Here is a 55,902-nt window from a genome sequence, read left to right on the forward strand (position 1 = left end):
CGGAGTCGGTGACGTACACGCAGTGGGCGCCGTAGGACTCCATCAACTTCGCCTGCTCGGCCAGCTTCTCCGGCGGGGCCATGTGGCTCATCATCAGGAAGCCCGAGACGTCCATGCCCAACTCCCGCGCGGTGGCGATGTGCTGGGCCGAGACGTCCGCCTCGGTGCAGTGCGTGGCGATCCGCACCGACCGCACCCCGAGCGCGAAGGCCCGCTTCAGCTCCGCGATGGTGCCGATGCCCGGCAGCAGCAGGGACGTCAGCACCGCCCGGTCGACGGCCTCGGCGGCCGCCTCGATCCACTCCCAGTCGGTGTTGCTGCCCGGCCCGTAGTTGAGGCTGCCGCCGGTCAGACCGTCGCCGTGGGCGACCTCGATGGCGTCCACTCCGGCCTGGTCGAGCGCCGCCGAGATCTTGGACACGAACTCCGGGGTGATCCGGTGCCGGATGGCGTGCATGCCGTCCCGCAGTGTCACGTCCTGCACATAGAGCTCGGTCATCGGGTCACCTCGGAGTGGTTCGCGACGCGCTCGGCGACCCGCAGGGCGGCCGAGGTCATGATGTCCAGGTTGCCCGCGTAGGCGGGCAGGTAGTGGGCGGCGCCCTCCACCTCCAGGAAGACGGTGACCTTGGTGGTCACCGGGGGAGCGCCCTCGGGCAGCAGGGTGTGGACCGGCTCGTCGGGAGCGATCGGCGTGAACTGCACCCGCTGCTTGAGCCGGTAGCCGGGCACGTACTCCGCCACGGCGGCGACCATGTCCTCGACGGACGCGCGCACCGCCTCCTGGTCCGCGTCACCGATCAGGCAGAACACTGTGTCCCGCATGATCAGCGGCGGCTCGGCCGGATTGAGCACGATGATCGCCTTGCCCCGCCCGGCACCGCCGACCTGCTCGATCGCGGCGGACGTGGTCTCGGTGAACTCGTCGATGTTGGCCCGGGTCCCCGGCCCGGCCGACTTCGAGGCGATGGACGCGACGATCTCGGCGTAGGGCACCTCGGTGACCCGGACGACCGCATGCACGATCGGAATCGTGGCCTGGCCACCGCAGGTGACGAGGTTGAGATTGCCGACAGCGTTGTCGCCGTTGTCCAGGTGTTCGTCCAGGTTCACCGGCGGCACGACATAAGGTCCGATCGCCGCCGGAGTCAGGTCCACCAGGCGTTTGCCGTACGGCGCCAGCCGCTTGGCGTTCTCGATGTGGGCCTTCGCCGAGGTGGCGTCGAAGACGATGTCGATGTCGTCGAAGCCCGCCATCCGGATCAGCCCGTCCACGCCTTCGTGCGTCACGGGCACCTTCAGCCGCGCGGCGCGCGCCAGTCCGTCCGAGTCCGGGTCGATGCCCACCATCGCGGCCATCTCCAGCGTGTCGGAGAGCCGCAGTATCTTGATCATCAGGTCGGTCCCGATGTTGCCGGAACCGATCACGGCCACTTTGGTCTTCGTCATCCCTGGTCCTTGGATTCCTTGGGTGAGAACGTCGCGGTGACCGAACCGAGGCCCGACATCTCCGCCCGTACGGTCACTCCGGGCGGCGTCGGGACCAGCGGCCCCAGGGCCCCGGAGAGCACCACCTGCCCGGCGCGCAGCGGAGCGCCGTACTCCACGGCGGTCCGCGCCAGCCACAGCAGTGCCAGCAGCGGGTCGCCCAGACAGGCCGAGCCGTCGCCCTCGGACGCGAGCACGCCGTCGGCGTACAGCCGCATCGTCACGTCCCGGGGCTCGAAGTCCCCCAGCGCGACCTGTTGTCGGCCGAGCACGAACATGCCGCTGGACGCGTTGTCGGCGACCGTGTCCGTGATGGCGATGTCCCAGTCGGCCACCCTGCTGTCCACGATCTCCAGCGCGGCCACCGCATGGCCGACGGCCGCCCGGACCCGCTCGACATCGAGGTCGTCGCCGTCCTCGCAGTCGAGATCCGCGGCGAGGACGAACGCGATCTCCGCCTCGGCCCGCGGCTGCAACAGCCGCTCGCTGGGTACGGCCGGCAGACCGGTGGCGTCCATGTCGTCGAGCAGCACGCCGAAGTCGGGCCGGTCGACGCCCACTTGGCGCTGCACAGACTCCGAGGTCAGACCGATCTTGCGGCCCACGACCCGTGCGCCGCGCGCGATCCGGTCGTCGACGATCCGCTGCTGGACGGCGTAGGCGAGGCCGATGTCGGTCGGGCCGAGCAGGTCCCGCACGGGTCCGCAGGGCCGCCGCTCCCGGGCGGCCCTGGCAAGTCGTCCGGCCGCTGCGGCCACGGCTGTCTCACGGTTCGCGACGGTCATCGAAGTCCCAACGTCTGTCATCCGCATCCTCAACTCGTGGTGGCCCCAGCGTGGGTGGTCGCCGCTGATCACAGCCATGCGGCGTTCCGCTCACCGGGACTCGCGGACCGATGCCCCATGACCCTGCTGGGACCGTCGGGACCACAGGAGGAGGTCAAGGATGACCAACGACACCAACAGCGACGGCAGTTACGACGTCATCGTCGTCGGATCGGGCGGCGGCCTGGTCGGGGCCTACGTGGCGGCATCGCGCGGACTGCGCACGCTCGTGATCGAGAAGACCGGCGCGGTGGGAGGCACGGTCGCCTACTCCGGAGCCGGCCTGTGGTTCCCCGGTTCCGCACCCCTGGCGAGGGCCGGCATCGAGGACGACGTCGAGGACGCACGCACCTATCTGCGCGGTGTCGTCGCCGACAGCTCACGCGAGAAGCACCAGGACGCCTACCTGGACGCCGGCCGGCGCCTGATCGACGAGCTCGAACAGAACCCCTGGTTCCAGTCGTTCATGCACGGGCCCGTCCCCGAGTACTACGCGGACAGCCCCGGCAGCACACCCGCGGGACGGACCGTCTTCCCGCCACCTCTGCCGGTCGACGAACTCGGGGAGCGCTTCGACCTCGTCCGCCGCTCCCTGCCCACCGAGCGGTGGGGCTTCGACGAGGGCCCCGTCGTCAGCGGCGGCCGCGCGCTCATCGGCCGGGCACTCGCGGCGTTCCTGGAGACCGGCAACGGCACGCTCCGCATCAACACCGCGCTGCAGGACCTCGTCGTCGAGGAGGGCCGGGTCGTCGGCGTGGACGCCGTCAGCGAGGGCGAACGCGTCCGGTTCCGCGCCGAGCGGGGCGTGCTCCTCGCGGCCGGCGGCTTCGAGCGCGACCGTGAACTGCGCGAGCGGCACCAGCGGTTGAGCGGCGAGTGGTCCAACGGCGCCCCGGCCAACACCGGTGACGCGCTGAAGGCGGGCATCGCGGTCGGCGCGGACACCGACCTGCTCGACGAGGCCTGGTTCGTCCCGGGGCTGGTCCGGCCGGACGGCCTCCCGGTCTTCCACACCGGTACGCGCGGCGGGATCTGGGTCAACGGCGCGGGCGAGCGCTTCGTCAACGAGACGCGCCCCTATGACCAGGCGGGCCACGAGATCGTCCGCCTCCACGTCGGCACCGGTGTCCGGCACATCCCCTGCCACTGGGTGTTCGACCAGCGGCAGTTCGACCGGGACGGCATCGGCTTCCCGCCCGCCGAACCGCCGCCCGCCGAGTGGCTGGAGTCCGGCGCCCTCAAGAAGGCCGACACCCTTGAGGAGTTGGCGCGCCTGATCGACGTGCCGTTCGACGCGCTGGACCGGACGGTCAAGGAGTTCAACAGCTACGCGCACACCGGCGTCGACGAGAGGTTCCATCGCGGTGAGACACCGTGGGACGAGATGTTCCAGCACATCGTCCCCTTCCCGGCCGACCCGCGGCAGAACTTCGAAGCCACGGTCGTCTCCGGCTTCCCGAACCAGCTGCTGCTGCCGATCGACACCGCGCCCTATTACGCCGCGACCATCGTCCCGTCGGACATCGGCACCAAGGGCGGCCTGAAGACCGACGAGCACGCCAGGGTGCTGCGCCCGGACGGCCGGCCGATCGCGGGGCTGTACGCGACCGGCAACACCGCGGCGGCCATGTCGGGGCGGGTGTACCCCGGCGCGGGCACGCCGATCGGCTCCAGCCTCGCCTTCGGGTATCTCGCGGTGCTCGACATCGTGGGCGGGTCGGCCTGACGTACGTGGGCGGGGCGGCCTGACGTACGGCGGAAGGCGAGGCGCGGGCCGGTGCGTCGGCCCGCGCCGACTCATGTCCGTGCGAATCCGGTCGTGCACACGTCTTGGTCCGCGAGCGGAGGGTTGGTACCTTGGCGCAGGCGCCAAACTGAAATAGATTTCAGTTTTAGCAGAGAGGCACCGACGATGACGTCTGTCCTTCGCCTTGATCCGCGAACCGAGGCCGAACGGCACGCGCTCCCGCCGTCGATGATGGAGCGCGTGACGTTGATCATGGACCTCTTCGAGCGTCCACAGACCCGCCTGACGCTTGAGACGGTCTCCCGCCGTACCGGGCTGCCCCGTTCGACGACTCATCGCATACTCGACCAACTGGTCCGGCTCGACTGGCTGCACCACACCCTGTCCGGCTATCTGCTCGGATCCCGGGCCCTGGGCCTGGGCGGACGGGAGATCGGCCACAGCACCGTGCGTGCCGCCGCCGCGCCCCAGATCCTCGAACTGGCCGTGCGCACCAAGATGGTGGTGCATCTCGCGGTGCTCGACGGCTCCGAGATCTACTACCTCGACAAGGTCGGCGGCCGGGCCGCGGTCGACATCCCGTCCCGCGTCGGCGGCCGGGAGGTCGCGCACTGCACCGGGCTCGGCAAGGCGATGCTCGCCTGGCTGAGTCCCGAGGAGATCGACGCCCGCTACGGCGAGGTGATCGAGCGTCGCACCCCGCAGAGCCTCGGCCGGCTGGACGCCCTGCACCGCGAACTGGGCGCCGTGCGCCGCCGTAACGGCCTGGCCGTCGAACGCGGCGAGTGCTTCCCGGACATCGCCTGCGTCGGCCTCGCGATCCGCGGCCCGGACGGACCGGTGGCGGCGATCTCGGCGGTGGGCGAGAGCGGCTCCGCGGTGGAACGCATCGCACCTCTGGTCGTGAACGCCGTACGGTCCATCTCCGACGAACTCTTCGGCGCGGCCCAGCCGTACCACCGGGAGCTACCGGAGTCGCTGCGGTACGTGCCGCGGCCCGGCGGAGTGCTTCCGGTGGGCGGGGCGCGGCACGGATGACGGAGGGGTGCTTCTACGACCACGGTGACCACGTCAGACCGCCGACCGCCCTGTTGTCGACCGGCAGGACGACCCCGTTGATGCGGCAGGCGTCCTCGGAGGCGAGGAAGAGCATGACGGCGGCCTGCTCGTCCGGATCCGCGGCCCTGCCGGACAGACCGAGGCAGGGCGGGAGGACGCCGGGGCCGTGGGCTCGGGGTCCGCGCCGACCGGCGGACCGGTGCCGGTGGTGACGGCGTTCGCCCGGCTCCCGTGCCCGGCGGTACATCACGGCGAGGGACTTCACCAGACCCCGGACGCCGTGCTCAGCGGTGGTCCGGGCCACGTCCGCCGCACCGCCGCGGACCCCGGCCTCGGACGCCGCGAAGAGGGTCACGCCGTGTTCCTCGGCCGGCATGTGTGGCAGGACGGCCCGGGTCGGCAGCAACGGCGCGGTGCGGTTCACCTCCAGGACGCGCCGCCACTCGGCGTCGTCGGTGTCTGCGGGCCCCGACATGAGGTCGGTGATCCCGGAGGTGTGCACCAGGACGGCCACACCTCCGAAGAAGCCGACCATCTGCCCGACGACGGCCTCCTTGTCGCGGTCGGCGAGCAGCACCTGCGCGCCTTCGCCCGCGAACTGCAGAGCGGCGGCCCGGCCCACGCCGGAACCCGAAACTCTTCTGGAACCGCTGGTTCGCGACGAGGGAGCACACACCCGGGCCCGGGGTGCAGCCTGCTGCACCCCGGGCCCGTGACCGCTCACCGGGCTGTCCAGCCCCCGTCCACCGTGAGCGTCGTCCCCGTCACGAACCGGGACGCGTCCGAGGCGAGGAACACCGCGGCCCCGCCCAGTTCGTCGGCGTCGCCCACCCGGCCCAGGGGAGTGGAGCTCACGATCCGCTCGCCCCAGCGGCTGTCCAGGAGCCCGGAGCTGAGGTCGGTGTGGAAGTAGCCGGGGGCAAGGGAGTTGACCCGCACCCCGCGATCGGCCCACTCCACCGCGAGGGCCCGGGTGAGCGCCTCGACCCCGCCCTTGCTGGCGGCGTAGGCGGCGATCCGCTCGAAGCCGGTACTGGCGTGCACGGACGAGACGTTGACGATCGAGCCCGAGCGCTGCTCCAGCATCACCTTGCCGGCCTCGCGGCAGCAGTAGAACGTGCCTTGCAGGTTGACGTCCATGACCTGCCGCCAGTCCCGGTCGGTGACCTTCTCGCTGCGGGTGAAGTGCGGGCTGATCCCGGCGCAGTTGACGACCGCGTCCAGTCGGCCGGTCCACTGGGTGATCCGATCGACCATGTCCCGCACCGCGTCGGAGTCGGCGATCGAACCGGGCACGACCAGCACCTTGCCGCCGTCCCCGGCGAGTTCGGACTCCAGCCGCTCCAGGTCCGGCGCGGTGCGCGCGGTCACCGCGACGGTCGCGCCCGCCTGGGCCAGGGCGACGGCCATCGCACGGCCGAGCCCCTTACCGGCTCCCGTCACCCACACGGTCTTCCGGTCCAGCCGCAGGTCACTCATGAACCCTCCTCGACGGGAAGGTCGCGCAGGGTCCGTTTGAGGACCTTGCCCGACGGCGTACGGGGCAGTTCGTCGACGAAGTCGAAGCGGGCTGGCACCTTGAACTTGGCCAGGCGAGCGCGGCAGAACTCCCGCAGCTCCTCCGGCCCGGCGTCCGTCCCGGACCGCAACACGACGAACGCGCGCGGCACTTCGCCCCACCGGGGATGCGTCAGACCCACCACCGCGGCCTCCAGCACCGCGGGATGTTCGTACAGGACGCGCTCGACCTCGGGGGTGGCGATGTTCTCGCCGCCCGAGACGATCATGTCCTTCTTGCGGTCGTCGATGTAGAGGAAGCCCTCCTCGTCGACATGGCCGATGTCCCCGGTGTGGAACCAGCCGTCCCTGAGGGCGGCGGCGGTGGCCTTCTCGTCCCGCCAGTAGCCCGCGAAGACCTTCGGACCGTGCAGGGTGATCTCACCCAGTTCCCCCGCCGGGACCTCCGCGCCGGTGTCGTCGACGATCCGCACGCGCGTGTGCGGCACGGGACGCCCGACCGAGCCCAGCTTGGACAGCGCGTGCTCACGGTCGAGGAAGGTGTCGCCGGAGACCGTCTCGGTGAGGCCGTAGGCGTCGGCGAACCAGGCGTTGGGGAACGCCGTCATGATCCGCCGCAGGACCGGCTCGGGCGTCTTCTCGCCGCCGCCCAGGACGAACCGCACGGAGGTGGTGTCGTAGGAGTCGCGGTCCGGTACCTCCAGCACGGCGTTGACCATCGCGGGCGCCAGCCACACATTGGTGACCCGGTGTTCCTCGATGGCGCGCAGGGCGCCCACCGGATCGAACTTCCGCTGCAGGACCACCCGTCCGCCCGCGTACAGCACGCCCAGGGCCGGCATGTCGAGGCCGCCCACGTGGTACAGCGGCCCGCAGACCAGCGTGGTGTCCGCCGCGGTCAGCCCGAAGTGGACGATGTGGGCCAGGTTCTTCGCCTGCACATTGCCGTACGTGATGCACACGCCCTTGGGACGGGCCGTCGTGCCGGACGTGTACATCAGGCGCTGTAGGTCCTCCGGCCCGACCTCGACGGGCTCCACCCGTGCGCCCGGGTGCCGGGCGAGCAGTTCCTCGTAACCGGTCCACGGCTCGCTCACGGCCTCCCCTCCGACCTGGACGCGGTGCTCCAGGTCCGGCAGGTGCGCGGCCATCCGGTCCGCCGCGGGCCCGAACTCCGGTTCCGTCACCAGGACCTTCGCCTGCGCGTGCCCCAGGATGTACTGCCATTCGTCCTCGGACAGCCGGTAGTTCAGCGGCAGGAATACCGCTCCGAGCCGGCCCGCCGCGTACACCAGTTCCAGAAATTCCGGCTGGTTGTAGAGCAGCAGGCCGACGACGTCACCGCGCCGGACCCCGAGACCGGCCAGTCCCGCGGCCAGCCGGTTCACCCGTTCATGCAGCTCACGCACGGTCACGTGGTGTTTCTCCGGTACCACGACCACGGCCTCGGGTCGCTGGGACAGGTGGTAATCGAGGATGCTCGCGAAATTGTGCACGGCAACTCTCTCGGCTCGGCGGCCAGGAATGTCCCGACCGGTCGGTTGCTCGCTCCCAAGATTTAGTGTACCTCTTGGTCTATAAAACCTGTCCGCACTCTACGACGACGCGAGTCGAGCGACAACCCGTCCGGCCATCGGCGATGCCGCTCCCGCAGACGAGGAGGGCCTCGTGCCACGTATCCGCCTCGACACCGACGGACCCGTCGTCACGGTCCGCCTGGACAACCCGCCGATGAACGCGTTCGACGACCACCAGCGCGAGGAGCTGGCCGCCCGCGCGCGCGAGCTGGCGGACGCCCGGGGCGTACGGGCTGTGGTGCTCTACGGCGGGGAGCGGCTCTTCGCGGCCGGCGCGGACATCAAGGCGCTGTCCGCGATGGGGCCCGAGGAGGTCCGGGGCTGGAACCGCGCGTTGCAGCGGACCTTCGACGAGATCGCCCGGCTGCCCATGCCGGTCGTAGCGGCCGTCACCGGGTACGCGCTCGGCGGAGGCATGGAGCTGGCCCTCGCCGCCGACTACCGGGTGGCCGCCGCCGACGCGGTCCTCGCCCAGCCCGAGGTACAGCTCGGCATCATGCCGGGCTCGGGCGGCACCCAGCGCCTGGTCCGCCTGATCGGCCCGTCCCGGGCGAAGAACCTGCTGATGACGGGCCGCCGGGTGAGCGCGGAGGAGGCGCTGCGACTGGGTCTGGTCGACGAGGTCGTCCCCGCGGACGCGGTCCTCGACACCGCGCTCGGCTATGCCCGACAGCTCGCCGAAGGCCCACCGGCCGCACTGGAGGCCATCAAGGAGGCAGTCGACCACGGCGCCGACGCAAGCCTGTCCGCCGGCCTGGCCCTCGAACGCTCCCTGTTCACAGCGGTGTTCGGCACAGAGGACGCAACCCACGGCATCCGCTCCTTCTTGGAGCACGGCCCGGGCAAGGCCCACTTCAAGAGCCCCTAAGGGGCGCGGGGCTGTTTCGATTTGCGGCTCCGCCGCGTGGGCGCGACCAGCCACAACGACGCCGCAGCCGACCGACGACACATGGCGGCAACCACAGATGTCGCATGACACGCAAGGGGTGGAGAAGTGAAGGCACTGCGCTGGCACGGAGCCCGGGACCTACGCCTGGAAGAACTCCCCGACCCGCCCGAGCCGCAGCCGCACGAGGCAGTCGTGGAAGTCTCCTGGTGCGGAGTCTGCGGCACAGACCTCCATGAATACCTCGAAGGCCCCCACATGATCCGCGAGGGCCCGCACCCCCTCACCGGCGCCGCCCCACCCCTCGCCCTGGGCCACGAACTCAGCGGCACAGTCCTCGCGTTGGGCGCCGAAGTACCCGGCATCGAGATCGGCGACCGCGTCACCGCCGACCCTGTATGGCGCTGCGGTGTCTGCTACTGGTGCGTCCGCGGCGAGTACCACATCTGCCCGAGGAGCGGCTCGGTCGGACTCGCCTCCGCCGGCGCCTTCGCCGACCGTGTCACCGTCCCGATCGCCGGCCTGGCCCGCCTGCCCGACAACGTTTCCGACGAGATGGCGGCCGTCGCCGAACCCCTCGCCGTCGGCCTGCACGCCGTCACGCGTGGGGGAGTGCGGCCGGGCGACAACGTCCTGGTCGTCGGCGGCGGCCCCATCGGCTTCGCCGTGGTCCTCGCGGCGAAACTTGCGGGCGCCGCCGGGCTCTACGTCAGCGAACCGCTCAAAGAACGACGGGAACGGCTCCTCGAACTCGGCGTCACCGACGCCTACGACCCGCGCGAGACCGACGTACGCCGTGAGCTGTTCCTGAAGACCGGCCGCATCGGACCCGACGTCGTCGTCGACGCGACCGGTGTGCCCGCGCTCGCCGCCCAGGCCGTCGCCACCGTCCGCCGCGGCGGACGGGTCGTCCTCGCCGGCGTGGGCCACGGAAACGTCGAGTTCGACATGGGTCAGCTCGTCTTCTACGAGCGTGCCGTGCTCGGCACGCTCGGCTACCACCACGACATCCCCCGCGTGATCGACCTCATGAGCACCGGACGCCTGGACGCCGCACCTCTGATCACCGGACGTTTCGCGCTCGCGGAGGGAGCCGGGGTCTTCGCGGACCTGGCCGCCGACCGGGCCCGCCACCTCAAGGTTCTGCTGACTCCGAAGGGACTGTGACATGGATTTCGACCTGCCGGAGGAGACCCGGGACCTCCAGGACATGGTCCGCGAGTTCGCGGCCAAGGAGATCTCCCCGCACGCGGCCGAGTGGTCCGAGAACGAGCACTTCCCGACGCACGTCTTCACCAAGCTCGGCGAGCTCGGCCTGATGGGCATGCTCGTGCCCGAGGAGTACGGCGGCGCGGGCTCCGACACGGTCTCCTATGTCGCGGTGATGGAGGAACTCGGCGCCGCCGACCAGTCGGTCGCCTCCTCCTGGAACGCCCACTCCACCATCGCCACCCTCCCGCTCCTCGCCTACGGCACCGAGGCGCAGAAGCAGCGCTGGCTGGCCCCGCTGGCCCGCGGCGAGGCCATAGGCGCCTTCGGCCTGACCGAACCGGACGCGGGCTCCGACGCCGCCGGCATCGCCACCACCGCCCGCCGCGCGGACGGCGGCTGGGTGCTCAACGGCACCAAGATGTTCATCACCAATGCCGGCACCGACATCAGCCAGGGCGTCACCCTGCTCGCCACCACCGGCAAGGGGACGGACGGACGCAAGGAGTACGCGACCTTCTACGTCCCCACCGGCACCCCCGGCTACAGCTGCGGCCCCAAGCTGAAGAAGCTCGGCTGGCACGCCATGGACACCCGGGAACTGGTCTTCGCCGACTGCTGGGTCCCCGAGGAGCATCTGATCGGCGAGGAGGGCGGTGGGCTGCGCCAGTTCCTGGCGGTGCTGGACAAGGGCCGGATCAGCGTGGCCGCGCTGGGCCTGTCGCTGGCCAAGGCGGCTCTCGCGCTGGCCCTCAAGCACGCCACCGAACGCCATCAGTTCGGGCGCCCGCTCTCGGACTTCCAGGCCGTCGCCCACAAACTCGCCGACATCGGTACCCAGGTCGAGGCCGCCCGCTGGATGGTCTACCGCGCGGCCTGGCTCGCCGACCAGGGACGGCCGCACAGCACCGAGGCCGCGATGGCCAAGCTGTACGCCTCCGAGGTCGCCAACCGTGTCGCCTCCGAGGCGGTGCAGATCCACGGCGGCTACGGCTATGTGCGCGAGTCGGAGATCTCCCGGTTCTACGCCGACGCCAAGATCCTGGAGATCGGCGAGGGCACCAACGAGATCCAGCGCAACGTCATCGCGCGGGCGCTGGTGAAGGGCGTATGACGAGCGTCCCGCGGTGCGCCGTAGCGCACCGCGGGTCCGGATCAGCTTCCGACCTCAGCCGGCTCCCAGGCCGCCTCGGGGTCGAGCGGCAGTTCCGGCCGGTCCCGCTTGAACTCCGCCGCCCGTTCCTCGGTGTGCTTGAGGTCGTCCTCGGTGGCGCCGAAACCGCGGAACAGGGTCGCGCAGTACTCCCCGGACAGATATGCCGGGTCCCAGCGGCCGCCCGGCTTCACCCACTGGTAGGTGTGGTTGTGCAGGTTGAGGAACTGGAGCGTGGCCAGGCGCGGTTCGACCATGCGGAAGCTGCCCTGCTCGGCGGCGTCCGTCAGCAGCCCGGTGATCAGATGCTCGAAGTCGGAGCGCTGGCCCAGCAGGGTCTGCAGCTCCGGTCCGGTCAGACTGCGGTAGTCGTGCTCGTACACCCAGATGTGGTCGAGCCGGTGGAAGATGATCGTCAGCAGCGACTCGGACAGCAGCCGCAGCCGGACCAGCGGATCCACGTCGAGCTCGGCGATCTGGCGCGCGCGGGACAGCAGTGGGCTCATCACCCGCCCCTGGATCTCGATCAGCAGGTTCTCCTTGGAGCCGATGTAGTAGTACAGCGCTCCCTTGGCGAGCCCCACCGCACGCCCCAAGTCGTTGACGGACGTCGCCGCGTAGCCCTGGCGGGCGAACAGCTCGGCGGCCGTGTCGATGATCTTCTGACGGCGGACCTCGAAGTCCGGCCCATGACCAGGCGGTCGTGGCATCGCATCTCTCCCCTTACAGGACGACGGGTCGAACCGACCCCGTCCCGGGCCCGCACCGGGCGCCGTGAGAGCGCTTCGGGGGGACAGCGGGTCCCGGGACATCGTCACTTTTGTTTGCTAGACCAGACGGTACATTAAAAGACGGACTCAGACGGCGCGGGGCGCGCCATCTGCGCGAGCATTGCGAGGACGCGCATGACCCAGGCACCGCAGTTCCCCGGCGCGAGCGTCGGAACACGGTCCGCGCACGCGGAGCAACTCCTGGAAATGTACCGGCGGATGAGGCGAATCCGGCGGTTCGAGGAGCGGGCCTCCGAGCTGTACAAGGCGACGGAGATCCCCGGCTTCCTGCATCTGTCGATCGGCCAGGAGGCCACCGCGGTCGGCGCCTGCTGGCCCCTCGGCGAACGCGACGGCATCACCTCCACCCACCGCGGTCACGGCCATGTCCTCGCCAAGGGTCTGGACTCCGCGTCGATGATGGCCGAGCTGATGGGCAGGGAGGCGGGCACCAACCACGGCCGCGGCGGCTCCATGCACATCGCCGACCCGCGCCTCGGCATCTACGGCGCCAACGGCATCGTCGGCGCGGGCCTGCCCATCGCCGCCGGAGTCGCCACCGCCGCCAAGCTGCGCGCGGCGGGAGACGTCGTCGTGGCCTTCTTCGGCGACGGCGCGGTCGCCCAGGGCATGTTCCACGAGGCCGTCAACCTCGCGGCCGTATGGGACCTGCCCGTCGTCTTCCTCTGCGAGAACAACCACTACTCCGAGTTCTCGCCCGCCTCCGAGCAGCACCGCGCCCCGCTCTCCGCCCGCGCCGCCGGATACGGCATCGGCTACGCCCACGTCGACGGCAATGACGTCCTGGCCGTCGCCGGGATGCTGACCGACGTGGTGGAACGGCTGCGCGAGGGCGGCGGCCCGGTCCTGGTCGAGGCCGAGACCTACCGCTGGCACGGCCACTACGAGGGCGACCCCGAGCGCTACCGCAGCGCCGAGGAGGTGTCCGCCGCCAAGGAACGCGACCCTCTGATCATCGCCCGCCGCCACCTGGACGTGGCCGGCGTCGACACGGCTCTCGTGGCCGCAGTCGACGAGGAGATCGACAAGGAGATCGCGGCGGCCGTGCAGTGGGCGCGCGCCCAGCCCGAGCCCGCCCCGGAGACCCTGCACGACTTCGTCGCGGCCCCGCGCACCGCCGTACCGGAACCCGCCCCGGCCCCCGCCTCCGGTGAGATCTTCCGCTCGATGGACGCCGTCCGCCTCGCCCTGGAACACGAGTTGAAGGCGGACCCGTCCGTCTTCGTCGCCGGCATCGACGTCGGCGCCGGCGGCAACGTCTTCGGCCTGACCCGAGGCCTCGCCGAGGCCTTCCCCGGCCGGGTCCGCGACACCCCCATCAGTGAGAGCGCCGTCATCGGTACGGCGGTGGGGGCGGCCATGGCCGGGATGAGGCCGGTCGTCGAGGTCATGTACATGGACTTCATCGGCGTCTGCTTCGACATGCTGCTCAACCAGGCCGCCAAGCTCCGCTTCATGACCGGTGGCCGGGCCTCGCTGCCCCTGGTCGTGCGCACCCAGTTCGGCGCAGGCCGCTCCTCGGGCAGCCAGCACTCCCAGAGCCTGGAGGCACTGCTCGCCCACATCCCCGGCCTGACCGTGGTGATGCCCTCCGACCCGGCCGACACCTACGGTCTGCTGCGCGCCGCCATCCAGGACCCGAACCCGGTGATCTTCGTCGAGAACCGGCTCCAGTACGGCCTCAAGGGCCCCCGCCCCGCCGAGGACCACCTGGTCCCGCTGGGCAGGGCACGCGTGGTCCGCGAGGGCACGGACGTCACCCTCGTCTCCTGGTCCCGGATGGTCCAGGACTGCCTCGCCGCCGCCGAGACGCTCGCCGCCGAGGGCGTGAGCGTCGAGGTGATCGACCTGCGCACGATCGCTCCGCTGGACCGCGAGACCGTCCTGAACTCCCTTGCCAGGACGAACCGGTTGGTCATCGCGCACGAGGCGGTGAAGGACTTCGGTGTCGGCGCCGAACTGGCCGCCCTCGCCGTCGACGAGGGGTTCTGGCATCTCGACGCACCGGTCACCCGGGTCGCGCCGCCGCCGGTCCCGGCGCCCTACGCGCCCTCGCTGGAGCGGCTGTGGCTGCCCTCGCCGGACACCATCGCCGAGACGGTACGGCGGATCGCGGCCGTGTGAGCGGACGTACGACGACGAAGGGCCCCCGGGACGGATCCCGGGGGCCCTCGACACAGCGGTCGAAGTGGGCTGTCAGACGGTCGCGACCGGTGTCAGCGGGCTGCCCTGGGTGCCGGGCAGGTTCAGCGGGGGAGCCGTCAGCAGGAAGCGACTGCGGTTGTGCTCGCGCAGCCAGGCCGCGAGGTCGTGCAGGTACCACAGCTCACCGAGCGGGACACCCAGCTTGAAGAGGCACAGATGGTGGATCGGGAGCAGGGTGTGGCGGCCCTGGGCCTGGGTGGTGGCGACGCCCTCGACCGCGTAGTTGTCGGCGATCAGCGCCGAGATCTGCGAGTCGGCGATCCACTGGAGCAGGTCGGGGTCGTCCGCGTCGAGATAGGCCGCGGTCTGGTGGATGGCGACCGGGTCGGGGTTCTTGTTCCAGGCGAGGACCTGGGTGGCGAAGCCGGTGTGCAGCAGGAGCATGTCCCCGGGCTCCACGCTCACGTGGTCCGCGGCCATGATGTCCTGGAGCTGCTTGAAGCTGACCGGCTGGTAGTCGGTGCCCAGGTGGTGGGCGATGTCGATCAGCACGCCCCGGCCCTGCACGCCGTGCTCGGCCATGTGCTCAAGGCCGAGGTGACGGGCGAAGCTCACACTGCCGCTGCCGTCGCCCTTGGCGTCGTCCCGCGGTCCGACGATGTCGGTGTCGGGCCGGTAGCCGTTGTAGTAGACCGGCTCGGCCTCGCCGTCGCCGTCGGCGTCGAACTCGGCGCCCTGGTGGGCCAGGGAGTCCCACTGGGTCGAGTACTGGAGCCACAGCGTGACCACGTCGTCGGACCACACGTCGATCAGCGAGGGGTCGATCTGCTCGCGGGCCACCACGTTGTAGAAGACGTCCTGCTTGTGCTGGAGGTCCTCGGTGGGCCGGAGGATCGGCGGGTAGCGGCGCTGGTTCAGGGCCGAGCCGCCCGGATAGTCGAGCGGCAGGCTCAGACTGAAGGTGACGCCGTGCTCGACCTCGCGCACCCCCTGGAGCACCTTCTCGGGGGTCAGCAGGTTGACGCGCCCCAACTCGTCGTTCTCGCCGAAGTCGCCCCAGGTGGAGCCGGGCGGACGCTGCGTCCAACGCTTGGTCACGATGTTGCCTCCTCGTGCGACGGTCCCCGTTGACAGCCGTCAGCATGCTATTGAGATTGGACCGAACGGTCAACAAATCTGTTGTTTGACAATAGACTGACTGGTCGAAAGTCGCTTCGATCTTGGAGGACGAATTGAGCGAATCCACAGTGGCGTGGGTCGCGGCAGGAGTGCGTGCCGTGATCGGCGCCCACACCCAGGCCCAGGACGCCGGCCGTACCGACGACATCGTCGAGCTCTACACGCCGGACGCGGTGCTGGAACTGCCCGGCATGGACCCCATCGAGGGCCACGACGCCCTGCGCGCGGCCTTCAAGGCCTGGGAGCCGACGCGGCCGCAGCTGCACCTGGTGTCCAACACGGTCGTCACCGCGAAGGGCGACGACGAGGCGACCGCCGCCAGTGACGTGGCCTTCCTCCAGCGCGGAGACTCCGGTTGGGCGGTGCAGCTCGTCGGGCACTACGAGGACACCCTGCGCCGGCAGGACGGCGTCTGGCGCATCCACCGCCGCGGCACCACCTTCCAGTAGCCGGTCCACCGAAGTTGAGGAGCGAGATGAGCACATCGATCGAGGCGTCGGTCACCGCCGACGTACAGGCCGCCGTCGCCGCCTACGCGCAGGCGCTGGACGCCGGCGACATCGACGCTCTGGCCGGTCTGTTCTGGCCCGACGGCGTCGCCGAGATCGCCGGCATCGGCACCTTCGAGGGCCGGGAGGCCATCAAGGAGGGGTTCGCCGCCTTCGCGCCGACCCAGCCCCAACTCCACCTGACGGCCAACACGGTGGTCACCTCGGTGACCGGCGACGAGGCCGCCGCGGTGAGCAACCTGGCGTTCCTCCAGCGCGGCGAGGCCGGCTGGGCCGTCCAACTGGTCGGCCGCTACGACGACACGCTGACCCGGCGCGACGGCGTATGGCGGTTCCAGAAGAGGGTGACCACCTTCCTGCCGTAGCGGTGCCAAAACCGAGGGGCCTCGCCGGACGATCCGTCGTCCGGCGAGGCCCCTCGGTCCCGCTCAGGCGTCCTTCGCCACCGCCTTGGAGAAGGCGAAGGTGTTGTACCCGTTCTCGCCGACCTCCTTGATGAGCTCCTGGAGCTTCCACCGACCGGTCGGGTTGAGGAGCTGGCGGACCGGCTTGCCGGGGATGTTGGCACCGTAGAAGTAACTGCTCGTCAGGAACGAGGACTGGGACGCGCTGTCGTTGACCAGGTCCGTCCATTCCCGCTCGGCGTCCGCGGTCACCTCGACGATGTCGTGGCCGTGGTCACGGGCGTGGACGAGAACGTCGGTGACGAAGTCGACCTGGTCGCCCGAGTAGCGCGGGTTGTTGCCGAGCGCGCCGTGCGGACCGCCGGGGAAGAAGAAGTTCGGGAAGCCGGCGACCGCGACCCCGAGGTACGTGGACGGACCGTCCTTCCAGTACTCCTTGAGCGGCAGGCCCGAACGGCCCCGTACACCGAGGCGGTTGAGGGCGCCGGTGCCGAAGTCGTAGCCGGTCGCCCAGATGATGACGTCGAACTCCCGCTCACCGTCGCTGGTCTCGATGCCGGTCTCGGTGATGCGGTTGATCGGCGTCTCGTTGATGTCGACGAGCTCGACGTTCGGCTTGTTGAACGCCTCGAAGTACCCGGTCACGAAGGGCGGGCGGCGACCCCCGTAGCCGTGGTCCTTCGGGATCAGCTTCTCGGCGGTGTCCGGGTCCTTGACGATGTCGCGGATCTTGGCGGCGATGAACTCGCACCACTCCTTGTTCACCGTCGGGTTGGTCGTCATGTCGTAGTAGTGCTCGGACAGCTTGGTGAACCCGGGGCCGTTCCAGCGCGTCTCGTAGAACTCCTGGCGCTGCTCGGGGGTGTCGTCCAGGCCCGAGCGCATGGTGATCTGGTGCAGGAACCCACTCACCGAGGTGTTCAGCGTGTGCCGGATGGACTCGAAGTCGGCCTTGAGGGTGGCCTGTTCCTCGGGCGTGATCGGCGCGTTGTTCAGCGGCGTCGCCCAGTCGGCCACCTTCTGGAACACCGTCAGCCGGTCCACGTCGTCCGCGATGGCCGGGACGATCTGCACCCCGCTGGAGCCGGTGCCGATCTGGGCCACCCGCTTGCCGGTGAAGTCGACCGGTTCCTTCGGCCAGCGGCCGGTGTGGTGCTGGTCGCCGCGGAAGTCGGCCCGGCCGGGGATCTCCGGGATGAACGGCACGGACAGGATGCCGGTCGCCGCGATGACATGGCGCGCGCGGTGCTCGGTGCCGTCGTCCGTCGTCACGGTCCAGGTGCCGGACGTTTCGTCGAAGACGGCCGAGGTCACCTTGGCCTCGAACACCATGTGGCGGCGCAGGTCGAAGCGGTCGACGACGTGGTTGAAGTAGCGCTCGATCTCGGGCTGCCCGGCGAACCGCTCCGACCACTCCCACTCCTCCCACAGCTCCTTGGAGAACAGGTAGCCGTAGGTGTAGCTCTCGGAGTCGAAGCGGGCCTCGGGGTAGCGGTTCCAGTACCAGGTGCCGCCCACGCTGCTGCCCGCCTCGATCAGCCGCACCGAGAAACCGGCCTCGCGGGCCCGGTACAGCTGGTAGATGCCGGTGACGCCGGCTCCGACGACCAGGACGTCGACGTCCGGCACCTTCGTCGATCCGCTCATCTGCCCTCCCATGTGACAGGGGCTGTGCTGCACCGGCGGCCCAGGCTCCCGCTATGATTTGTTCGACCGGTCGGTCGAATATTCAGTGAGCGTAGATGAGGGGTAGGCATCGATCAATAGCTATTGATTGTACCGACCGGTTGAACTAACTTTCGCTAGGGGCGATGGCCGCCTTCTCACGACGCAGGAGCCGCGTATGACCGACAAGGACGTCAAGGAACCCGGGACCGGGTCCGATCTGCGGGCCGAAGGCCTCAAGGTCCTGCGCGCGATACTGCCCGGCGTGTTCCCCGAGGGCGACATCGACCTGCGCGACGGCAAGTTGGGCGAGGAGCTCGTCGAGATCGGTCTGACGACGGTCTTCGGCTCGCTGTGGGCCCGGGAGGGGCTCAGCAAACGCGACCGCAGCCTGGTCACCCTCGGAATCCTGATCGCGCTCGGTGCCGAGTCCGAGCTGACCACCCACTTCCGGATCGCCCTGACCAACGGCCTCACCGAGGACGAACTGGCCGAGGTCATCTACCACTCCGCCGGATACGCCGGCTACCCCCGCGCGACCGCGGCCCGTACGGCGGCCCGCACAGCACTGGCCGGCTAGGGCCGCAGGCACACGAGGAGCACACCATGTCACTCAAGGGAAAGGTCGCGGTCGTCACGGGTGCCGCCCGCGGCATCGGCCAGGGGATCGCGACCGTGCTGGCGGCCAAGGGCGCCGCGGTCGCCGTGTGGGACCTGAACGTCGAGGGCGCCGAGAAGACCGCCGCCACGATCAACGAGGCGGGCGGCCGGGCGATCGCCGTGGGCGGGGACGCCGCCGACGCCGCCGCGGTGGCCGCGTCCGCCGCACGGACCCGCGCCGAGCTCGGCCCGGTCACCATCCTCGTCAACAACGCGGGCACGACCGCCTACCAGCCGTTCACGGACATCGCCGAGGACGCCTGGGACCGCATGATGGCGATCAACCTCAAGGGACCGTTCCTGGTCACCAGGGAACTGGTGCCCGACATGCTCGCCGCCGGCTGGGGCCGGATCGTCAACATCTCCTCGTCGTCCGCGCAGACCGGCGCCCCCGCCATGGCGCACTACGCGGCCTCCAAGGGCGGGGTCATCGGACTGACCCGGGCGCTCGCGGTCGAGTACATCGACAAGGGGATCACCGTCAACCACGTCCCGCCCGGCTTCATCGACACCCCGCTGGTGCGCCAGGGCCCCATCGACGTCGAGGCCATCGCCGCCACCATGCCGATGAAGCGGGCCGGCACCCCCGAGGACGTCGCCCACGCCGTGGCCTACCTGGCCTCCGAGGAGGCGAGCTACGTCACCGGCCAGACCCTGAGCACGAACGGCGGGCGCTACCTCGCATGAGCACGGAGAACATCCTGGTGGTCGGCGCCTCCGCGGCCGGCCTCACCACGGTCGAGGCGCTCCGCCGCAAGGGGCACACGGGGACGGTCACGGTCCTCGGCGACGAGCCGCACGCACCCTACGACCGCCCGCCGCTGTCCAAGCAGGTCCTGTCGGGCGACTGGGAGCCGGACCGGGCCACCCTGCGCACCGGGGACGTCCTGGCGGGACTGGACGCCGAGTTCGTCCTCGGCGACCGCGCGGTCGACCTGGACACGGCGACCCGAACCGTACGCACCGAGTCCGGGCGCGAACTGCGGGCGGACACGCTCGTCATCGCCACCGGCGTGCGGGCACGGACCCTTCCCGGCCACGAGGGCCTCGCCGGCGTCCATGTGCTGCGCACCCTCGACGACTCGCTGGCCCTGCGCGAGGACCTGCTGGCCGGATCCCGGCTGGTGGTCGTCGGCGAGGGCGTCCTCGGGTCCGAGATCGCCGCCACCGCACGCAAGTTGGACCTGGACGTGACCCTCACCGGCCCGCTGGCCGCGCCGATGGCCCTCCAGGTCGGTCCGCTGGTGTCGGGCCTGCTCGCCGACCTGCACACCGAACAGGGCGTACGGCTCCGGCTGGGCACCGGCGTCACCGGCCTGACCGGCACGGACGGCCGCGTCACCGGCGTGGAACTCGGCACCGGAGAGGTGCTGCCGGCCGATGTGGTGGTCGTCGCGATCGGCGCCGTACCGGCCACGGACTGGCTCATGGACAGCGGGCTCGAACTGGACAACGGCGTGGTGTGCGACGCGTGGTGCCGGGCGGAGGAGGGGATCTACGCCGTCGGCGACGTGGCCCGCTTCCACCACGAGCAACTCGGCAGACTGGTCCGCCTGGAGAACCGTACGAACGCCACGGATCAGGCCATGGCCGTCGCCGCCAACATCCTCGGTGCCGAACAGCCCTACCTGCCGGTGCCGTACTTCTGGACCGACCAGTACGACGCCAAGCTCCAGGTCCACGGCTTCCTGCCCGCCGACGCCGAAGTGAACGTCGTCGAGGGGGACTTGGCGGCCCGGCGGTTCGTCGCGCGGTACCGCGTCGACGGCCGGGTCACCGGCGTCCTCGGCTGGAACATGCCGAAGCAGGCCCGCCTGCGCCGTCAGGAGATCGTCGACGCCCTGCGGACCGCGCCCGTCCCCACCCACTGAACCACCAGGAGAGACCCATGAAGGTTGTCGTCGACGAGGAGAAGTGCGTCGCCGCCGGACAGTGCGTGTCCGCCGCCATGGACGTGTTCGACCAGCGTGAGGACGACGGCATCGTCGTCGTCCTCGACGAGAACCCTCCAGCGGAGCTGGCCGACGACGTCCGCAACGCGGCCGCGGTGTGCCCCGCGCTGGCGATCCGCATCGAGGAATAGACGCTCCGCCCCCCACAGTTCAGCAGGAGGAAGAACCCATGGCCGAGGCAGCCATCCACCCCACCACCGACGAGCAGATCTACTACTACCAGGACGACCGGGACGCCAAGTGCCCCTTCGCCCCGGCGCCTGGACTGCGCGCCCTGAACGACGAGGCACCCGTCACCCGGGCCCGGATCTGGGACGGCAGCACTCCCTGGCTCGTCACGGGGCATGCCGCGCAGCGCGCGATCCTGTCCGACCCCCGGGTCAGCTCGGACGACAAACAGCCCGGATTCCCCTACCCGAACGCGTCCATGGCGGAGGCCGCCCCGCACTACCCGCTCACCATCTTCAACGCGGACGGCGCCGACCACACGCGGATCCGCCGCATGATGACGCGCCCCTTCACCCGCGCCCGGATGGAGGCGCTGCGTCCGGAGATCCAGAAGTTCACCGACCAGCTCATCGACGAGATGCTCGCCGGCCCGAAGCCGGTGGACCTGGCCCACGCGCTGTCGCTGCCGCTCCCCTCGCTGATGATCTGCGCGCTGCTCGGGGTGCCGTACGACGACCACGCCTTCTTCCAGAAGCACGCCTCCCTCGCCACCAGGAGCGACAAGACCCACGAGGAACAGGCGGCGGCGAACGAGGCGTTGGGCGGGTACCTGGCCGGGCTGATCCAGAAGAAGATCGAGGAGCCGGCCGAGGACGTGCTCTCGGACTTCGCCGCGCGGGTCAGGGACGGCGATCTCACCCTCCCCGAGGCCACCCTGCTGTCCATGATCCTGTTGATCGCCGGTCACGAGACCAGCGCCACCATGATCACGCTGGGCACCGGTCTGCTGCTGGACAACCCGGACGAGCTGGCACGGCTGCGTGAGATCGAGGACTCGAAGGACGCGGCCGCCGCCGTCGAGGAGCTTCTGCGGTATCTGACCGTCGCCATGTTCGGGCAGCGCCGCATCGCCCGTGAGGACTTCGAGTTCGAGGGCGTGCAGATCAAGGCCGGGGACGGCATCGTCGTTCCGCTGCCCGCGGGCAACTGGGACCCCGACGCGTTCCCCGAGCCGGAGAAGCTCGACCTCACCCGCGACGCCCGCCACCACCACGCCTTCGGCTGGGGCATCCACCAGTGCCTCGGCCAGCAGCTCGCCCGTATCGAACTCCAGGTCGTCTACAGCACCCTCTACCGGCGCATCCCCACCCTGCGCCTGGCGGTCGACCGTGACGAACTGGTGTTCCGCCCGGCCGACGCCCTCGCCTTCGGCGTCGCCGAGCTGCCGGTCACCTGGTAGGTCCCTTCAGTCCAGGGCGCCCGGAGCCGCCGGACACCGCCCGAGAACGTACGGAGTCACTCATGAGCGAGTTCACCTTCGACGGACGCGTGGCGGTCGTCACCGGCGCCGGCCGGGGCATCGGCCGGGCCCACGCCCGGCTGCTCGCGGCGCGGGGCGCCAAGGTCGTCGTCAACGACCTCGGCGGCTCGATGGAGGGCGAGGGCACCGACACCGGCCCCGCCCAGAAGGTGGTCGACGAGATCAGGGCCGCCGGTGGCGAGGCCGTCGCCGACACCCACGACGTGTCCACGGAGGCGGGCGGCAAGGCGATCGTCGACTCCGCGATCGAGAACTTCGGGCGGATCGACATCCTCGTCAACAACGCCGGGATCATCCGGTGGGCGGGGCTGCCCGACATCGACCTCGACAACCTCGAACGGCACCTCGCCGTCCACCTGATCGGCTCCTTCAACACCCTGCGGGCCGCCTGGCCGCACTTCGTGGAGCAGAGCTACGGCCGTGTCGTCCTGACCACGTCCAGCGGGGTTCTCGGGCTGCCGAACAACCTGTCGTACGCGGCGGCCAAGGGCGGCACGATCGGCCTGGCCCGCAGCGCGAAACTGGCCGGCGAGCCGCACAACATCAAGGTCAACCTGATCGCGCCGGCCGCGATGACCCGGATGGGCGGCGGCCCGGAGGAGGAGCCCGAGCAGCCCGCGGAAGGACAGCCGTACATGCCGTCCGAGGCGGTCGCGCCCATGGTCGCCTACCTCGCGCACGAGAGCTGCCCGGTCAGCGGGGAGATCTACACGGCCGGGGCGGGCCGCTTCGCGCGGCTGTTCATCGCCTCCACCGAGGGCTACACCCACGAGGGCGGACCCGCCTCCATCGAGGACATCGCCGGGAACTGGGACGCCGTGAACGACGAGAAGGGCTACTACGTCCCCGCCGACCTGATGGCGTGGTCGGGGGCCTTCCTCAAGCACCAGTTCGGAGGCTAGTGCCCGTCCGGCGGATCAGGCCGGCTGCAAGAAGCCACGCTGGTGGGCCGAGTCGAGCGGGGCCATGGCGGTCCTCCCACGCTTTTGAGGCAGTGGGGGAGTGCGTGCCAGGCCCCGCGACGCCGGCATGATCCGCGGGACAGGCCCTGGGCCGCGGCACCCGGGTTCGTGCCTGTGCCGGAACTGCTGGAACCCGTCCGCCTCCTCGTCCAGAGAGCCGTCGGTCAGCGGCGGAAGCTTGTCCATGACGCCGATGCTACGGCGACCGGACCTCGTCTCAGAGGTGCCGGGAGCGGCGGACCGTCAGGACGGCCACGTCGTCGTGCGGGCCGCCGCGGTCGGCGAACACGCGGGCGTCGTCGTGCAGGGCCTGCGGCAGCTCGGTGGGGGAGATGCCGATGTATTCCGACAGCCGCTCGTCGACCGGGTAGAACGCGCCGTCCGCGGACCGCGTCTCCGTCAGACCGTCGGTGCTCAGCAGCAGCGTCGCGCCCTCGGGGAACTCGAACCAGCCCACGGTGGTGGGCTCGTGGGCGAGCTCGGCCAGGCCCAGGGGGACGCCGGGCTCCAGGTCGGGCGTGCTGACCCTTCCGTCGTACAGCACATGTGGCAGGACGTGTCCGCAGTTGACCGCCTGCACCTCGGTCTCCACATCGACGCAGACGATCAGGGCGGTGACGAAGCGCTCGTCGTCGCCGGTGTGCGCGGCATACGAGTTGTGCCGCACGACCGCCGCGTCCAGGACGTCCACGAGCGCGGTGAGAGTGGGCTCGCGGTGGGCCGCCTCCCGGAAGGCGCCGATGACGGCGAACGCGGCGCCCACGGCCGCCAGACCCTTGCCCTGCACGTCCCCGATCAGCACCCGGGTCCCGAAGGGCGAGTCGACGACGTCGTAGATGTCGCCGCCGACGAGCCGGTCCTCCTGCAACGGCTCGTAGACGCCGTTGACCAGGACGTCGTCGGTGAGCAGGGGGAGCGGGTGCAGGATGTGCCGCTGCATGGCCGCCGCCGTGGAGCGCAGGCGCAGCATCGCGTGCTCGCGTCTGATCCGCCGGTGACATCCGTAGACGGAGGTCGAGGCCAGGGCGAGGGTGAAGAGGATCAGCAGCAGCCGGTCGAACCAGTGCCCCGAGTCGCGGTCCCGCAGCAGCACACTGGCGGTGACGACGAAGGTCGTCCACACGGCGACGAAGGTCGTCTGCCGGACCGTGCCCAGCGCGGAGGCGGCACCCGGCAGGAACACCAGGAGTCCGAGCAGCCACACCTCGGACCCGGACAGCACGCCGAGAAACTCCACCAGACCGGTCACCGTCAGCACCGCGGCGACCAGCTCGACATCGCCCGGAGGCTCGATGGTGTCGAAGCTGTCGCCGGGTCTCTTGCGGCGGCTACCGGTCATGCGTGCTCCCGGGCAGGTGGTGATCTCCCTCTACGGTATGCAGGCCCCCTTCGGCCCGGAGCAGCGCCCCGCCGATCCTGGCCCCTTCGGTTCACGGCCGTGCCCTGGGCCGCCGGCGTCTCGATGCCCTCGGCGGGTGGGCGTGACCGTGTCGCCGGTCCGCTGCGGCCGCGGTGCTGATGGCGCCGAGCACGCGATGCGGTTCGCCCTGGAGCGCCTGGAGCATCCGCCACCGGAGCCGCGGAGGGCGTCCTGAGCACTCCCCGCGACCTTCCGCCACGGGGTCCGTCCTCACCCCTCGTAGCCCCGCAGCTTGCGGTACAGCGTCGCCCGGCCGATGCCCAGTGCCGCGGCCGCGCGGGACTTGTTGCCCCCGTGGCGGTGCAGGGTGTCGAGGATCGTTGCGCGCTCGGCGTGTTCCATCGGGCTGAGCGGGCGGACGGCAGGGCCTTCCCGCACGACGTCCGGCAGTTCGGCCCGGCGGACCGGCCCTGAGGCGCGTCGGTGTTCCGCCAACGCCTGCACGACGTGGGCGAGTTCGGTGACGTTCCCGGGCCACGGATGCTGTTCGAGCGCGCGCAGGGCGTCCAGGGTCCAGGTCAGCGGGGGCCTTCCCGGCGCCGGACGCGGAGTGAGGGCCGACAGCAACTCCCGTAGGTCCTCGGTGCGTTCACGCAGTGGCGGCAGAGTGACGGTGCGCGCCGCCAGCTTGTCGAGGAGCCGTTGCAGGCATGGGCCGGGTGGTGTGCCGGGGGTGTGGGTGAGCAGCAGCGGGGTGTCCGGGTGCGCGTCGAGCAGGGAGTTGAGCGTGGCCACGGCGGGCTGTGTCAGCCGCTCGGCGTGCCGGATGAGAAGAGGGTTCTCCGCGCCCCGCTCGGCCAGGTCCGCTTCGAGTGCGCCGTCCTCGGCCGCGTCGACGACCTGGACAGGGACCGGACCCAGCAACTCGCGGGCCAGCACGGTCTTCCCCGTGCCGCGTTCACCGGTCAGGAGCAGGGGTTCGGGAGATCGGGCCAGCTCGGCGGCGCGCTCGACGGCGTACCGCCACGGAAGGGAGGAGCCGGTCAGGAAGGGGAGCGGGCGGCGCGGCCGGGGCCGGGGCGCGCTCTCGTCCTGCGGCTCCAGGACGGCCACGATCCCCAGGACCACCCCGTCCTGCCGCACCATGTCGATCCGGGCGGTGCACCCGGACCCCTCGGGCAGTTCGGCGACGGTCGGCACGTCCATGTCCGCCTGCCGTGCCGCCACCGCCGTACGTTCAAGAACCCTGAGCACCTCCGGAGTTGCCAGCCGCTCGGCCGCCGCACTGATCAGGCGGTTGCGACCGTCCAGTACGGCCGCCGCGCGGTCTTCACCGCGGGCTGCTCGCAAGTAGGCGTCCATGAGGACCTGTTCGGGCCGTCCGGCCCGGGCGAGCAGTTCGGCCTCCACCGCGGCGGCGGCTGCCTCGGCGAGCGCCGCCTGCGGGTGGGGCGGGTATCCGCCGCACAGATGCGAGGCGACGGTGAGGGTGCCGAGTGCCTGTCCGCTCTTCGGCGCGAGCACCGGGACGCTGACCGCGGACACGTCCTGCCAGACGTCGAGGAAGTGCTCGGGCCCGTGCACCTCGGCCCGGCGCCGGCTGCGCAGTGCGAGGGCCGCGCTGTTGTGGCCGACCTCCTGCTCCGAAAGCCCGGGGCACAGGACGAGCCCGGGCGGGCTCCCGGACGTCCACAGGACGCGCAGTCGCGCGTCGGTGAGGACCAGGATGGAGCTTCCGGGTCCCAGGGCGGGGGCGATCCGTTCGAGCACTGGACGGGCGGCGCCGAGCAGCGGTGACTCGATCGGCCGGGGCGGCTCCACGACCTGCTCCTTCAAGTCGTGCGGTACGCCGAAGAAGCGTGCCCGCCGCCAGGCCGCGAGCACCTCCTCCGGCACACCGTCGGGCAGCGGGCACCCGGACAGGAAGCGCTCGCGCGCCACTCTCAGCGGCGGGAGGGCGTGGACTGCGGGGGAGGGCTCTGTGGTGGTCACGACGTACCCACCGTAGCGGGTTCGGTTGAACAGGCAACGACTGCCGCAGGGGTGGAGTGCCCTGCGGAGTGCGTTTTGGGTATCGCGTGACCGACGGGACCTCTGACGGCGACACGCGACCTCCGTCACCGCCGCGGCCACGTACCCGGCGGCAGGATCACGGACCTGCTCGTCCGAGCGTGACCCCTGGCCCGGGTGTCTCGTAATGAGACACCCGGACCGCGGCACACCGCACCATGATCACTATTGTCCGGTGTCCGTGTTACCCCCGCCAGGAGCCTCCCCGTGCCAACCGCCGTCGAGACCGACGTCCTGATCGTAGGCAGCGGCCCGGCCGGAGCCTCGGCCGCGCTCGCCCTGAGCACCTACGACGTGCCCAACATCGTCGTCACCCGCTACGCGAGCCTCGCCGACACACCCCGCGCGCACATCACCAACCAGCGCACGATGGAGGTCCTGCGCGATCTCGGCGTCGAACAGGACGTCGTCGCGCAGGCGACCCCGCAGCACCTGATGGGCAACACCACCTTCTGCACCAGCCTGGCCGGCGAGGAACTGGGCCGGGTGCGCTCCTGGGGCAACGACCCGCTCGTCCAGGCCGCCCACGACCTCGCCAGCCCCACCCGTATGTGCGACATGCCGCAGCACCTCATGGAACCGGTCCTCGTCGACGCGGCCGTCGCCCGCGGTACCAGCCTGCGCTTCCAGACCGAGTACCTCTCCCACATCCAGGACGCCGACGGCGTGACGGCCACCGTCCGGGACCGGCTGCGGGGGGACACGTACCAGATCCGCGCCAAGTACCTGATCGGCGCGGACGGCGGCCGCTCCAGGGTCGCCGAGGACGCCGGGCTGCCGATGGGCGGCCAGATGGGCGTGGCCGGCAGCATCAACATCGTCTTCGAGGCGGACCTGGCGAAGTACACCGCCCATCGGCCCTCCACCCTCTACTGGGTGCTCGCCCCGGGCGCCACCGTCGGCGGCATCGGTGCCGGCCTGGTGCGCTGTGTGCGGCCGTGGAACGAGTGGCTGATCGTGTGGGGGTACGACGTCACGGCGGGCGCCCCCGACCTGACCACCGAGTACGCCGAGGCCGTCGTGCGGCAGCTGGTCGGCGACGACGAGATCCCGGTGACCGTCAAGTCGTCCGGGGCCTGGACCGTCAACGAGATGTACGCCGAGACCTACTCCAACGGCCGGGTCTTCTGCGCCGGGGACGCCACCCACCGCCACCCGCCGTCCAACGGCCTCGGCTCCAACACCTCCATCCAGGACTCCTACAACCTCGCCTGGAAGCTGAAGCTCGTCCTCGACGGCACCGCCGCCCCGAAGCTCCTCGACACCTACACCGCCGAACGCGCCCCGATCGGCAAGCAGGTCGTCACCCGCGCCAACCAGTCCATCGGCGAGACCGCGCCCATCTTCGAGGCCCTCGACGGACTCTCCCCGCAGACCCCTGAGCAGCTGTGGGCCAACATCGCCGCCCGCAAGGACGCCACCGAGGCCGCCGAGAAGCAGCGGGCGAAGCTGCGCGAGGCCATCGCCTTCAAGGTGTACGAGTTCAACGCGCACGGCGTCGACCTCAACCAGCGCTACGCCTCGGAGGCGATCGTCCCCGACGGCTCCGGCGAGGAGACCTTCGCCCGCGACCCCGAACTCCACCACCAGCCCACCTCCCGCCCCGGCGCCCGTATCCCGCACGCCTGGCTCACCTCGGGCACCCGCACCGTGTCCACCCTGGACACGGTCGGCAAGGGCCGCTTCACCCTCCTCACCGGCATCGGCGGCGAGGGCTGGATCCGGGCCGCCGAGGCGCAGGACGTCGAGATCGCCACCGTGGTCGTCGGGCCCGGACAGGAGTACGACGACCCGTACGGCGACTGGGCGCGGCTGAGCGGAATCTCCGACGCGGGCGCCCTGCTCGTACGGCCCGACGGCTTCGTCGCCTTCCGCCACGCGACCGCGGCCCCGGACGCCGAAACGCTGCTCACGGACGCGCTGCGGCGAATCCTCGGTCACGGCTGAAGACGCGCGACCATGGCAGAAGCGGAACGCCGTCGAGGACGAGGAGCCGGGATGACCACCGACGCGATCGGAGCCAGCGTCACCGAGGAGGCCGTCGCCAGCCTCCATACGACCGCCGACCCACGCCTGCGTGAGCTGCTCGCCGGTCTCATCGGCCATCTGCACGACTTCGTGCGCGAGACCCGGCTCACCCAGCAGGAGTGGGAGAAGGCGATCGCCTTCCTGACGGCGACCGGGCAGCAGTGCACCGCCACCCGGCAGGAGTTCATCCTCCTCTCGGACGTCCTCGGCGTCTCCATGCTCGTCGAGACGGTCAACGGCGACCGCGTGCAGGGCGCCACCGAGTCCACCGTGCTCGGGCCCTTCCACATGACCGAGTCGCCCGTCCGTGAACTCGGCGAGGACATCGACCTGGTGGGCGGCACCGAGCCGTGCGTGGTCAGCGGGCGGGTCCTGTCCGCCGACGGCACTGCGCTGCCCGGTGCCGTCCTCGATGTCTGGCAGGCCGACGACCAGGGCTTCTACGATGTCCAGCAGCCCGACGTACAGCCCGCGGGCAACGGGCGCGGACTGTTCACCGCCGACGCCGAGGGCCGCTTCTGGTTCCGCACCTGCGTCCCGGCGCCCTACCCGATCCCCACCGACGGACCGGTCGGCGACCTGCTCCGCGCCACCGGACGGCATCCCTACCGGCCCGCGCACATCCACTTCATCGCCGGGGCCGAAGGACACACCCCTGTCACCACGCACATCTTCGTCGCGGGCGGTGACTACCTCGACTCCGACGCCGTCTTCGCCGTGAAGAAGAGCCTGGTGCAGGACTTCGCCACGACCGACGACCCGTCCCTGGCCGCGGAGTTCGGCATGCCGAACCCCTTCCGGCACGCCCGCTTCGACCTGGTACTGGAGCCCACCGCATGACGTTCTCGGGCGACTTCACCTACGAGAGCCGACCCGGCCGGGTCGTCTTCCGGCCCGGCGCCGCTGTGACCGCGACCCCGGGCGAGGCCGAACACCTGGGCCTGTCACGGCTGTTGGTGGTGTGCGGCAGCCGGGGCGAGGAGGTCGCCCGGGCGGTGGCGGACGCGCTCGGCGACTCCTGCGCGGGGCTGCACCCCGAGGCCCGCATGCACGTACCCGTCGAGGACGCCGACCGGGCCGTCGAGGCGGCACGCGCGGCCGGGGCCGACGGGATCGTCGCGGTCGGCGGCGGTTCCTCGATCGGCCTGGGCAAGGCCATCGCCCTGCGCACCGGACTGCCGCTGATCGCTGTGCCGTCGACCTACTCGGGCTCCGAGATGACCCCCGTGTGGGGTCTGACCGAGGGTGGGGCCAAGCGCACCGGCCGTGACCCGAAGGTCCAGCCCCGCAGTGTCGTCTACGACCCCGAACTGACCCTGTCCCTGCCGGTACCCCTCACCGTGACCAGCGGCATCAACGCCCTCGCGCACGCGGTCGAGGCGCTCTACGCCCCGGACACCTCCCCGCTGATCGCGCTGATGGCGGAGGAAGGCGTCCGGGCGATGACCGAGGCGCTGCCCCGACTGGCCGCCGAACCGGCAGACCTGGAGGCGCGCGGACAGGCGCTCTACGCGGCATGGCTCTGTGGGGCCTGTCTCGGCTCCACCACCATGGGACTGCACCACAAGCTGTGCCACGCCCTCGGCGGCACCTTCGGACTCCCGCACGCCGAGACCCACACCGTCGTCCTGCCGTACGCCCTCGCCTACAACGCTCCCGAGATCCCGGGGGCGTTGACCGTGCTGAGACGGGCACTTGGCACCGACGAGCCGTTACATGCCCTGTGGGAGCTGACCGGACGCCTCGGCGCACCGCGCTCCCTTGCCGAACTCGGTCTCCAGGAGACCGACGTGGCGGAGGCGGCCGTACAGGTGGCGGAACAGCCGTACGCCAACCCGCGTTCTGTCACGGCGGACGGCGTGCAGGCTCTCCTGCAGGCCGCGTTCGAGGGACGGCAACCGTGAGTCCCTCACCAGCAATCCCCTGAAGAAAGGTGAACACCATGGCCCTCGCACTCCTCCGGCGCCGGCGGTCCAAGGCTGCCCTTGCCGAGGCGGCGGGCCTCTCCGTCCCCCTCCCGCCCGGCGCGGGCGCCGTTGCCCGTGAGATCGTCGACCCCATGGGCTCGCCGATGGCGGGCGCGGACGTCACCGTCACCGCCCTGGACACCCACCGGGTGGCGGCGCGCGGGACGACCGACCCCTACGGCTACTTCCTCGCCGTACTGCCGCCCGGCCGCTACAGCCTGATGGCCGCGGCCGAGGGTCTCCAGCCGCACCGTGAGACGGTCGACGTCGCGCCGAACGTCGTGACGCCCACCGAGCAGGTCTGGCTGCAGCCGGCCCAGGCGCTCCAACTGCCCTCGCCCGGCGTCTGGTTGTTCGACCCACCGCACACCGCGATCCGCTTCATCGCCAAGCACGTCGGCATGGCCCACGTCCACGGCCGCTTCGAGCGCTTCGAGGGCGGCGTCCAGATCGCGCAGGACATGGCGCAGTCCCGCGTCCAGGTCCGTATCGACGCCTCAAGCATCACGACCGGCAACACCACCCGCGACAACCATCTGCGCTCCGGTGACTTCCTCGACGTCAAGCGCTTTCCCCACATCGATTTCGTCAGCACCCGCTTCGCCTACCGAGGCGGCAGCAAGTGGACCCTCCAGGGCACCCTGACCATGCACGGCGTGAGCCGCTCCATGGCCCTGGACACGACATACCTGGGCACGGTGAACGGCGGCTACGGCGAGGAGCTGCGCTGCGCGGCCCTGGCCACGGCTGAGCTGCACCGCGAGGACTACACCCTCAACTGGCGCACGATGCTGGCCCGGGGCATCGCGGTCGTCGGTCCCACGGTTCAGCTGGAACTGGACGTCCAGGCGATGTACCGGACCCACGACACGCCGACCCCGCCGGAGTAGGGCAGGGCCGTCCAGGCACGCATTGTCAGACCCGGTCGCTATGGTCGGGCCCCATGAAATGGAGTCCTTCGAGGGCTCGCTGCACGGCAGGTCCGGCGCCTTCAACTTCGTCCACTCGGCGACGACTTCGGGCAGCGACCGCACCGCGGAGTTCTTCACCGTCGTCCCCTCCAGCGGCACCGGGGACCTGGCGGGCATCTCCGGCACCGGCAGCCTCGCGGTCGACGCGGACGGCACCCACCGCATCCGGTTCGACTACGAGCTCAGCTGACACCTTCGCCGTCGTGCACCGTCGGCCCGCGCCGAGCGTGCTCCGGGAACGCCTCCAGCGCGAGGCCGAAGGAGCGGTCCGCGCGTTTCTCGCCCACCCTCGCCAGGGCCGCGGCCAGGCGCGGGGTGTCGGCGACGGTCGGGGAAGGAGCCCGGGACGACGATCACCAGCATGACGCCGGGCAGCGGGAAGCCCGCGACCCGCAGCGGTGCGACCGCCGGTTCGTACTGCGCCGGCACGCGCGGTGCCCGCGCCGGATTGCTCATCAGGAGCGGGACGGCGCGCGGGTACGCGGCGCATGCGGCGCGGCAGGCGGGCCCACGCTCCACGGCCGCGCCCCAGGGACGGATGCGAGGGCGATGATGTGGATCGCCGCCGCAACCCGCGCGCGCGGCAGCTCCACGATGCCGTCGGCCACCGCACAGGCCCCGCACGGAGCGGCCGCCGGACGCGCGGGGCCGACCGGTCTCCAGGTCATGGAGGGCGGCACCTCCCACGCCGCCCTCGCCGGCGCGTCGGTCCAACTCGCGGTCACCGGAAGGGACATCACACATCGTGGTCTCTGAAAGCTTCACTAAAACCACACGAGACCCGACTGGCACTTGAGGTTTCAAGGGTTACGCTCACCGGCATCCGAGTGCACGGGGGAGCGGCTCGTCCGCCATGGCACTCCCTCCCCCCCCCGGTTTCAGGAGACTCGGCGTGAGTGACGGCGACGTAGTGGTGATCGGCGGCGGCTATGCGGGTGTGCGGCTGGCGAAACGGCTGGACGCGACCGCACGGGTCACGCTGGTGGACCGCAAGGAGGTCTTCTTCCACCGTATTGCCTCCCTGCGCGCGGGTGTGCGCAAGGAGTGGACCGTGACCCCCTTCATCCCCTACGACCGGCTGCTGCGCCACGGCCGGGTCGTCCTGGGCAAGGCGGTCACCATCGACACCGCCGAGCGCCGGGTGCTGCTGGCCGACGGGACGAGGCTGCCGTACGACGTCGTGGTGATCGCCACCGGCGCCGACTACCCGGCACCGGCCCGGTTCGCGGGGAGTACCACCGAGGAGGCGATGAAGGCCTTCAACGAGCACCAGCACAAGATCGCCTCGGCCGAGCACATCCTCGTCGTCGGTGGCGGGCCCTCCGGTGTCGAGCTCAGCGCCGAGATCCGGCTGGCCCGGCCTCAGGCCCGGGTGACGCTCGCGCACTCCGGTTCCGCGCTGCTCGGCAACACGGGCAGCGAGCGGGCCGGACGCAGGGCGCGGGCCTGGCTGGAGGCTCAAGACGTGGAGGTACGGCTCGACTCCTTCATGTCCCCGGGCAACGACTTCGGCACCTACCGCGATGCCCACGGCGGGGTTCTCGCCGCCGACCTCTCCTTCTGGGCCACCGGCACCACCCCCAACACGCTCTGGCTGCGCCTCGGCGGGCACGGTGACTGGCTGAACCCCTCCGGGCATGTGAAGGTCGACCGCGCGCTCCGGGCCGAGGGGCAGCTGGACGTCTTCGCGGTCGGCGACGTCAACGACGCCACCGAGCTCAAGATCACCCCGGCCGCACTCGCTCAGGCCGACCTCGCCGCCTGGAACATCCGCGCCCATCTGAACAGTTCGGGCCGGCACCGCAAGGAGCCGCGCTTCTACCGGCCCGTCCACCGCACCCCGCTCATCGTGCCCTTCGGCCCGGCCGACGGGATGACCATGCTGCCCGTGCCGGGCGGCGAGACCGCGGTCCTGGGCGGTCGCACCACCACCCTGGCCAAGGCGAAGACCCTCATGACGCCCTACATGCGACGCCAACTCGGCTACACGGCCGCCTGATCGACGAACGCGACCTCGGCGGTGGCGTGCTCGGACTCCCGATGGGTGGCGAGGTGAAGCCGCGCCCGCCCGTCGGTGAACGTGCCCTCGGCAAGCAGGTGTTCGCCGACGAACGCGGGTCGGTGCAGCCGGTACGCCAGCGAACTCACCCGCCGTCCCGGGAAGTTGCGGCGCACCGGCTCCAGCATCAGCAGGGCCAGCAGCGGGCCGTGCACGACGAGATCCGGGTAGCCCTCGGTGCCACGGCAGTACGGGGCGTCGTAGTGAATGCGATGGGCGTTGGCCGTCAGGGCGCTGAACCGGAAGAGCAGGGTCGGGTCCGGCCGGAGCCGCAGTCGCCACGGGCTCCGGCCGCCTTCCGGCACCCTCCGGTCGTCGACCGTGGCCGGGTGCCGCCCGGCGGCATGGCCGGACCGGTAGACGATGTCCTGCTCCTCGACCAGGCACAGGCGTCCGTGCTGACGGAACTCCTGGCGCTCGGTGACGAACAGCAGTTCGCCGGTGCGGCCCTGCTTTGCAGTCACGGCGCCGAGGCTGCTGACGCGCTCGGCGGGCTCACCGACACGCAACGGCTCGACGATCTCGCAGCGGCCGCCGGCGAACATGCGCTGCCGGTCGGGAATCGGTGGCAGGAAGCGGGCGTCACGCAGGTGCCCGTCGGGGCCGAGCGAGTGCTGGGCGGGCCAGTGCAGGAAGTGGAACCACTGCCACAGCGGGGGCAGGGGGTCTCCGGCCTGGGCGGCGGGTTCCGGCAGGTCGAGAAGGGCCGAGACGGCCGCGGCCGGGCCGGGCGGAAGGGGGTCCGTGTCCGTGACGGGGGAGGGGTGCCAGGACTCCACGTAGGAGCTGAGCGGCGGGGGAGCAGGGGGCATCGGCTCTCCTTCCTCGCGGGTCTCGGCCGATACCTATCAGAGGGCTCAGGCGTGCAGGACGTGCTGGGTCGGTCGGACCAGCCCCGACTCGTAGGCGAAGACCACAGCCTGGACCCGGCCGCGGGCGCCGATCTTGGTGAGGATGTTGCTGATGTGGGACTTCACGGTGGTCGGGGCGATGGAGAGACGGTCGGCGATCTCGGAGTTGGAGTCGCCGGAGGCCACCGCGGTGAGCACGTCGCGCTCGCGTCCGGTGAGGGTGTCCAGCCGTTCGCCCGGAGCGTGGCTCTCCAGGGCGCGTTGGGTGCGGACGGCGTCGATGAGCGCGCGGGTCAGTCCGGGGGAGACCACGACGTCACCGGCGGCCACGACCCGGACGGCGGCGACCAGTTCCTCGGCGGTGGCGTCCTCGGGAAGGTGTCCGGCGGCTCCGGCGCGCAGGGCGCCGTAGGGATAGGTGTCGGCGCCCGTGGTGAGGAGCAGGACGTGTGGGGCGGGCCCGTCCGGAGCCTGGGTGATACGGCGGACGGTCTCGACGGTGTCCGGGTCGGTGCTGCGGCCGTCCAGCAGGACGACGTCCGGTCCCAGCAGGCTGCTCAGCCGGACCGCGTCCGGCCCGTGCGTCGCCTCGCCGACGACGGTCAGGTCGGGCTGGGACTCCAGGAGCATGCGGAGGCCGACACGCTGAAGTGCCTGGCCGGTGGCGATGAGGATGCTGGTCATGGCGTGTGCTCCATCCTCGCCCAGCGGACAATCTGCTGAACGAAACGGTTTCGTTCTTGTGAGATTCAGAGTAGCTCCGGAGGTATCGAAACGTGAGCGTTTCGATTGTGGGGTGGGTCACATTCCGTTGGTGTTTCGCTTCTCAGGGAGTCGCCGTGGCCGGTGAGGAGGGTGGCCGGGAGGTGCCCGCCACCGTCGGGGGCGGGGTGGTCTCCGGCAGCCGGGTCTCGCCGCCGGGTGGGATCGCGGTCACGATCATGACGGCGGCCACCGCCGCGGCGACGATCAGTACCAGCGCGGTCAGGAGACGGGAGCGCGGGTCGCGGGCGCGTCGTCCGGTCGGGCCCGTCGGCTCGGGTGCCGAGGCCAGCGGAGCCAGATACGCCACGATCTCGTCCGCCCCGGGCCGCCGTGCCGGTTCCTTGCTCAGAAGCCTGCGCAGTAACGGTGTCAACGGGCAGTCCCCACCCGGCAGTTCGGGCTCCTCGTAGACCACGGCCAGCAGTGTCGCCGGCATCGAGGGGCGGGCGAACGGGGAGCGGCCGGTCAAGGCTGTGCAGAGGGTGGCGCCCAGGGACCACCAGTCCGAGGCCGGACCAGGGGCGGCGCCCGTGGCCCGCTCCGGGGGCATGTACTCCGGTGAGCCGATCAGCATGCCGTCCCTGGTCAGCCCCTGGGCGTCCTGGAGTGCGGCGATCCCGAAGTCGGTGAGCACGACCCGGTTTCCGGGGCCGAGCAGGACGTTGCCGGGCTTGACGTCACGGTGCAGCACCCCGGCCGCGTGCACCCGGCGCAATGCCTGGGTCAGCGCCAGTCCGACGCGGGCCGTCTCGCGCACGGCCAGCGGCCCCAGGTCGGCGACGGTCCGCTCCAGCGAGGGTGCCTCGATCAGCTCCATCACGATCCAGAGCCGGTCGTCCTCCTCGGCCACGTCGTAGACGCGGACCACGCCCGGATGATCGATGCGCGCACCGGCCCGCGCCTCACGCAACGCGCGCTCACGACGGGTCCGCTCGTCGGCGTCCGTGCCGGGCCCCTCCAGGTACAACTCCTTGACCGCGACCGGGCGTTCCAGCACCTCGTCACGCGCGCGCCACACCCGCCCCATGCCGCCCTGTCCGACACTCTCCGTCAGGCGGTAGCGGCCCCCTATCCGCATGTGTGTTCACCTCCCGACCGCTTCCATGACAACACGGCGAATGCCGTGCGCGGCAGGGGGCAACCCGCTCGCGAGCGGCGGCGACCCAACAGTGAAATCCCGGCCCCCACGAAGGGAGTTCACTCCATGCGCACCCGTATCGTGCGTCTCGTCACCGTCCTCGCCGCCCTGCTCGCGGTGTTCGCCACACCCGCCGTCACGGCGACCCCGGCGCAAGCGGCGGACAACTGGAACCCGCCGGCCAATCTCGTACAGCCCCTCAACGAGGTGTGGAACCACGTCGAGTCGACCTACCCCGACCTCTACGGCTTCCGCAACTACGGCTGGGACCAGATCGCGGCCAACAAGGGAAGCGTCAACTACTGCGTCCGCTGGGAGTCCGACGCCCCGGTCAGCGCCGCCCTCCGGGACCAGGTCCACGCGGCGCTGAAGAAGCAGTTCGGCAAGTGGATGGCGGCCATGCTCGACAACGGCGCCGGAACCAACGCCTGGCCGTACACCGCCGTGCCCGTCAACATCGTCGGCTGGGCGGTGAAGAACCGCTCGACCCTCCAGTGGACCGACAACTCGGTCGACATCTACGCCGGAAACCTCGACTCCGGCGGCGCCCCGCAGTGCGCCCCCGACTGCGGCCGCTTCTTCCATCAGGACGGCAACTACTCGAAGTGCCCCGGCGGAGTGGCCCGCCACTACGACCAGTCGCTCTGGCTGACCAAGGGCTTCCAGGGCGGCGCCGGCGGCGACTGGGGCCAGCGCGTCGGCCAGGAGTACTTCACCGGGGCCCTCGCCCAGGAGAACATCCACATCTATCTCCACGAGGTCGGCCACACCTTCGGCCTCGACGACTTCTACGACTGGACCCCGACCGGCCAGTGCTGCTTCCTGATGAACGCGGGCAGCGCGACCCAGATCACCGAGTTCGACAAGTGGATGCTGCGTGACTTCTGGCGCCACCTGAAGAGCCGGTACGGCTACTGAGCTCGCGGGCGGTCGGTGTTTCCGACCGCCCCTTCAGTGCGGCGGCATCACCGAGGTCGCGACGCCAGTACCGGACGCCAAGGTCCTCGCGGAGGAAACCGCGGGTCCGCAAAGGAGCCGTTTGAGAACATCCTCGCGCTCGACTGGTATTGGCATTCTCATTTTCTGCAAGTACCGTATCCGAACGATGAATGACTACGCCCAGACCTCGTCCGGCATCCCGCTCAAGCCGGTCTACGGACCGCAGGACCGGGCTGTCGAGCCGCCCGCGCCGGGCGTGTTCCCGTTCACACGCGGCAACTACGCCTCCGGCTACCGGGGGCGGCTGTGGACGCTGCGGCAGTACTCCGGTTTCGGCACCGCGGAGGACTCCAACCGCCGATACCGCTATCTGCTGGACCAGGGCGGAACCGGCCTCTCGGTCGCCCTCGACCTGCCCACGCAGTGCGGCTACGACTCCGACGACCCGGAGGTGAGCGAGGAGGTCGGCCGGGTGGGCGTGGCGGTCGACACCCTCGCCGACGCGGAGGTGCTGTTCGACGGCATCCCGCTGGACCGGATCAGCACCAGCTTCACCATCAACGGCACGGCGGCGATCCTGCTCGCCTTCTACGTGGCCGCCGCCGAGAAGCGCGGAGTGCCGAGGGCGAAGCTCACCGGCACCATCCAGAACGACATCCTCAAGGAGTACGCCTCCCGCGGCACCTGGATCTGGCCGCCCGAGCCGTCGCTCAGGCTGATCGCCGACACCATCGAGTTCTGCGCGGCCGAGGTGCCCCGCTTCAACGCCATCTCCGTCGCCGGCGCTCACTTCCGGGACGCGGGCGCCAACGCCGTGCAGGAGATGGCGTTCACGCTCGCCGACGGGGTCACGTACGTCGACACCGTGCTGGCACGCGGCCGTATGACGATCGATCAGTTCGCCCCGCAGGTCTCCTTCTTCTTCTACACGCACGGCGATTTCTTCGAGGAGATAGCCAAGTACCGGGCGGGGCGCAGGCGTTGGGCGACGATCGTGCGCGAGCGGTACGGGGCCGGCTCCGACAAGGCGGCGATGTTCCGCTTCGGGTGCGTGGCCGGCGGCGCCTCCTTGTACGCCCCGCAGGCCCGCAACAACACCGTCCGGATCGCCTACGAGGCCCTGGCCTCCGTACTCGGCGGAGTCCAGTCGATGTTCACGGCCGCCTGGGACGAGCCCTTCGCCCTGCCCAGCGAGGAGTCGGCGACCCTCGCCCTGCGCACCCAGCAGATCCTCGCCCACGAGACCGGCGTGGCCCGGGTCGCGGACCCGCTCGGCGGCTCGTACTTCGTCGAGGCGCTCACCGACGCCACCGAGGAACGGATCGTCGAGATCATGGCGGATCTGGAGGCGCACGGTGGCATGGTCCGGGCCATCGAGGACGGCTATCTGCAGGGGCTGATCGCCGACGAGGCCTACCGGTCGCACCAGGAGGTCGAGGCGGGCACCCGACCGGTCGTCGGCGTCAACCGCTTCGTCGACGAGGACGAGCCGCCCCCGGACATCGCCACCTACGAACTCGACGCCAAGGGCCGAGAGGTCCAGCTGAAACGGCTCGCCCGCGTCAAGGCCGAACGCGACCCGGCTGCGGTCCGGGCGCGTCTGGCGGACCTGGCCCGTGCGGCGGAGGGGGACGACAACCTCATGGGACCGCTCGTCGACTGCGCCAACGCCTACTGCACGGTGGGCGAGATGGCCAGCGCCCTGAAGGACGTCTGGGGCGAGTTCCGGCAGCCGGTGGTGTTCTGATGGGCACACGGATCCTGATCGCCAAGCCCGGTCTCGACGGCCATGACCGGGGCGCCAAGATCGTCGCGCGGGCGCTGCGCGACGCGGGCTTCGAGGTCGTCTTCACCGGCATCCGGCAGCGCGTCGAGGACATCGTGGCGACGGCCGTCCAGGAGGACGTCGCGGTCGTCGGCCTGAGCATGCTCTCCGGCGCGCACCTCGCCCTCACGGCCCGGACGGTGGAGGGCCTCAGGGCCGCCGACGCCGGCGACATCACGGTCGTCGTCGGCGGCACCATCCCCCCGGCCGACGTGCCCCGGCTGAAGGCCGCGGGCGCGGCGGCGGTGTTCCCCACCGGAACGCCGCTCGACGTCGTGGTGGCGGAGGTACGCGCCCTCACCTCACCCTTGGAGGGAATGTGCGGATCGGTGTGATGATCGGGCCCGAGCGCGGAGACTCCGCGCGCAAGGCCTCACGGATGATCGCGGACGTCGAATGGGCCGAGTCCGCGGGCATGGACACCGCCTGGATACCCCAAGTCCCCACCGACTTCGACGCGTTGACCGCCGTCGCACTGATGGGCGCCGCGACCGGCCGCATCGAACTGGGCACCGCCGTCGTACCGCTCCAGGCCCAGCACCCGATCGCCCTCGCCCGGCAGGCCCTGTCCACCCAGGCCGCCACCGGCGGACGGCTCGCGCTCGGCGTCGGCCCCTCGCACCACTGGATCGTCCAGGACATGCTCGGCCTGCCCTACGAACGCCCGGCCGGCCTCACCCGCGACTACCTCGACGTCCTGGACGCGGCCCGCAACGGCCCCGGCCCCATCGAGGTCGAGAACCGCACCTACACCGTGCACAACCCCCTAGACCTCGCCCCCGTCGCCCCGCTGCCGATCCTGCTCGCCGCCCTCGGCCCGGTCATGCTGGCCCTCGCCGGGGAGCGGGCCGACGGAACCGTGCTGTGGATGGCCGACGAGCGGGCCGTAGCCGACCACGTCGTCCCGCGCATCACCAAGGCCGCCGAGGCCGCGGGACGCCCCGCACCCCGGATCGTCGCCGGCATCCCGGTCTGCCTGTGCCGCCCGTCGGAGGTCGACGCGGCCCGCGCCCGCGCCAACCGCATCCTCGGCGAGGCGGAGATCTCGCCCAACTACCAACGCCTGCTGGACTACGGCGACGCGCGGGACGTCGGCGACCTGTGCGCGGCGGGCGACGAGAGGGCCATCGCGGCCCGCTTCCAGCGCTTCGCCGACGCCGGCGTCACCGACCTGTCCGTACGGCTGCTCCCGATCGGCGAGGGACGCGACGAACTGGTCGCCTCCAAGCGCCGTACGAGGGACATGATCGCCTCGCTCGCGGCGAGCTTCCGGTGACCCCGGGGCCGCTCACGGGCATCCGGATCCTCGAAGTCGGCCACATCCTCGCGGGCCCCTTCGCCACCATGCTCCTCGCCGACCTGGGCGCCGACGTCACCAAGGTCGAGCCACCCGGCGGCGACCTCTCCCGCCAGGTCTCCGACGCCTACTTCGCCAGCCTCAACCGCAACAAGCGCAGCGTCCGCCTCGACCTCACGACGGAGGCGGGACAGGTGCGACTCGGTGAACTCGTCGCGGGGGCTGACGCGTTGCTGGTCAACCTCAAGCCGTCGGTGATACGGCGGCTCGGGCTGACGTACGACGGTCTGCGCCGCTGGAACGAGCGGATCGTCTGCGTCGCCGTCACCGGATACGGCCTCGACGCGGGCGACGATCCCGCCTTCGACTACGTCATCCAGGCCGCGACCGGCGTGGCCGCGCTGACCGGTGACCCCGACGGGCCACCCATGCTGCCGGGCTACTCCTCGGTCGACAACTCGGCTGCCCTCACCGCCGCGTTGGGGCTGCTCGCACAGATCGTGTCCGGGCGGGGCGGCCAGGTCGAGGTGGCGCTGCGGGACGTGATGCTGGCGCAGCTCAACTACCGGGCGTCCGCCTACCTCAACGAGGGGACCGAGCCGCGCCGGCTGCCGAACGGGGCGCACTCCTACTATGTGCCTGCTCAGCTCTTCCCCACGGCCGAGGGGCACTTGGCGCTGTTCGTCACCCACGACGGATTCTGGAAGGCGTTCGCGGGCGAGGCCGGGATCGACGGCTTTCCCACCATGGCGGAGCGAGCGGCGCGGCGCGAGGAGGTGCTCGCCGTCGTCACGCGGGCGCTCGCCGTCGACACGGCCCGGGGGTGGGAGGCACGGCTACGGCCGCTCGGCGTTCCCGCGGCGGCCGTACGCACGCTGCCGGAGGCGCTGGAGGCGGCCCCGGAGATGATCGTCAGGGCCGGTGAGCACCGGCTGGTCGGCGGCCCGATCCGGGTGGCCGGGTACGAGCCGTCGTATCGTCCGGCGCCGCGGCTGGGGGAGCACGGTCACTCGTAGTGGACCGTCACCGATCCCTCGTCGGGTATTCCCTGGCAGGTGAGGACGTACCCTTCCGCCACCTCGTCGTCCGTGAGGACGTCGTTCACGCGCATGGTCGCGCTGCCCTCCGTCAGTTTCGCCATGCAGGTGGCGCAGTTGCCCGCCTCGCAGGAGAACGGCGGCGTGAGCCCGGCCCGGCGGGCGCTCTGGAGCAGGGTCTCGCCCGGGCGCTTGGGCACAGAGACGCGCCGGGTGCCGAGCAGGATCGTGACGGTGCCCTCGGCGGGGGCCGCCTCGGCAGCCGCAGTTGGGGCCACCGCGCCACCGAACCTCTCGCTGAACAGGCGCCCCGGTCCCGGCAGCGCGTTCTCCACGAGCTCCATGAAGGGCTCGGGTCCGCACACATACGCGTCGCCGCCCCCTTCGGCGAAGTCCTTCACCGCGGCGGCATCGACGAAGCCCTTCTCCACGTCGAGATGCCGTACCACCGTCAGCCGGCCCCGATAGCGCTCGGCCAGCTCCTCCAGCACTGACTCGAAGATCGCCGAGGGCCGGTCGCGGTCGGCGCACAGCAGCCGTACGCTCCGGTCGGTCGTCGCCAGAGCACTCTTGGCCAGGGAGAGGATCGGGGTGAGCCCGCTGCCGCCGCTGAAGCCGAGCAGCGGTGTCGTGGCCGGGCGCAGACAGAACCGGCCCCTGGGCAGGGTGAGTTCGAGTTCGTCGCCCTCGGACACATGGTCGTGCAGCCAGTTGGAGACCCTGCCGCCGGGCACCCGCTTGACGGTCGTCATCAGCTCCGCGTCGGTCTCCGGGGCGCTCGACATCGAGTACGACCTCAGCAGGTCCCGCCCGTCCACCCGGACCCGGAACACGCAGAACTGGCCCGCCTCGTAGACGAACGGTCCCTCATGAGGATCGAGCACGAACGTCCTGGCGTCCTCGGTCTCCTCGACGATCTTCACGACCGTCGCGCGCTGGAACAGGGCCGGGATCGCCATGGACGCCCTCCTCAGGCTCTGGTATCAAGGTTCTGTCTCTGCGAGAATACTATTCTCACCTGGAAGATGGGACCCTCTCAATGCGTGGGGTGTTGGTTTTCGAGGACCAGCAGTACACCGTGGCCGAACTGGACGCCCTCGCCGACGGGTTGGCCGGCCGGCTGGAGCGGCGAGGCGTACGGGCGGGGGAGCGGGTCGCCCTCATGTCGTCCAACCGGCCGGAGTTCGTGATCGCCGTACAGGCCCTGTGGCGGCTCGGCGCGGCGGTCGTCCTGCTCAGCCCCGCCTGGAAGCGCGGCGAGGTCGAACACGCCCTGGACATCACGAAACCGGCCCACGCCGTCGGCGATCACCCGGTGCTGGCCGGCCTGATGCCGATGCTGCACCTCGACGAGCCGATCCCGGCCGCCACCGGGGTGTCGTACGCGCCCCCCGATCCCCGGTCCGACGCCGTCCTGGTCTTCAGCTCGGGCACCACCGGCATGCCCAAGGCGGTCCGCCACACCCACGCCTCGCTCGCCGCCGCCGTGCACCACTGGCGCGACGCGCTGGAGCTGACCGCCGACGACCGGATCCAGATCACCACCCCGCCCTCGCACATCCTCGGACTGCTCAACATCGTCACGGCCCTCGAAGCGGGCGCCTGGCTGCGGCTGCACCACCGCTTCGACCTCGACCGGATGCTGCACCACATCCAACTCGACCGCGTCACCGTCGAGATGGCGGTCGCGCCGATCGCGCTCGCCCTCGCCTCCCACCCGAAGCTGGAGTCGTACGACCTGTCGTCGCTGCGCTACATCATGTGGGGCGCGACCCCGGTGACCCCGAGCGTCGCCGAGACCGTCACCCGTCGCACCGGGGTCGGCTGGGTGCCCGCGTACGGGGCCAGCGAACTCCCCGTCATCGCCTGCAACCCGCTCGCCGGAGCCCGGCTGGACACACCCGGGCGGGCCGTGCCGGGGGTGAGCCTGCGTGTGGTGTCCCTGGAGACCGGGAAGCCGGTCGGACCGGACGAGGCCGGGGAGATCGAGGTGCGTGCGGAGTCCCTGATGGCGGGCTATCTGCCGGCCGACGCGACGGCGGACGCCTTCCACGACGGCTGGTACCGCACCGGTGACGTCGGCAGCGTCGACGCCGAGGGCTGGATCCGGCTCACCGACCGCTCCAAGGACATGATCAAGGTACGGGCCTTCCAGGTCGCCCCCGCCGAGATCGAGACCGTGCTGCACGGCCATCCGGCGGTCGTGGACTGCGCCGTCTTCGGGGTTCCCGACGCGGCGGACGGGGAGGCGATCGTCGCGGCGGTGTCGACGGCGCGTCCGGTGGCGGCGGGGGAACTGATCGACCTGGTCGGCGCGCGACTCGCCTCCTACAAGCGGCCCAGCCGTGTGGAGTTCGTGACCGAGATCCCCCGTCTGCCGTCCGGCAAGGTGCTGCGCCGGGTCCTGAAGGAGCGTCATGGACGTACGACTGACAGCTGAACAACGTCAACTGCGCAGCGCCGCGGCCAAGTTGGCAGACGACCTCGGACCTGGCTCCGTCCTCGACCTGGACGACCGGGACCGGGTCACCCGCCTGGAGAAGGCGGTGGAGTCGACCGGCTGGCGCACCCTGCGCTCGGACGGCGCCTCCGGTGTCGAAGTGGCGCTGGTGGTCGAGGAGTTCGGCCGAGGTCTTGTCGACGTACCGCTCCTGGGCCCGCTGCTCGCCGACGACCTCGGGCGTCACCTCTCGTACGACACCTCGGCGACCACGGTCGCGGTCGGGACGCTGGCGCGGGACGCGCGCGGGCAGCGACGGGCAATCGCCCTCGACGGGAACCGGGTCCTGTCCGCCGCCTTCGGGCCCCCCGGACCCGGTGCCGATCCGACCCGGCACCAGGCCGCATTGACGGGCGCGCTGGAGCAGATCGCCGAGATACCCCCCGAACTCGCCGACCGCTGGCAGGCGTTGGCCCTCGTCGCCACCTGCGCCGACCTCGTCGGAACGGCCCGCGGCACGCACGCGCTCGCCTGTGACCACGCCAAGGTCCGAGAGCAGTACGGCAGGACGATCGGCTCGTACCAGGCCGTCGCCCACCTCCTGGCCGAAGGGCTGGCCCTGATCGAGGGATCGGTGAGCGTACTGCGGCACGCGGCCTGGGCCGTGGACGAGCTCCCCGCGGTCGAGGCGATCCAGGCCGCCCGGGTCGCCAAGCTCTACAGCGCTCGCGCCGCCCGCACCGTCTGCGAGACGGCGGTCCAGGTGCACGGCGGCATCGGCAACACCTGGGAGTGCCTCGCCCACGTCCATCTGCGCCGTGCTCTGACGTCCACCGCACTGTTCCCCGTCCGGCTGGAGGAGATCGACCTTGGACTTTCGTGACGCACCCGAAGAGGCCGCCTTCCGGGACCGGTTGCGCAGCTGGCTGGCCGAACGGTCGGGGACGTTCCCGGCCTCGGGCGACGAGTACTGGGCCCGGCAGGGCGAATGGCACCGGGCCCTGCACGCGGCGGGCTTCTTCGGCCTGTCCTGGCCCAAGGCCTACGGCGGCCACGAACTGCCGCCCGTTTACGACGTCATCCTCGACGAGGAACTCGCCCGAGCCGGAGCCCCGCCCCGGCCCAGCCTCGGCTACCTGGTTCAAGGCCTGGGCCGGCACGGCAGCGAGGAACTGCGCCGCCGCTTCCTGCCCGGCATGATCGACGGCACCGAACGCTGGTGCCAGGGTTTCAGCGAGCCCGGAGCCGGCTCCGACCTCGCCGCCCTGACCACGAAGGCCACCCGCGACGGGGATGCCTATGTCCTGCACGGCCACAAGATCTGGACCAGCTACTCCGACGTGGCCGACTGGTGTCTGCTGCTGGCGCGCACGAACCCGGACGCACCCCGGCACAAGGGGATCTCCGCGTTCATCGTCGACATGCACCAACCGGGCGTCGAGCAGCGGCCGTTGAAGATGATGAGCGGGGTGACCAAGGAGTTCGGCCAGGTCCTCCTCGACGGCGCGAGGGTCCCGGCCGACCAGATGGTGGGGGCGCCGGGGGAGGGCTGGGCGCTGGCGATGACGGTCGTGGGTCATGAACGCGAGCCCGCGACGCTGGGCTTCTCCGCCCGCTACGGCAAGCTCGTCCGCCAACTCGCCGCCCGCACCCGGCGATCGGGATCGCCGCCGGAGCTCGTCTGGGCCGCCGTGGAGGCCGAGATGCTGCGGCTGCATGTACGCCGACGGCTCTCCGAACAGCTCGACGGCGTCTCGCACGGGCCCGAGGGTTCACTCGACAAGCTGCTCATGACCTGGGCCGAACAGGCCGTGGGACACGCGGCGTTGGCCGTCGGCGGCACCGAGGACACCGAGCTGCTGAACGCCTACCTCTACAGCCGTGCGCAGAGCGTGATGGGCGGGACCTCGCAGATCCAGAAGAACATCATCGCCTCGCGGATCCTCGGACTGGGAGCGTGACATGGCCGACCTTTGGACGGGGAGCTTGAGATGACGCGGAACCTGTACGGCATGCCGGAGGAGATCCAGGTCGAGGCCGACGGCCCCCTGCGGATCATCACCCTCAACCGGCCCGATGCCCTGAACGCCGTCAACGACGCCCTCCACACTGGCCTCGCCCGCCTCTGGCCCCGCCTGAGCGAGGACCGGGTCGCCCGTGCCGCCGTCCTCACGGGCGCGGGCAAGGCGTTCTCGGCGGGCGGCGACTTCGGCTACCTCGACGAGATCCGGCGCGACGCGGACCTGCGGGCCCGGACGATCGCGGACGGCAGGGACATCGTCCTCGGTATGGTGCGCTGCCGCCTGCCTGTCGTCGCGGCCGTCAACGGCCCCGCCGTGGGACTGGGATGCAGCCTCGTGGCCCTCAGCGACACGGTCTACATCGCCGAGTCCGCCCACCTGGCCGACCCGCACGTCCAGGTGGGCCTCGTCGCCGCCGACGGCGGTCCGCTCACCTGGCCCCTGCACACCAGCCTGCTGCTGGCCAAGGAGTACGCCCTGACCGGCGCCCGCATCCCCGCCGACCGGGCCGTGGCCATGGGGCTGGCCAACCATGTGGTGGCCGACCCCCTCGCAGCGGCGACGGCCTGCGCCAAACGGATCGCGGGCCTGCCCCGGCAGGCGGTGGAGAGCACCAAGAGGCTCCTCAACATGCACCTGGAACGGGCGGTCCTGGCCACCCTCGACTACGCGACGACGGCCGAGGAACAGTCCTTCACGACGGACGACTTCCGCACCACCCTCGCCCGGTTGACCGGCGGCGACTCCTGAGCGCGTCCTCCGGGGAACCGGTTCTCGACGGCCCGGCGTCTCTCCCTGTGCAAGATCGCGAGTGGACGCAGGGGAGTCCGAGATGACGAGCACAGCCACCCGCTACCGAACACTTGCCCAGTGCTCCACCCTTCAGGGTGGAGGTGTAGGGCATCCTCGCCCCGGCGGCCCGTAGGGGCGCAGCACCATTGCTAAAGTCGCCTTGTCCGACAACGTAGTTGGCGGACCTACCGCCGGACGGGCGGGAAGTCAGGCCTGTGGAGGCCTTGTAAGACCACCTCCGGGTGGCAGCGGCCCGTGAAGCAGGAACCCGAGGGAGCACCGCGTAGCGGTGCTGACCTGAAAAACCTGCGTCACGCAGGCGAGGGCGTCAACTGTATCTCGTCCGGCACGCCGAGGCGACGCCGGACGAGAGCGGGCTGACCGAGGCCGGTCGCCGACAGGCGACGCTGCTCGGCCAACGCCTGCGGGGTGTGCCACTCGCCGCCCTCCACCACGGCCCGCTGCCCCGGGCGGAGCAGACCGCACAGCTGGTCAGTGACCAGTTGAAGAGCGTCACGCTGCATCGGTCGGACATCGCCAGCGACTACGTCCCCCATATGCCGGAGAGGGCCGAACTCCCGGCGGAGTCCGCGGACTTCTTTCTCCGCTTCCTCGCCGACACGAGCGTGGAGGAGCGGGAACGCGGGCCGGTCCTGGCACAGCGGGCGCTGGAGCTGTTCACCGGGCCGGTACCGGGCCCGGAGGACCGGCATGAACTGGTTGTCACCCACAACTTCCTGGTCGCCTGGCTCCTCCGGGACGCCATGCGGGCACCGAAGTGGAGCTGGCTCGGGCTCGACCACTGCAACGCCGCGCTGACGGTCATCCGCTACGCGCCCAGCAGACCGGCCTCCGTCCTCGTCACCAACGACATGCGGCACCTGCCGAGCGAGCTGCGCTGGACGGGCTTTCCCCGCGAACTGCACGTCTGAGCGGCCTCGGCGTACAACGCCGCCGCTACCGGGATTCATTCGCAGTGCTCCGGCCTTCAGGCCTGGGGTGAAGCGAATCTCGTGGCGGCGACGCGGAGCGTTGCGGTGGCGTTCCGGCGGAGCCGGACGGGGCTTCGTATCGGTGACGGGTCGCTTGTATGTTCCCGGTGACGACGCGGGTTCGACGTGCCTAGTGTGATCGTCATGCAGCTCCGGTACGCCTTCAGGTTGTACCCCGACGCCGCTCAGCAGGCCGCGCTGGCCAGGGCGTTCGGGTGCGCCCGCGTCGTGTTCAACGACGCGGTGCGCGCCCGCGAGGACGCCCGCGCGTCCGAGCGGCCGTTCCCGACGGCCGGTGACCTGTCCCGGAAGCTGATCACCGAGGCGAAGCAGACGAAGGAGCGGTCCTGGCTGGGCGAGGTCTCCGCGGTGGTGCTCCAGCAGTCCCTGCGGGACGCCGAGAGGGCGTACCGCAACTTCTTCGCCTCCCTCACCGGCCAACGCAAGGGCCCGAAACTGGGCGCGCCCCGCTTCAAGTCCCGCAAGGACACCCGGCAGTCGATCCGGTTCACCGCCAATGCCTGATGGAGCATCACCGACAGCGGCCGTCTGAACCTGCCGAAGATCGGTGCGGTGAAGGTGAAATGGTCCCGCACCCTGCCCACCACTGCCACCTCCGTCAGCGTCATCAAGGACGCGGCCGGGCGGTTCTTCGCCTCCTTCGTCATCGACACCGACCCCGCCGCTGACCGGGCACGGATGCCCGGGACCGGCCACACCATCGGCATCGACCTCGGCCTGACTCACTTCGCGGTCCTGTCCGACGGCACGAAGATCGACTCCCCGCGCTTCCTTCGGCGCGCGGAGAAGAAGCTGAAGAAGGCCCAAAAGGAGCTGTCCCGTAAGCAGAAGGGATCGAAGAACCGGGCCAAGGGCCGCCTCAAGGTCGCCCGCGCCCACGCCCAGGTTGCCGACGCACGCCGTGAGTTCCACCACCAGCTCTCGACCAGGCTGATCTCCGAGAACCAAGGGATCGCCGTGGAGGATCTGTCGGTGGCAGGACTGGCACGCACCAGGCTGGCCAAGTCCGTACACGACGCGGGCTGGGCACAGTTCCTCAGCATGCTCACGTACAAAGCGGAACGGTACGGCCGCACCCTGGTCAAGATCGGCCGGTTCACACCGACCTCCCAGACCTGCTCCACCTGCGGCGCCAAGGACGGACCCAAACCCCTGAACGTGCGGGAATGGACCTGCACCGCCTGCGGCGCCGTCCCGACCGGGACCACAACGTCGCACTCAACATCAAACAGGCCGCCGGACTGGCGGTAACGGCCTGCGGAGCGCCGGTAAGACCAGAACCCGTTCTGGCACAGCGCGAAGAAACAGGAAGCCATGGATTCGAGACCGGAAACCGTGCCGCGTAGCGGCACAGCAACCGGTCAAGAAGGCCGGAATCCTCGCCAGGGCGAGGAGCATGTCAATTCGGCGGAAACCGCAGCGCCCCGTCCAGCCGGATCACCTCGCCGTTGAGATAGCCGTTCTCGCAGATGTGCTGGACGAGCGCGGCGTATTCGGGGGAGCGGCCCATGCGGCGGGGATACGGGACCTGCGGCCCCCAGTACGCCTCCAATTCGTCGCCGGCCCTGCCGTACGCGGGGGTGAGGAACGTGCCGGGGGCGATGGTGACCACCCGGATGCCGAGCGGGGACAGGTCGCGGGCGGCGACGAGGGTCATGGCGGTGACGCCGCCTTTCGCGGCCGCGTAGGGGAGCTGGCCGGTCTGCCCCTCGTACGCCGCGATCGACGCGGTGTTGACGAGCACGCCCCGCCCCTGACCGTCGTCCAACGGCTCCTGGCGGGCCATGGCGGCCGCGGCGAGACGCATCACGTTGAAGACACCGGTGAGGTAGATGTCAATCGTCCGCCGGAATCCCGCCAGTTCCAGGGGCTCACCGCCCCGGCCGACCAGCCGTCCCCCGCTCGCGGGGCCACCGTGGGTGTCGACCGAGATCCGCAGCGGGCCGAGGGACTCGGCCTCGCCGACGGCCGCGCGCACGTCGTCCTCGTCGGTGGCGTCCGTACGGACGTAGCGGACGCCCAGCTCCTTCTCCAGGGCCCTGCCCTTCTCGTCGGCCAGGTCGGCCACGACCACCGACGCACCCGCCCCGTGGAGCCGGCGGACCGTCGCCTCGCCCAGACCTCCGGCCCCGCCGACCACGAGCGCGGACGACCCCGCTATCTCCATGACAGCCCCCTTGCGAGTCACGTTCTGATTTTGCGAGAGTAGTATTCTCATCAGGGGCTGTGATCCCCGTCCGGCCCGCCCAGTTGGTTGGAGACGCCCATGCCCGAGGCAGTCATCGTGTCCGCCCTGCGCACCCCCGTCGGCACCGCCCGCAAGGGCACCCTGCGCGACACCACGGCCTACGACCTCGCCGAACACGTCGTCGGCGCCGTGGCGCGCGGCCTCGACCCGGAGCGGGTGGACGACGTGGTCCTCGGAGAGGGCCTGTACGGCGGCGGAGTGCTGGCCCGGCACGCGGCCCTGACCGCAGGGCTGACCGCGGTACCCGGACAGGCCGTCAACCGGCACTGCGCGGCAGGACTGTCCGCCGTCGCGGCCGCGGCCGCCACCATCCGCTCCGGCATGGACGACCTCGTGATCGCGGGTGGCGTCAACTCCGCCTCCACCGCGCCGAAGTCGAGCTTCCGGGTCGACGGCGAGTGGGTCGAGCCCTGGATGCCGCCCACCCACCCCGACCGGCCGGACGCCCCCAACACCGACATGTCGATCACCATCGGCTGGAACGTCGCCCAGCGGGCGGACGTCAGCCGCCAGGAGATGGACGCCTGGGCGCTGCGCTCGCACCGAGGTGCCGTCCGGGCCATCGACGAGGGCCGCTTCGACGCCGAGATCGTGCCGATCCGGACCGCGCACGGGCTCTTCTGTGTCGACGAACACCCGCGTCGGGACACCTCGTTGGAGAAACTGGCCGCGCTCAAGCCGCTGCACCCCGAGATCGAGGGCTTCAGCATCACCGCGGGCAACGCCTGCGGCGGCAACGACGGCGCCGCCGCACTGGCGGTGGCGAGCGACTCCGCGGCCACCGCGGACGGTCTGCCCGTCCTGGCCGTCGTACGGTCCTGGGCGAATGTCGGTGTCGACCCCGCCGAGACCGGCCTCTCGCCCGTTAAGGCCGTTCCCAAGGCGCTCTCCCGCGCCGGGCTCAGCACGGCCGACGTCGACCTGTTCGAGATCAACGAGGCCTTCGCCTCCGTGGCCGTCGCCGCCGTACGCCTGCTCGACCTCGACCCGGACCGGGTCAACGTCAACGGCAGCGGCTGCTCCCTCGGCCACCCCGTCGCGGCGACCGGCGCCCGCATGCTGGTCACTCTCGTGCATGAACTGCGCCGCAGGGGCGGGGGGATCGGCGTGGCCTCGATGTGCGCGGGGGGCGGAATGGGTTCGGCGATGGTGATCGAGGTGCCGAGGTAGTCTGGTCGCGAACCCTCGCCTCAGCCCTTGCCCGAACCTCCACCGCGCCCCAGCACCGCCGTGATCTGCGGCAGATCCAGCGTCGTACGAATGCCTGGTTCCGCCGCGCACACGAACGGCACCGCGTTCACCGCACGGTTCGCCGTGTACGAGGGTGACACCGCCGCCATCCGGTCGAGCGGCACCGGCAGCCGCAGGCCGACCTCCAGCGGGGCGTCGCCCTCGACGGAGACGTGCCAGCCGGTGTCGTGCAGGTCCCAGGCCGGGTCGAGGTCGGTCGTGCAGTACCAGGTGGCTCGGAACCGCAGCAGCGGGCGCCCGGCGTGCAGACCGGTGACCGTGAGCCTTTGTGCGGCGACCGTCCCGGCGGCCAGCTCACCCGCGGCGATCCGCACCCGGCGCCGTGCGGTCGCCAACTCCCCGTCCGCCTCAAGGGAGTCGAGCGGCAGCGACAGCGCGTCGGCGACGAGCCGCAGGGACGGACCGAAGCTCTCCCGGGCATGGGAGAGCCGCCCCTGGTCGAACGCGGCGGGCGCCGACCCGAACCCCATCACCTCGAACAGCAGCTCAGGAGAAGGGCGTTGGGAGAGGTTCGCGTACTCGTCGATGGTCAGCCGATCGACCCGCCGCGCGATCGACGTCAGCACGAGCGGCACCGCCTCCGTGATGAACCCCGGACTGCTCCCGGTGCTGTGGATCGACGTCCCGCCCCGCTCGCACGCGACCTCGACCCGCTCGCGCACCACGGGATCCATGCTCGGCGGATGATGGAACTCCCCGCGCGTGGTCACGACGTTGGCGCCAGACTCCAGGAGTCGGCACACCTCGTCCAGGTCGCACAGCAGCGGCATGTACAGTACGCAGTCCGCGCCCAACTCGACGACGTCCTCGATGTCCTGAGTGACAGTCACGCCGGTCACGACACCCGTACCTGGCCCGTACAGCTCACCCGCGTCCCGCCCCGCCTTGTCCGGCGAATGCACGTACACGCCGGCCAGATCGAGCCCGGGATGCTCGACGACGGCCCGCAGCGACCGGGATCCGATCGTGCCGGTGGCCCACTGGACGACCCGGAGCGCCGTCATCCCGCCGCCCCCGGAGTGAGGCGCAGCAGGGCCTCCTGGGCGTATGACGCGACCAGGGAGCCGCCCTCGGTGAGTACGTCTCCGCGTCCGAAGCAGCGGCCGTGGGCCAGGACCGGGCTGTGCTGGCGCAGCAGCAGCCAGTCGCCGGCGTCGAAGGGGCGGTGGAACCAGACCGTGTGCGAGGTGACCGCGGAGGTGAACGCCGTCCCCGAGTCGTGCTGGGTGAGCCCCGCGAGGGGACGCAGCGCGGTCCCGATGAGGGTCAGGTCGGTGGCGTACGCCGTGAGGGCGGGGGCCAGATCCGCCGCGGACGTCGGTGTGCGCATCCACAGGTCGAACTCGGGCGGCTCGGAGCCGGCGACGTCGAGCTCGGCGGTGGTCCGGGTCTCCCAGGGCAGCGGATGCAGGTCCCTGCGGTGCTCGGGGCCCGGCAGGGCGGGGACGGCGGCGACCGTCTGGTGGGCCGGTCCGTCCTCCGGGGTGTGCAGGGACACCGAGGCGGTGGCCACCACGCCCTTGGACTGCCGGGCCGTGATCGTCAGCGTCGCGAAGGAGCCCCCGTCGTGATGCCGCTCCACCTCGTAGTGGACGGGCTCCTCGGGGCGGCCGGCACGCGCGAACAGGGCGTGCAGGGACTTCACGGTCTTGTCCGGGCAGGAGAGCTGCGCCGCCCTGGCGAACTGGGCCAGCAGCTGACCGCCGAACAGCCGGTGATAGCCCAGGCGTTGGTTGCGGCCCTCATAACCGAAGGGCGCGTCCGCGGGGTGTGCGCGCAGGTCGAGACAGGCGAGCAGATCGTCCCAGAGTTCACTCAAGGCAAGCGGCATACCCTTGATCGTAAGCCAAATTTACGACTGTGAGAATGGAGTTCTCAACTGGCTCGCCCCGCTCCCATGGGCGTCAGCTGAGCGTGAAGCCCTTCGCGCAGAAGTCCCAGATCTCCTCCGCGGTGAGCGGGTGGGACCCCTCCTGGCCGCTGGACTGGGCGTTGAACATGACGGTCTGCATGGTCAGCGCGGCCACCCGGCGGGCCTTGAAGCCCTGGCGCAGCAGCCCGGCCTCCTCCAGCTCCGTCATCAGCTCGCTGAACAGGGCGAGCAGCGGTGCGTTCGCCACCCGCATCTCGGCCGGGTGCGAGACCAGCAGACGCAGCGCGAAATCGGTGAACAGCGGGGCCTGCTTGCCGGTGGGGTTGGGGCGCGAGCTGTCGAACAGGGTCTGGATGACGACCCTGAGCCGGTCCAGCGGGCCGGACTGCTCGGCGGCGATGGTGCGCAGCTCGTCCGCGGACTTGCTCATGGCGTCCTCGAACAGGGCGAGGAGCAGTTCGTGCTTGCCGTCGAAGTGCTGGTAGAAGCTGCGCAGCGACTGGCGGGAACGGTCGACGACCTCCTGGACGGTGAAGTCCGTGGTGCCCTTCTCCGCCATGATCGCCTGCGCCGCGTCGAGGAACCGCTCGACCCTCTGCTCGGCCCGGCGTTTCGCGGCCTGGGTGGAGCGCTCGACGGCGCGCTGCTTCCAGGCCGGCTCCTCGCTCGGGCTGCTCACGGGCTGGTCCGCCTTCTGTGTCATGGGGAGAACATTACTGTAGCGCAGCGGCAAGCACTCGCCTCCAGCCTGGACACATCGGATGACATGAAGGAGACTGTCGATTTCAGATAGGGAGAATTATATTCTCGACACCCGTCGACACCCTGGAGCGGCAGCAGCCGGGCCGGGAGCGGGACCTGGGGAGCCGTGATGCTGTTTGAGTTCGACGCGGAGCAGCGCCTGTGGCAGGACACCGTCCACAAGGCCGTGTCCAAGGAGTGCCCGCCGACGCTGGTGCGGGCGGTCGTCGACGACGGCGCCGATCCGGCTCCGCTGTGGCGGGTCTACGGCGATCTGGGCTGGACCGGGCTGACCGACCCCGCCGACGCGGTCGAGCTGGCGATCGTCCTGGAGGAGTTGGGCCGCGCCACCGATCCGACGCCGTATCTGGCGACGCTCACCCAGTTCGCCCCGCTGGCGGAGGGGCTGGGCGAGCCCGGCCAGGCCGGTGCCGCCGTCCACGACGGGGTGAGCGCCCGCCCGGCCGACGGCGGCTGGGTCCTGGAGGGCACCGCCCGCCACGTCCTCGACGGCGACCGGGCCGACCGGCTGGCCGTTGTCACGGAGGCGGGTGTGTTCGTGGTGCCCGCCGCCGAGGTGACCGCCGTCCGCACGCCCGCCTTCGATCCCGTCCTGCACTTCGCCGACGTCACCCTCGACGGGGTGCGGGTCGGCGCCGACGCACGCAGCGACGCCGACCCCGAGCGGGCCCGCCACATCGCCCTGACGGGGCTGGCCCTGACGATGGTCGGCGCGTGCCGCCGCGCCCTCGACCTGGTCCTGGACCACGTCCGCACCCGCCATCAGTTCGGCGCCCCGATCGGTTCCTTCCAGGCCGTGCAGCACAAGGCGGCCGACATGCATGTGGCGGTCGAGCGGGCCCGCGCCCTCGCCTACTACGCGGCCCTGACCATCGCCGCCGACGACCCGCGCCGCGCCCTCGCCGCCGCCATGGCCAAGGCGGGGGCCGGCGAGTGCCAGGCCGTGGTGTTCCGCAACGCCGTCCAGCTGTTCGGCGCCATGGGGCACACCTGGGAGAACGACCTGCAGTTCGCGGTCAAGCGGGCCAAGGCGGGGGAGCTGCTGCTGGGGGGCGCGGCCGAGCACCGGGCGCGGATAGCGGAGGAGAGCCGTGCGACCGATGCCTGAGGAGAGCCATGCGACTCACGTTTGACGCCGACGTGGAGGCCTTCCGCGCCGACTTCGCGGCCTTCCTGGACGCGAACCTCCCGACGGAGGCCGAGGCCACGGAGCGCTCCCGCTCCACCGCCCACATCCCCGAGTGGGCCAGGCGCTGGCAGCGGCTCCAGTTCGACGAGGGCTGGCTGCTGCCGGGCAACCCTCCCGAGTTCGGGGGCCGGGGCGCCACGGTTCTCCAGCAGTACGTCCACCGTGAGGAACTGTCCCGCCGCCGGATCTACCACAGCTTCAACCCCCAGGGCGTCGGCATCATCGCCGCCTCCCTTCTCTCCTTCGGCACCGAGGAGCAGAAGCACCGCTGGGCCGTGCCCATCCTGCGCGCCGAGATCACCGCCGCCCTCGGGATGAGCGAGCCCGGCGCGGGCTCCGACCTCGCCTCCCTGCGCACCCGCGCCGAGCTCGACGGTGACCACTTCACGGTGAACGGCCAGAAGGTGTGGACCTCCGGCGCCCACGACGCCGACGTCCTGCTCACCTTCGTCCGCACCGACCCCGAGGCCCCCAAGCACAAGGGGATCAGTGTGCTGCTGATCCCCACCGACACCCCCGGGCTGACCCGCCGCCCCTTCGCCTCGTACACCCGGCCCGACGACAGGGACTTCAACGAGGTCTTCTTCGAGAACGTCCGCGTCCCCGCCGAGAACCTCGTCGGCCCCCTCAATCAGGGCTGGCGGGTAGCCAACGGCTCCCTGGGACACGAGCGGACCCTGATGTGGCTGGGCGAGGCCGAGCGGATGGACGCCGCCCTGCGGGACTTCCGGCCGACGAACGCCCTGGAGAAGGACTGGTACGCCACCCTCGTCATGGACCTCCAGGCAC

General features: G+C 71.0%; 51 protein-coding genes and 3 pseudogenes (1 of these 54 only partly in view). 35 read left to right on the forward strand and 19 right to left on the reverse strand.

The features are described 5' to 3' along the window. From ACI2L1_RS34905 to ACI2L1_RS34915, 3 genes and pseudogenes are all read right to left on the reverse strand, one after another. Positions 1 to 499: pseudogene (locus ACI2L1_RS34905) on the reverse strand (4-hydroxy-2-oxovalerate aldolase); the annotation flags it as partial. Next, positions 496 to 1,449 (reverse strand): acetaldehyde dehydrogenase (acetylating), encoded by a 954-nt coding sequence (locus ACI2L1_RS34910; protein WP_404743429.1) that lies wholly within the window; start codon positions 1,447 to 1,449, stop codon positions 496 to 498. The gene ACI2L1_RS34910 and the pseudogene ACI2L1_RS34905, both read right to left, overlap by 4 nt. After that, complete coding sequence (locus tag ACI2L1_RS34915) at positions 1,446 to 2,273, reverse strand: 2-keto-4-pentenoate hydratase (protein ID WP_404743430.1); 828 nt, start codon at positions 2,271 to 2,273, stop codon at positions 1,446 to 1,448. Before ACI2L1_RS34915 ends, ACI2L1_RS34910 begins: the two co-directional genes overlap by 4 nt. Before the next feature lie 160 nt (positions 2,274 to 2,433). Between ACI2L1_RS34915 and ACI2L1_RS34920 the strand changes: the two genes are divergently transcribed. Further along, positions 2,434 to 4,038 (forward strand): FAD-binding protein, encoded by a 1,605-nt coding sequence (locus ACI2L1_RS34920; protein ID WP_404743431.1) that lies wholly within the window; start codon positions 2,434 to 2,436, stop codon positions 4,036 to 4,038. A 249-nt stretch (positions 4,039 to 4,287) separates the two neighbouring features. Next, positions 4,288 to 5,097 (forward strand): IclR family transcriptional regulator, encoded by an 810-nt coding sequence (locus ACI2L1_RS34925; RefSeq protein WP_404743511.1) that lies wholly within the window; start codon positions 4,288 to 4,290, stop codon positions 5,095 to 5,097. Positions 5,098 to 5,110: 13 nt separating this feature from the next. Here ACI2L1_RS34925 and ACI2L1_RS34930 read toward each other — a convergent pair whose 3' ends face one another. The 3 genes from ACI2L1_RS34930 to ACI2L1_RS34940 all read right to left on the reverse strand — a co-directional run bounded on the left by ACI2L1_RS34930 (position 5,111) and on the right by ACI2L1_RS34940 (position 8,132). Continuing rightward, positions 5,111 to 5,740 carry an SDR family oxidoreductase gene (locus ACI2L1_RS34930; protein ID WP_404743432.1) on the reverse strand — a complete coding sequence of 210 codons (630 nt, stop codon included), beginning with the start codon at positions 5,738 to 5,740 and terminating at the stop codon, positions 5,111 to 5,113. A 98-nt stretch (positions 5,741 to 5,838) separates the two neighbouring features. After that, the gene (locus ACI2L1_RS34935; protein WP_404743433.1) at positions 5,839 to 6,597 is read right to left on the reverse strand and encodes an SDR family NAD(P)-dependent oxidoreductase; all 759 of its coding nucleotides are present in this window, start codon (positions 6,595 to 6,597) and stop codon (positions 5,839 to 5,841) included. Further along, complete coding sequence (locus ACI2L1_RS34940; protein ID WP_404743434.1) at positions 6,594 to 8,132, reverse strand: long-chain fatty acid--CoA ligase; 1,539 nt, start codon at positions 8,130 to 8,132, stop codon at positions 6,594 to 6,596. Before ACI2L1_RS34940 ends, ACI2L1_RS34935 begins: the two co-directional genes overlap by 4 nt. A 172-nt stretch (positions 8,133 to 8,304) precedes the next feature. Here ACI2L1_RS34940 and ACI2L1_RS34945 point away from each other — a divergent pair, with 172 nt between their 5' ends. From ACI2L1_RS34945 to ACI2L1_RS34955, 3 genes are all read left to right on the forward strand, one after another. Continuing rightward, positions 8,305 to 9,081 carry an enoyl-CoA hydratase/isomerase family protein gene (locus ACI2L1_RS34945; RefSeq protein ID WP_404743435.1) on the forward strand — a complete coding sequence of 259 codons (777 nt, stop codon included), beginning with the start codon at positions 8,305 to 8,307 and terminating at the stop codon, positions 9,079 to 9,081. Between the two features lie 126 nt (positions 9,082 to 9,207). Beyond that, positions 9,208 to 10,266, forward strand: coding sequence for a zinc-binding dehydrogenase (locus tag ACI2L1_RS34950; protein WP_404743436.1), 1,059 nt, complete (start codon positions 9,208 to 9,210; stop codon positions 10,264 to 10,266). 1 nt (position 10,267) lies between these two features. After that, entirely contained in the window at positions 10,268 to 11,422 is a 1,155-nt protein-coding gene (locus ACI2L1_RS34955; RefSeq protein ID WP_404743437.1) for an acyl-CoA dehydrogenase family protein, read from the forward strand. Between the two features lie 41 nt (positions 11,423 to 11,463). Here ACI2L1_RS34955 and ACI2L1_RS34960 read toward each other — a convergent pair whose 3' ends face one another. Continuing rightward, positions 11,464 to 12,171 (reverse strand): TetR/AcrR family transcriptional regulator, encoded by a 708-nt coding sequence (locus ACI2L1_RS34960; protein ID WP_404743438.1) that lies wholly within the window; start codon positions 12,169 to 12,171, stop codon positions 11,464 to 11,466. A gap of 195 nt (positions 12,172 to 12,366) precedes the next feature. On the opposite strand from ACI2L1_RS34960, the gene ACI2L1_RS34965 reads away from it, so the two are divergent. After that, positions 12,367 to 14,376, forward strand: a complete 2,010-nt coding sequence (locus ACI2L1_RS34965) for a pyruvate dehydrogenase complex E1 component subunit beta (protein WP_404743439.1) — start codon at positions 12,367 to 12,369, stop codon at positions 14,374 to 14,376. 72 nt (positions 14,377 to 14,448) lie between these two features. Here the strand turns inward: ACI2L1_RS34965 and ACI2L1_RS34970 are convergent, their stop codons facing one another. Then, positions 14,449 to 15,495, reverse strand: coding sequence for a cyclase family protein (locus ACI2L1_RS34970; RefSeq protein ID WP_404743440.1), 1,047 nt, complete (start codon positions 15,493 to 15,495; stop codon positions 14,449 to 14,451). Positions 15,496 to 15,629: 134 nt separating this feature from the next. On the opposite strand from ACI2L1_RS34970, the gene ACI2L1_RS34975 reads away from it, so the two are divergent. After that, the gene (locus ACI2L1_RS34975) at positions 15,630 to 16,025 is read left to right on the forward strand and encodes a nuclear transport factor 2 family protein (protein ID WP_404743441.1); all 396 of its coding nucleotides are present in this window, start codon (positions 15,630 to 15,632) and stop codon (positions 16,023 to 16,025) included. Positions 16,026 to 16,051: 26 nt separating this feature from the next. After that, positions 16,052 to 16,450 (forward strand): nuclear transport factor 2 family protein, encoded by a 399-nt coding sequence (locus ACI2L1_RS34980; protein WP_404743442.1) that lies wholly within the window; start codon positions 16,052 to 16,054, stop codon positions 16,448 to 16,450. A gap of 63 nt (positions 16,451 to 16,513) precedes the next feature. On the opposite strand, the gene ACI2L1_RS34985 is transcribed toward ACI2L1_RS34980, so the two are convergent. Beyond that, the gene (locus ACI2L1_RS34985) at positions 16,514 to 18,136 is read right to left on the reverse strand and encodes a flavin-containing monooxygenase (protein WP_404743443.1); all 1,623 of its coding nucleotides are present in this window, start codon (positions 18,134 to 18,136) and stop codon (positions 16,514 to 16,516) included. A gap of 196 nt (positions 18,137 to 18,332) precedes the next feature. Here ACI2L1_RS34985 and ACI2L1_RS34990 point away from each other — a divergent pair, with 196 nt between their 5' ends. The 6 genes from ACI2L1_RS34990 to ACI2L1_RS35015 all read left to right on the forward strand — a co-directional run bounded on the left by ACI2L1_RS34990 (position 18,333) and on the right by ACI2L1_RS35015 (position 23,157). Next, positions 18,333 to 18,734, forward strand: a complete 402-nt coding sequence (locus ACI2L1_RS34990; RefSeq protein WP_404743444.1) for a carboxymuconolactone decarboxylase family protein — start codon at positions 18,333 to 18,335, stop codon at positions 18,732 to 18,734. Between the two features lie 26 nt (positions 18,735 to 18,760). Next, complete coding sequence (locus tag ACI2L1_RS34995) at positions 18,761 to 19,501, forward strand: SDR family NAD(P)-dependent oxidoreductase (protein ID WP_404743445.1); 741 nt, start codon at positions 18,761 to 18,763, stop codon at positions 19,499 to 19,501. Beyond that, on the forward strand, positions 19,498 to 20,685 hold the full coding sequence (locus ACI2L1_RS35000) for an NAD(P)/FAD-dependent oxidoreductase (protein ID WP_404743446.1): 1,188 nt from the start codon (positions 19,498 to 19,500) through the stop codon (positions 20,683 to 20,685). The genes ACI2L1_RS34995 and ACI2L1_RS35000 overlap by 4 nt, the downstream gene beginning before the upstream one ends. Positions 20,686 to 20,702: 17 nt before the next feature. Then, complete coding sequence (locus ACI2L1_RS35005) at positions 20,703 to 20,897, forward strand: ferredoxin (RefSeq protein ID WP_164429384.1); 195 nt, start codon at positions 20,703 to 20,705, stop codon at positions 20,895 to 20,897. A 38-nt stretch (positions 20,898 to 20,935) separates the two neighbouring features. After that, entirely contained in the window at positions 20,936 to 22,174 is a 1,239-nt protein-coding gene (locus ACI2L1_RS35010) for a cytochrome P450 (protein ID WP_404743447.1), read from the forward strand. A 62-nt stretch (positions 22,175 to 22,236) separates the two neighbouring features. Continuing rightward, on the forward strand, positions 22,237 to 23,157 hold the full coding sequence (locus ACI2L1_RS35015) for an SDR family NAD(P)-dependent oxidoreductase (protein WP_404743448.1): 921 nt from the start codon (positions 22,237 to 22,239) through the stop codon (positions 23,155 to 23,157). Between the two features lie 277 nt (positions 23,158 to 23,434). Here the strand turns inward: ACI2L1_RS35015 and ACI2L1_RS35020 are convergent, their stop codons facing one another. Further along, positions 23,435 to 24,556, reverse strand: coding sequence for a PP2C family protein-serine/threonine phosphatase (locus tag ACI2L1_RS35020; protein ID WP_404743449.1), 1,122 nt, complete (start codon positions 24,554 to 24,556; stop codon positions 23,435 to 23,437). Positions 24,557 to 24,847: 291 nt separating this feature from the next. Then, positions 24,848 to 26,569, reverse strand: a complete 1,722-nt coding sequence (locus tag ACI2L1_RS35025) for a helix-turn-helix domain-containing protein (protein ID WP_404743450.1) — start codon at positions 26,567 to 26,569, stop codon at positions 24,848 to 24,850. A 285-nt stretch (positions 26,570 to 26,854) separates the two neighbouring features. On the opposite strand from ACI2L1_RS35025, the gene ACI2L1_RS35030 reads away from it, so the two are divergent. From ACI2L1_RS35030 to ACI2L1_RS35060, 7 genes and pseudogenes are all read left to right on the forward strand, one after another. Beyond that, on the forward strand, positions 26,855 to 28,594 hold the full coding sequence (locus ACI2L1_RS35030; RefSeq protein WP_404743451.1) for an FAD-dependent oxidoreductase: 1,740 nt from the start codon (positions 26,855 to 26,857) through the stop codon (positions 28,592 to 28,594). Positions 28,595 to 28,645: 51 nt separating this feature from the next. Further along, entirely contained in the window at positions 28,646 to 29,515 is an 870-nt protein-coding gene (locus ACI2L1_RS35035; protein WP_404743452.1) for a dioxygenase, read from the forward strand. Further along, positions 29,512 to 30,579: a maleylacetate reductase gene (locus ACI2L1_RS35040; protein ID WP_404743453.1), complete on the forward strand. Its 1,068-nt coding sequence runs from the start codon at positions 29,512 to 29,514 to the stop codon at positions 30,577 to 30,579. The genes ACI2L1_RS35035 and ACI2L1_RS35040 overlap by 4 nt, the downstream gene beginning before the upstream one ends. Positions 30,580 to 30,617: 38 nt before the next feature. After that, positions 30,618 to 31,532, forward strand: a complete 915-nt coding sequence (locus tag ACI2L1_RS35045; RefSeq protein WP_404743454.1) for a YceI family protein — start codon at positions 30,618 to 30,620, stop codon at positions 31,530 to 31,532. 58 nt (positions 31,533 to 31,590) lie between these two features. After that, positions 31,591 to 31,803 (forward strand): annotated as a pseudogene (locus ACI2L1_RS35050) (DUF3224 domain-containing protein); the annotation flags it as partial. Positions 31,804 to 32,162: 359 nt separating this feature from the next. After that, on the forward strand, positions 32,163 to 32,369 hold the full coding sequence (locus tag ACI2L1_RS35055) for a hypothetical protein (protein ID WP_404743455.1): 207 nt from the start codon (positions 32,163 to 32,165) through the stop codon (positions 32,367 to 32,369). A 136-nt stretch (positions 32,370 to 32,505) separates the two neighbouring features. Next, positions 32,506 to 33,612 (forward strand): NAD(P)/FAD-dependent oxidoreductase, encoded by a 1,107-nt coding sequence (locus tag ACI2L1_RS35060; RefSeq protein WP_404743456.1) that lies wholly within the window; start codon positions 32,506 to 32,508, stop codon positions 33,610 to 33,612. Here ACI2L1_RS35060 and ACI2L1_RS35065 read toward each other — a convergent pair. From ACI2L1_RS35065 to ACI2L1_RS35075, 3 genes are all read right to left on the reverse strand, one after another. Continuing rightward, on the reverse strand, positions 33,597 to 34,484 hold the full coding sequence (locus ACI2L1_RS35065) for a hypothetical protein (RefSeq protein WP_404743457.1): 888 nt from the start codon (positions 34,482 to 34,484) through the stop codon (positions 33,597 to 33,599). The genes ACI2L1_RS35060 and ACI2L1_RS35065 overlap by 16 nt on opposite strands. A gap of 45 nt (positions 34,485 to 34,529) precedes the next feature. Continuing rightward, a complete protein-coding gene (locus ACI2L1_RS35070; protein ID WP_404743458.1) occupies positions 34,530 to 35,207 on the reverse strand; it encodes a LuxR C-terminal-related transcriptional regulator in 678 nt (225 codons plus the stop codon). A 142-nt stretch (positions 35,208 to 35,349) separates the two neighbouring features. Beyond that, positions 35,350 to 36,366: a serine/threonine-protein kinase gene (locus ACI2L1_RS35075; RefSeq protein ID WP_404743459.1), complete on the reverse strand. Its 1,017-nt coding sequence runs from the start codon at positions 36,364 to 36,366 to the stop codon at positions 35,350 to 35,352. Between the two features lie 126 nt (positions 36,367 to 36,492). On the opposite strand from ACI2L1_RS35075, the gene ACI2L1_RS35080 reads away from it, so the two are divergent. From ACI2L1_RS35080 to ACI2L1_RS35100, 5 genes are all read left to right on the forward strand, one after another. Beyond that, complete coding sequence (locus tag ACI2L1_RS35080; RefSeq protein WP_404743460.1) at positions 36,493 to 37,344, forward strand: hypothetical protein; 852 nt, start codon at positions 36,493 to 36,495, stop codon at positions 37,342 to 37,344. Between the two features lie 187 nt (positions 37,345 to 37,531). Then, positions 37,532 to 39,112 (forward strand): methylmalonyl-CoA mutase family protein, encoded by a 1,581-nt coding sequence (locus ACI2L1_RS35085; RefSeq protein ID WP_404743461.1) that lies wholly within the window; start codon positions 37,532 to 37,534, stop codon positions 39,110 to 39,112. Then, a complete protein-coding gene (locus ACI2L1_RS35090) occupies positions 39,112 to 39,525 on the forward strand; it encodes a cobalamin B12-binding domain-containing protein (protein ID WP_404743462.1) in 414 nt (137 codons plus the stop codon). The genes ACI2L1_RS35085 and ACI2L1_RS35090 overlap by 1 nt, the downstream gene beginning before the upstream one ends. Further along, complete coding sequence (locus tag ACI2L1_RS35095; protein WP_404743463.1) at positions 39,510 to 40,466, forward strand: LLM class F420-dependent oxidoreductase; 957 nt, start codon at positions 39,510 to 39,512, stop codon at positions 40,464 to 40,466. The genes ACI2L1_RS35090 and ACI2L1_RS35095 overlap by 16 nt, the downstream gene beginning before the upstream one ends. Continuing rightward, a complete protein-coding gene (locus ACI2L1_RS35100; RefSeq protein WP_404743464.1) occupies positions 40,463 to 41,503 on the forward strand; it encodes a CaiB/BaiF CoA transferase family protein in 1,041 nt (346 codons plus the stop codon). The genes ACI2L1_RS35095 and ACI2L1_RS35100 overlap by 4 nt, the downstream gene beginning before the upstream one ends. Here the strand turns inward: ACI2L1_RS35100 and ACI2L1_RS35105 are convergent. After that, on the reverse strand, positions 41,494 to 42,483 hold the full coding sequence (locus tag ACI2L1_RS35105) for a 2Fe-2S iron-sulfur cluster-binding protein (RefSeq protein WP_404743465.1): 990 nt from the start codon (positions 42,481 to 42,483) through the stop codon (positions 41,494 to 41,496). The genes ACI2L1_RS35100 and ACI2L1_RS35105 overlap by 10 nt on opposite strands. Before the next feature lie 89 nt (positions 42,484 to 42,572). Between ACI2L1_RS35105 and ACI2L1_RS35110 the strand changes: the two genes are divergently transcribed. The 6 genes and pseudogenes from ACI2L1_RS35110 to ACI2L1_RS35135 all read left to right on the forward strand — a co-directional run bounded on the left by ACI2L1_RS35110 (position 42,573) and on the right by ACI2L1_RS35135 (position 49,136). Further along, positions 42,573 to 43,964, forward strand: coding sequence for a class I adenylate-forming enzyme family protein (locus ACI2L1_RS35110; RefSeq protein WP_404743466.1), 1,392 nt, complete (start codon positions 42,573 to 42,575; stop codon positions 43,962 to 43,964). Beyond that, entirely contained in the window at positions 43,942 to 44,847 is a 906-nt protein-coding gene (locus ACI2L1_RS35115; RefSeq protein WP_404743467.1) for an acyl-CoA dehydrogenase family protein, read from the forward strand. Before ACI2L1_RS35110 ends, ACI2L1_RS35115 begins: the two co-directional genes overlap by 23 nt. Further along, on the forward strand, positions 44,834 to 45,925 hold the full coding sequence (locus ACI2L1_RS35120; protein WP_404743468.1) for an acyl-CoA dehydrogenase family protein: 1,092 nt from the start codon (positions 44,834 to 44,836) through the stop codon (positions 45,923 to 45,925). Before ACI2L1_RS35115 ends, ACI2L1_RS35120 begins: the two co-directional genes overlap by 14 nt. A gap of 30 nt (positions 45,926 to 45,955) precedes the next feature. Further along, on the forward strand, positions 45,956 to 46,735 hold the full coding sequence (locus ACI2L1_RS35125) for an enoyl-CoA hydratase/isomerase family protein (RefSeq protein WP_404743469.1): 780 nt from the start codon (positions 45,956 to 45,958) through the stop codon (positions 46,733 to 46,735). A 374-nt stretch (positions 46,736 to 47,109) separates the two neighbouring features. Further along, the gene (locus ACI2L1_RS35130; protein WP_404743512.1) at positions 47,110 to 47,709 is read left to right on the forward strand and encodes a histidine phosphatase family protein; all 600 of its coding nucleotides are present in this window, start codon (positions 47,110 to 47,112) and stop codon (positions 47,707 to 47,709) included. Positions 47,710 to 47,913: 204 nt separating this feature from the next. Beyond that, positions 47,914 to 49,136: pseudogene (locus ACI2L1_RS35135) on the forward strand (RNA-guided endonuclease InsQ/TnpB family protein). A 53-nt stretch (positions 49,137 to 49,189) separates the two neighbouring features. Here the strand turns inward: ACI2L1_RS35135 and ACI2L1_RS35140 are convergent. Beyond that, positions 49,190 to 49,957: an SDR family NAD(P)-dependent oxidoreductase gene (locus tag ACI2L1_RS35140; protein ID WP_404743470.1), complete on the reverse strand. Its 768-nt coding sequence runs from the start codon at positions 49,955 to 49,957 to the stop codon at positions 49,190 to 49,192. A gap of 99 nt (positions 49,958 to 50,056) precedes the next feature. Between ACI2L1_RS35140 and ACI2L1_RS35145 the strand changes: the two genes are divergently transcribed. Beyond that, complete coding sequence (locus tag ACI2L1_RS35145) at positions 50,057 to 51,208, forward strand: thiolase family protein (protein WP_404743471.1); 1,152 nt, start codon at positions 50,057 to 50,059, stop codon at positions 51,206 to 51,208. Positions 51,209 to 51,228: 20 nt separating this feature from the next. Here ACI2L1_RS35145 and ACI2L1_RS35150 read toward each other — a convergent pair whose 3' ends face one another. The 3 genes from ACI2L1_RS35150 to ACI2L1_RS35160 form a co-directional block, all read right to left on the reverse strand. Then, the gene (locus ACI2L1_RS35150) at positions 51,229 to 52,293 is read right to left on the reverse strand and encodes a dihydrodipicolinate reductase (protein ID WP_404743472.1); all 1,065 of its coding nucleotides are present in this window, start codon (positions 52,291 to 52,293) and stop codon (positions 51,229 to 51,231) included. Next, positions 52,290 to 53,120 (reverse strand): acyl-CoA thioesterase, encoded by an 831-nt coding sequence (locus ACI2L1_RS35155; protein ID WP_404743473.1) that lies wholly within the window; start codon positions 53,118 to 53,120, stop codon positions 52,290 to 52,292. The genes ACI2L1_RS35150 and ACI2L1_RS35155 overlap by 4 nt, the downstream gene beginning before the upstream one ends. 73 nt (positions 53,121 to 53,193) lie before the next feature. After that, positions 53,194 to 53,865 carry a TetR/AcrR family transcriptional regulator gene (locus tag ACI2L1_RS35160; RefSeq protein ID WP_404743474.1) on the reverse strand — a complete coding sequence of 224 codons (672 nt, stop codon included), beginning with the start codon at positions 53,863 to 53,865 and terminating at the stop codon, positions 53,194 to 53,196. 168 nt (positions 53,866 to 54,033) lie between these two features. On the opposite strand from ACI2L1_RS35160, the gene ACI2L1_RS35165 reads away from it, so the two are divergent. After that, a complete protein-coding gene (locus ACI2L1_RS35165) occupies positions 54,034 to 55,032 on the forward strand; it encodes an acyl-CoA dehydrogenase family protein (RefSeq protein ID WP_404743475.1) in 999 nt (332 codons plus the stop codon). 8 nt (positions 55,033 to 55,040) lie between these two features. Continuing rightward, positions 55,041 to 55,902, forward strand: the 5' portion of a protein-coding gene (locus tag ACI2L1_RS35170; RefSeq protein ID WP_404743476.1) for an acyl-CoA dehydrogenase family protein. It continues 314 nt past the right edge of the window; only the first 862 of its 1,176 coding nucleotides appear in the window; it begins with the start codon at positions 55,041 to 55,043; the stop codon falls past the right edge of the window.

The sequence above is a fragment of the Streptomyces sp. NPDC019531 genome, from assembly GCF_044903305.1.
Classification (GTDB): Bacteria; Actinomycetota; Actinomycetes; order Streptomycetales; family Streptomycetaceae; genus Streptomyces.

Bases quoted from the DNA above. Each gene is read 5' to 3' on its own strand.
- ACI2L1_RS34910 (WP_404743429.1), bottom strand. From the start codon at position 1,449: ATGACGAAGACCAAAGTGGCCGTGATCGGTTCCGGCAACATCGGGACC.
- ACI2L1_RS34915 (WP_404743430.1), bottom strand. From the start codon at position 2,273: ATGACCGTCGCGAACCGTGAGACAGCCGTGGCCGCAGCGGCCGGACGA.
- ACI2L1_RS34920 (WP_404743431.1), top strand. From the start codon at position 2,434: ATGACCAACGACACCAACAGCGACGGCAGTTACGACGTCATCGTCGTC.
- ACI2L1_RS34925 (WP_404743511.1), top strand. From the start codon at position 4,288: ATGATGGAGCGCGTGACGTTGATCATGGACCTCTTCGAGCGTCCACAG.
- ACI2L1_RS34935 (WP_404743433.1), bottom strand. From the start codon at position 6,597: ATGAGTGACCTGCGGCTGGACCGGAAGACCGTGTGGGTGACGGGAGCC.
- ACI2L1_RS34955 (WP_404743437.1), top strand. From the start codon at position 10,268: ATGGATTTCGACCTGCCGGAGGAGACCCGGGACCTCCAGGACATGGTC.
- ACI2L1_RS34960 (WP_404743438.1), bottom strand. From the start codon at position 12,171: ATGCCACGACCGCCTGGTCATGGGCCGGACTTCGAGGTCCGCCGTCAG.
- ACI2L1_RS34965 (WP_404743439.1), top strand. From the start codon at position 12,367: ATGACCCAGGCACCGCAGTTCCCCGGCGCGAGCGTCGGAACACGGTCC.
- ACI2L1_RS34980 (WP_404743442.1), top strand. From the start codon at position 16,052: ATGAGCACATCGATCGAGGCGTCGGTCACCGCCGACGTACAGGCCGCC.
- ACI2L1_RS34985 (WP_404743443.1), bottom strand. From the start codon at position 18,136: ATGAGCGGATCGACGAAGGTGCCGGACGTCGACGTCCTGGTCGTCGGA.
- ACI2L1_RS34990 (WP_404743444.1), top strand. From the start codon at position 18,333: ATGACCGACAAGGACGTCAAGGAACCCGGGACCGGGTCCGATCTGCGG.
- ACI2L1_RS34995 (WP_404743445.1), top strand. From the start codon at position 18,761: ATGTCACTCAAGGGAAAGGTCGCGGTCGTCACGGGTGCCGCCCGCGGC.
- ACI2L1_RS35000 (WP_404743446.1), top strand. From the start codon at position 19,498: ATGAGCACGGAGAACATCCTGGTGGTCGGCGCCTCCGCGGCCGGCCTC.
- ACI2L1_RS35005 (WP_164429384.1), top strand. From the start codon at position 20,703: ATGAAGGTTGTCGTCGACGAGGAGAAGTGCGTCGCCGCCGGACAGTGC.
- ACI2L1_RS35010 (WP_404743447.1), top strand. From the start codon at position 20,936: ATGGCCGAGGCAGCCATCCACCCCACCACCGACGAGCAGATCTACTAC.
- ACI2L1_RS35015 (WP_404743448.1), top strand. From the start codon at position 22,237: ATGAGCGAGTTCACCTTCGACGGACGCGTGGCGGTCGTCACCGGCGCC.
- ACI2L1_RS35020 (WP_404743449.1), bottom strand. From the start codon at position 24,556: ATGACCGGTAGCCGCCGCAAGAGACCCGGCGACAGCTTCGACACCATC.
- ACI2L1_RS35035 (WP_404743452.1), top strand. From the start codon at position 28,646: ATGACCACCGACGCGATCGGAGCCAGCGTCACCGAGGAGGCCGTCGCC.
- ACI2L1_RS35040 (WP_404743453.1), top strand. From the start codon at position 29,512: ATGACGTTCTCGGGCGACTTCACCTACGAGAGCCGACCCGGCCGGGTC.
- ACI2L1_RS35045 (WP_404743454.1), top strand. From the start codon at position 30,618: ATGGCCCTCGCACTCCTCCGGCGCCGGCGGTCCAAGGCTGCCCTTGCC.
- ACI2L1_RS35055 (WP_404743455.1), top strand. From the start codon at position 32,163: ATGATGTGGATCGCCGCCGCAACCCGCGCGCGCGGCAGCTCCACGATG.
- ACI2L1_RS35065 (WP_404743457.1), bottom strand. From the start codon at position 34,484: ATGCCCCCTGCTCCCCCGCCGCTCAGCTCCTACGTGGAGTCCTGGCAC.
- ACI2L1_RS35070 (WP_404743458.1), bottom strand. From the start codon at position 35,207: ATGACCAGCATCCTCATCGCCACCGGCCAGGCACTTCAGCGTGTCGGC.
- ACI2L1_RS35075 (WP_404743459.1), bottom strand. From the start codon at position 36,366: ATGCGGATAGGGGGCCGCTACCGCCTGACGGAGAGTGTCGGACAGGGC.
- ACI2L1_RS35080 (WP_404743460.1), top strand. From the start codon at position 36,493: ATGCGCACCCGTATCGTGCGTCTCGTCACCGTCCTCGCCGCCCTGCTC.
- ACI2L1_RS35085 (WP_404743461.1), top strand. From the start codon at position 37,532: ATGAATGACTACGCCCAGACCTCGTCCGGCATCCCGCTCAAGCCGGTC.
- ACI2L1_RS35090 (WP_404743462.1), top strand. From the start codon at position 39,112: ATGGGCACACGGATCCTGATCGCCAAGCCCGGTCTCGACGGCCATGAC.
- ACI2L1_RS35105 (WP_404743465.1), bottom strand. From the start codon at position 42,483: ATGGCGATCCCGGCCCTGTTCCAGCGCGCGACGGTCGTGAAGATCGTC.
- ACI2L1_RS35115 (WP_404743467.1), top strand. From the start codon at position 43,942: ATGGACGTACGACTGACAGCTGAACAACGTCAACTGCGCAGCGCCGCG.
- ACI2L1_RS35125 (WP_404743469.1), top strand. From the start codon at position 45,956: ATGACGCGGAACCTGTACGGCATGCCGGAGGAGATCCAGGTCGAGGCC.
- ACI2L1_RS35140 (WP_404743470.1), bottom strand. From the start codon at position 49,957: ATGGAGATAGCGGGGTCGTCCGCGCTCGTGGTCGGCGGGGCCGGAGGT.
- ACI2L1_RS35145 (WP_404743471.1), top strand. From the start codon at position 50,057: ATGCCCGAGGCAGTCATCGTGTCCGCCCTGCGCACCCCCGTCGGCACC.
- ACI2L1_RS35150 (WP_404743472.1), bottom strand. From the start codon at position 52,293: ATGACGGCGCTCCGGGTCGTCCAGTGGGCCACCGGCACGATCGGATCC.
- ACI2L1_RS35155 (WP_404743473.1), bottom strand. From the start codon at position 53,120: ATGCCGCTTGCCTTGAGTGAACTCTGGGACGATCTGCTCGCCTGTCTC.
- ACI2L1_RS35160 (WP_404743474.1), bottom strand. From the start codon at position 53,865: ATGACACAGAAGGCGGACCAGCCCGTGAGCAGCCCGAGCGAGGAGCCG.
- ACI2L1_RS35165 (WP_404743475.1), top strand. From the start codon at position 54,034: ATGCTGTTTGAGTTCGACGCGGAGCAGCGCCTGTGGCAGGACACCGTC.